The sequence below is a fragment of the Pseudomonas sp. 10B238 genome, assembly GCF_000970615.1.
GTDB lineage: Bacteria > Pseudomonadota > Gammaproteobacteria > Pseudomonadales > Pseudomonadaceae > Stutzerimonas.
This window is the reverse complement of the sequence record NZ_KQ033940.1, coordinates 1-57,671: the sequence shown is the minus strand read 5'-3', so window position 1 is coordinate 57,671 and position 57,671 is coordinate 1. Positions and strand designations below refer to the sequence as shown.

At 56.8% G+C, this 57,671-nt stretch carries 39 protein-coding genes and 4 pseudogenes; 12 read left to right on the top strand and 31 right to left on the bottom strand.

The window, feature by feature from the left end; all coding sequences use genetic code 11:
- Positions 1-346: 346 nt before the first annotated feature.
- The 5 genes from RT21_RS19205 to RT21_RS19185 are packed head-to-tail and all read right to left on the bottom strand — an operon-like array spanning position 347 to position 8,894.
- Positions 347-1,819, bottom strand: coding sequence for a class I SAM-dependent DNA methyltransferase (locus tag RT21_RS19205; RefSeq protein ID WP_046163993.1), 1,473 nt, complete (start codon positions 1,817-1,819; stop codon positions 347-349).
- Position 1,820: 1 nt separating this feature from the next.
- Positions 1,821-2,633 carry an HNH endonuclease family protein gene (locus RT21_RS19200; protein ID WP_052724771.1) on the bottom strand — a complete coding sequence of 271 codons (813 nt, stop codon included), beginning with the start codon at positions 2,631-2,633 and terminating at the stop codon, positions 1,821-1,823.
- Positions 2,630-4,360, bottom strand: coding sequence for an AAA family ATPase (locus tag RT21_RS19195; protein WP_046163992.1), 1,731 nt, complete (start codon positions 4,358-4,360; stop codon positions 2,630-2,632). The genes RT21_RS19200 and RT21_RS19195 overlap by 4 nt, the downstream gene beginning before the upstream one ends.
- Positions 4,361-4,362: 2 nt before the next feature.
- Positions 4,363-6,117 (bottom strand): hypothetical protein, encoded by a 1,755-nt coding sequence (locus tag RT21_RS19190; RefSeq protein ID WP_052724770.1) that lies wholly within the window; start codon positions 6,115-6,117, stop codon positions 4,363-4,365.
- A complete protein-coding gene (locus RT21_RS19185) occupies positions 6,114-8,894 on the bottom strand; it encodes a type I restriction endonuclease subunit R (protein WP_046163991.1) in 2,781 nt (926 codons plus the stop codon). Before RT21_RS19185 ends, RT21_RS19190 begins: the two co-directional genes overlap by 4 nt.
- Before the next feature lie 433 nt (positions 8,895-9,327).
- Here RT21_RS19185 and RT21_RS19180 point away from each other — a divergent pair, with 433 nt between their 5' ends.
- A complete protein-coding gene (locus RT21_RS19180; protein WP_046163990.1) occupies positions 9,328-10,722 on the top strand; it encodes a tyrosine-type recombinase/integrase in 1,395 nt (464 codons plus the stop codon).
- Between the two features lie 875 nt (positions 10,723-11,597).
- On the opposite strand, the gene RT21_RS19170 is transcribed toward RT21_RS19180, so the two are convergent.
- The 9 genes from RT21_RS19170 to RT21_RS19130 form a co-directional block, all read right to left on the bottom strand.
- Positions 11,598-13,259, bottom strand: coding sequence for a nuclease domain-containing protein (locus tag RT21_RS19170; protein WP_082082193.1), 1,662 nt, complete (start codon positions 13,257-13,259; stop codon positions 11,598-11,600).
- A gap of 3 nt (positions 13,260-13,262) precedes the next feature.
- Positions 13,263-15,605 carry an McrB family protein gene (locus tag RT21_RS19165; RefSeq protein ID WP_177327108.1) on the bottom strand — a complete coding sequence of 781 codons (2,343 nt, stop codon included), beginning with the start codon at positions 15,603-15,605 and terminating at the stop codon, positions 13,263-13,265.
- A gap of 130 nt (positions 15,606-15,735) precedes the next feature.
- Positions 15,736-17,829 (bottom strand): exodeoxyribonuclease V subunit alpha, encoded by a 2,094-nt coding sequence (gene recD / locus RT21_RS19160; protein WP_046163988.1) that lies wholly within the window; start codon positions 17,827-17,829, stop codon positions 15,736-15,738.
- The gene (gene recB / locus RT21_RS19155; RefSeq protein WP_046163987.1) at positions 17,826-21,500 is read right to left on the bottom strand and encodes an exodeoxyribonuclease V subunit beta; all 3,675 of its coding nucleotides are present in this window, start codon (positions 21,498-21,500) and stop codon (positions 17,826-17,828) included. The genes recD and recB overlap by 4 nt, the downstream gene beginning before the upstream one ends.
- Positions 21,497-24,967 (bottom strand): exodeoxyribonuclease V subunit gamma, encoded by a 3,471-nt coding sequence (recC, locus tag RT21_RS19150; RefSeq protein ID WP_046163986.1) that lies wholly within the window; start codon positions 24,965-24,967, stop codon positions 21,497-21,499. The genes recB and recC overlap by 4 nt, the downstream gene beginning before the upstream one ends.
- Before the next feature lie 1,359 nt (positions 24,968-26,326).
- Entirely contained in the window at positions 26,327-26,983 is a 657-nt protein-coding gene (locus tag RT21_RS19145; RefSeq protein WP_156155734.1) for a hypothetical protein, read from the bottom strand.
- Positions 26,984-26,999: 16 nt separating this feature from the next.
- Positions 27,000-27,641 carry a hypothetical protein gene (locus RT21_RS19140; RefSeq protein WP_046163984.1) on the bottom strand — a complete coding sequence of 214 codons (642 nt, stop codon included), beginning with the start codon at positions 27,639-27,641 and terminating at the stop codon, positions 27,000-27,002.
- Between the two features lie 26 nt (positions 27,642-27,667).
- Positions 27,668-28,765: a helix-turn-helix transcriptional regulator gene (locus RT21_RS19135; RefSeq protein ID WP_256203902.1), complete on the bottom strand. Its 1,098-nt coding sequence runs from the start codon at positions 28,763-28,765 to the stop codon at positions 27,668-27,670.
- A gap of 18 nt (positions 28,766-28,783) precedes the next feature.
- Positions 28,784-30,883: an AAA family ATPase gene (locus tag RT21_RS19130; protein WP_046163982.1), complete on the bottom strand. Its 2,100-nt coding sequence runs from the start codon at positions 30,881-30,883 to the stop codon at positions 28,784-28,786.
- Positions 30,884-31,206: 323 nt separating this feature from the next.
- On the opposite strand from RT21_RS19130, the gene RT21_RS19125 reads away from it, so the two are divergent.
- Positions 31,207-31,593, top strand: a complete 387-nt coding sequence (locus RT21_RS19125) for a hypothetical protein (protein WP_046163981.1) — start codon at positions 31,207-31,209, stop codon at positions 31,591-31,593.
- A 103-nt stretch (positions 31,594-31,696) separates the two neighbouring features.
- Entirely contained in the window at positions 31,697-33,082 is a 1,386-nt protein-coding gene (locus RT21_RS19120) for a hypothetical protein (RefSeq protein WP_046163980.1), read from the top strand.
- A 346-nt stretch (positions 33,083-33,428) separates the two neighbouring features.
- Here the strand turns inward: RT21_RS19120 and RT21_RS19115 are convergent, their stop codons facing one another.
- Both RT21_RS19115 and RT21_RS19110 read right to left on the bottom strand, forming a co-directional pair.
- The gene (locus tag RT21_RS19115) at positions 33,429-34,547 is read right to left on the bottom strand and encodes a hypothetical protein (RefSeq protein ID WP_046163979.1); all 1,119 of its coding nucleotides are present in this window, start codon (positions 34,545-34,547) and stop codon (positions 33,429-33,431) included.
- Between the two features lie 17 nt (positions 34,548-34,564).
- Positions 34,565-35,299, bottom strand: coding sequence for a YaaW family protein (locus RT21_RS19110; RefSeq protein ID WP_046163978.1), 735 nt, complete (start codon positions 35,297-35,299; stop codon positions 34,565-34,567).
- A 369-nt stretch (positions 35,300-35,668) separates the two neighbouring features.
- Between RT21_RS19110 and RT21_RS19105 the strand changes: the two are divergent.
- Positions 35,669-36,571 (top strand): annotated as a pseudogene (locus RT21_RS19105) (site-specific integrase); the annotation flags it as partial.
- On the opposite strand, the gene RT21_RS23375 reads toward RT21_RS19105, so the two are convergent.
- Together RT21_RS23375 and RT21_RS19100 are read right to left on the bottom strand one after the other, a co-directional pair.
- The gene (locus tag RT21_RS23375) at positions 36,565-36,858 is read right to left on the bottom strand and encodes a type II toxin-antitoxin system RelE/ParE family toxin (RefSeq protein ID WP_082082192.1); all 294 of its coding nucleotides are present in this window, start codon (positions 36,856-36,858) and stop codon (positions 36,565-36,567) included. The pseudogene RT21_RS19105 and the gene RT21_RS23375 overlap by 7 nt on opposite strands.
- Entirely contained in the window at positions 36,846-37,118 is a 273-nt protein-coding gene (locus tag RT21_RS19100; RefSeq protein ID WP_046163977.1) for a CopG family ribbon-helix-helix protein, read from the bottom strand. The genes RT21_RS23375 and RT21_RS19100 overlap by 13 nt, the downstream gene beginning before the upstream one ends.
- 152 nt (positions 37,119-37,270) lie before the next feature.
- Between RT21_RS19100 and RT21_RS19095 the strand changes: the two genes are divergently transcribed.
- Positions 37,271-38,038, top strand: a complete 768-nt coding sequence (locus RT21_RS19095) for a hypothetical protein (protein ID WP_046163976.1) — start codon at positions 37,271-37,273, stop codon at positions 38,036-38,038.
- Positions 38,039-38,459: 421 nt separating this feature from the next.
- Here RT21_RS19095 and RT21_RS19090 read toward each other — a convergent pair whose 3' ends face one another.
- The 3 genes from RT21_RS19090 to RT21_RS19080 form a co-directional block, all read right to left on the bottom strand.
- Positions 38,460-38,705: a hypothetical protein gene (locus tag RT21_RS19090; protein ID WP_045430973.1), complete on the bottom strand. Its 246-nt coding sequence runs from the start codon at positions 38,703-38,705 to the stop codon at positions 38,460-38,462.
- A 41-nt stretch (positions 38,706-38,746) separates the two neighbouring features.
- Positions 38,747-39,190: a hypothetical protein gene (locus tag RT21_RS19085; RefSeq protein WP_045430974.1), complete on the bottom strand. Its 444-nt coding sequence runs from the start codon at positions 39,188-39,190 to the stop codon at positions 38,747-38,749.
- 100 nt (positions 39,191-39,290) lie between these two features.
- On the bottom strand, positions 39,291-40,127 hold the full coding sequence (locus RT21_RS19080; protein WP_052649222.1) for an FAD binding domain-containing protein: 837 nt from the start codon (positions 40,125-40,127) through the stop codon (positions 39,291-39,293).
- Between RT21_RS19080 and RT21_RS19075 the strand changes: the two are divergent.
- Positions 40,083-41,384: pseudogene (locus RT21_RS19075) on the top strand (IS91 family transposase); the annotation flags it as partial. The gene RT21_RS19080 and the pseudogene RT21_RS19075 sit on opposite strands and share 45 nt — an antisense overlap.
- Positions 41,385-42,082: 698 nt before the next feature.
- On the opposite strand, the gene RT21_RS23675 reads toward RT21_RS19075, so the two are convergent.
- The 4 genes and pseudogenes from RT21_RS23675 to RT21_RS19050 form a co-directional block, all read right to left on the bottom strand.
- The gene (locus tag RT21_RS23675; RefSeq protein ID WP_063880486.1) at positions 42,083-44,062 is read right to left on the bottom strand and encodes a c-type cytochrome; all 1,980 of its coding nucleotides are present in this window, start codon (positions 44,060-44,062) and stop codon (positions 42,083-42,085) included.
- Between the two features lie 28 nt (positions 44,063-44,090).
- A complete protein-coding gene (locus RT21_RS19060) occupies positions 44,091-45,425 on the bottom strand; it encodes a molybdopterin-dependent oxidoreductase (RefSeq protein WP_196766728.1) in 1,335 nt (444 codons plus the stop codon).
- Positions 45,426-45,612: 187 nt separating this feature from the next.
- Positions 45,613-45,861: pseudogene (locus tag RT21_RS19055) on the bottom strand (putative sulfate exporter family transporter); the annotation flags it as partial.
- Positions 45,862-45,951: 90 nt separating this feature from the next.
- Entirely contained in the window at positions 45,952-46,359 is a 408-nt protein-coding gene (locus RT21_RS19050; RefSeq protein ID WP_045430986.1) for a hypothetical protein, read from the bottom strand.
- A 160-nt stretch (positions 46,360-46,519) separates the two neighbouring features.
- On the opposite strand from RT21_RS19050, the gene RT21_RS19045 reads away from it, so the two are divergent.
- Positions 46,520-47,032, top strand: a complete 513-nt coding sequence (locus RT21_RS19045) for a sigma-70 family RNA polymerase sigma factor (protein WP_045430988.1) — start codon at positions 46,520-46,522, stop codon at positions 47,030-47,032.
- 1,178 nt (positions 47,033-48,210) lie between these two features.
- Here RT21_RS19045 and msrQ read toward each other — a convergent pair.
- From msrQ to RT21_RS19025, 3 genes are all read right to left on the bottom strand, one after another.
- Positions 48,211-48,858, bottom strand: coding sequence for a protein-methionine-sulfoxide reductase heme-binding subunit MsrQ (msrQ, locus tag RT21_RS19035; RefSeq protein WP_045430994.1), 648 nt, complete (start codon positions 48,856-48,858; stop codon positions 48,211-48,213).
- Positions 48,858-49,871 carry a protein-methionine-sulfoxide reductase catalytic subunit MsrP gene (gene msrP, locus RT21_RS19030; RefSeq protein ID WP_045430997.1) on the bottom strand — a complete coding sequence of 338 codons (1,014 nt, stop codon included), beginning with the start codon at positions 49,869-49,871 and terminating at the stop codon, positions 48,858-48,860. The genes msrQ and msrP overlap by 1 nt, the downstream gene beginning before the upstream one ends.
- A 276-nt stretch (positions 49,872-50,147) precedes the next feature.
- Positions 50,148-51,146 carry a YeiH family protein gene (locus RT21_RS19025; RefSeq protein WP_045430999.1) on the bottom strand — a complete coding sequence of 333 codons (999 nt, stop codon included), beginning with the start codon at positions 51,144-51,146 and terminating at the stop codon, positions 50,148-50,150.
- 99 nt (positions 51,147-51,245) lie between these two features.
- Here RT21_RS19025 and RT21_RS19020 point away from each other — a divergent pair, with 99 nt between their 5' ends.
- Both RT21_RS19020 and RT21_RS24205 read left to right on the top strand, forming a co-directional pair.
- Positions 51,246-52,193, top strand: coding sequence for a LysR family transcriptional regulator (locus RT21_RS19020; protein ID WP_045431003.1), 948 nt, complete (start codon positions 51,246-51,248; stop codon positions 52,191-52,193).
- 712 nt (positions 52,194-52,905) lie between these two features.
- Complete coding sequence (locus RT21_RS24205; RefSeq protein WP_081262867.1) at positions 52,906-53,211, top strand: histone-like nucleoid-structuring protein, MvaT/MvaU family; 306 nt, start codon at positions 52,906-52,908, stop codon at positions 53,209-53,211.
- Between the two features lie 178 nt (positions 53,212-53,389).
- Here RT21_RS24205 and RT21_RS19010 read toward each other — a convergent pair whose 3' ends face one another.
- The 3 genes from RT21_RS19010 to RT21_RS19000 form a co-directional block, all read right to left on the bottom strand.
- Complete coding sequence (locus RT21_RS19010; RefSeq protein WP_045431008.1) at positions 53,390-54,850, bottom strand: YncE family protein; 1,461 nt, start codon at positions 54,848-54,850, stop codon at positions 53,390-53,392.
- 13 nt (positions 54,851-54,863) lie between these two features.
- Positions 54,864-55,295 carry a DUF305 domain-containing protein gene (locus RT21_RS19005; protein ID WP_045432266.1) on the bottom strand — a complete coding sequence of 144 codons (432 nt, stop codon included), beginning with the start codon at positions 55,293-55,295 and terminating at the stop codon, positions 54,864-54,866.
- Positions 55,296-55,500: 205 nt separating this feature from the next.
- Positions 55,501-56,121: a tyrosine-type recombinase/integrase gene (locus RT21_RS19000; RefSeq protein WP_045431009.1), complete on the bottom strand. Its 621-nt coding sequence runs from the start codon at positions 56,119-56,121 to the stop codon at positions 55,501-55,503.
- A 282-nt stretch (positions 56,122-56,403) separates the two neighbouring features.
- Here RT21_RS19000 and RT21_RS23935 point away from each other — a divergent pair.
- The 3 genes and pseudogenes from RT21_RS23935 to RT21_RS23860 all read left to right on the top strand — a co-directional run.
- Positions 56,404-56,733 (top strand): annotated as a pseudogene (locus RT21_RS23935) (isoprenylcysteine carboxylmethyltransferase family protein); the annotation flags it as partial.
- Positions 56,730-57,149, top strand: coding sequence for a c-type cytochrome (locus RT21_RS18990; RefSeq protein WP_218186914.1), 420 nt, complete (start codon positions 56,730-56,732; stop codon positions 57,147-57,149). The pseudogene RT21_RS23935 and the gene RT21_RS18990, both read left to right, overlap by 4 nt.
- Positions 57,150-57,190: 41 nt before the next feature.
- A complete protein-coding gene (locus RT21_RS23860) occupies positions 57,191-57,394 on the top strand; it encodes a hypothetical protein (RefSeq protein WP_046163975.1) in 204 nt (67 codons plus the stop codon).
- The last annotated feature ends 277 nt before the right edge of the window (positions 57,395-57,671 follow it).

Genomic DNA, 57,671 nt, shown 5'->3' with positions numbered 1-57,671 from the left:
TGTTTTGGCCGCTTTAATGAACGCGTTTACTCCGGGAAATTATCAACAGACTAGGTCGTGGAAGGAATGGCAGTTACGCCGATACAGCGGATTTTTCTACAACACCGCCGCCACAACCCTGGCCGGGCTATTTGATTTGAGTTTATTCACGAAAGAAAGGATTGGCCGCCAATGTGTTTACGCGACTCTGGACGCAGACCAAATCATCAGTAACTGGCAGGCATAACCTCACGTGCGAATAAACCTGTAAACCGTACTTACAAGTTACAAGGAGCAGACGTCTGCGGGCACCCCGATTGAGCCCGCGACAGTCACCTTCTCTTCCTCATCCACGCAGTGGTCAGGCTCAATCAACTATCTCAGATCGGGGCAGATTCAAAGCGACCTCGCGAAAAGCAATCAGAGCTGCTTCTAGATGATCGATTATCTCCAGCTGAAGCACATCAGGTGGCGGCAGGTCATCCAAGTTGTCCAGGCTGTCATCTTTTAACCAGAAGATATCGAGGCTGGCCTTTTCGCGTGCCATTAGCTCTTCATAGCTGAAAAACTTGAAGCGCTCGGTAGCCGTACGCTCGTGTCGATTTTCCGGGTTATAGCAGGTGATGAAATCTTGCAGGTCATCAGGCTTGAGGGTGCGAGTCTTTAGCGTGAAATGCTTGTTGGTACGTAGGTCGTAGAACCACACCCCCTTGGTGTGCACACGCCCATCTTTGGGCGCGTTGTCGAAGAACACTACGTTCGCTTTGACGCCCTGGGCATAAAAGATACCCGTGGGTAGGCGCAACACCGTGTGCACGTCGCAGTTATCCAGCAGCTTCTTGCGGATCTTTTCACCTGCACCGCCTTCAAATAGCACGTTGTCGGGCAACACCACGGCTGCTTTGCCGTCCACCTTCAACATGCTGACGATGTGCTGCAGGAAGTTGAGCTGCTTGTTCGACGTGGTTTCCCAGAAATCCTGCCGCTCGTAGGTCAACGCTTCTTTGTCTTCCTCACCCTCTTCATTCGTGATGGTCATGCTGCTCTTCTTGCCGAAGGGCGGGTTGGCCAGCACGTAATCCACCTTAAGTTTTGGCTCAGTGATCAACGCATCCGAGCGCGCCACTAAGGGCTCACCATCCAACTCGCCAACGTTGTGCAGAAAAAGATTCATCAAGCACATGCGGCGCGTGTTCGGCACGATCTCGTTGCCGTGGAAGGTCTTGTCGCGCAGGAATTCTTTTTGCGATTTGTTCAGCTTGGCACCGGGCCGCGTCAGCCAGTTATAAGCTCCTAGGAAAAAGCCGCCTGTACCGCAGGCCGGGTCTGCAATGGTCTTCATCGGCTCGGGCCGCACGCAGTCCACAATCGCTTCGATCAGTGCGCGTGGCGTGAAGTATTGGCCTGCACCGCTCTTGGTGTCTTCGGCGTTCTTCTGCAGCAGGCCTTCATACAGGTCGCCCTTGGTGTCGGCCCCCAGGCTGATCCAGCTTTCAGCATCAATCAGCTGTACCAGACGCGAAAGCTTGGCCGGGTCTTGAATTTTGTTCTGCGCCTTGAAGAAGATGGCACCCAGCATGCCGGACTGTTGCCCTAGCTTGTGCAGCGTGGCCAAGTAATGCGCTTCCAGCGGTTCGCCCACCTTTGAGGTCAGACCGGCCCAGTCATAGCCCTTCGGAATGTGGGTGTCGCGATTGTAAGGCTCTTGCGCGTATTCATGCGCCAGCTTCAGGAACAGCAAGTAGGTGAGCTGCTCCAGGTAGTCGCCATACCCCACGCCGTCGTCGCGTAGGGTTTGGCAAAAATTCCAGACTTTCTGGACGAGGGAGCTTGTGTTCATATCAAACCTCTAATAATTCTTGTATCCAGGGGTGCTCATTGCTTCGCAGTGCACCTAGTAAAAATCTCATTTCTCCGCTGTAGAACGCGTCACGTGATATGAGCCGAAGGAGGCGTGCCAAGACGTTATTGAACTCAACTTCCTTGTCAGGGTTGAATTTCAAAGCCTCATATAGCTGCTTGCCCTCATCGACGTCTGATACCAGTTGTGCAGCAAAACCAAGGCGCCGAGTGCATGTTGGGCCGTAGTCGAGGTGATACACCTCAATCGACACCTCTGCGCGTTGCTTGGCTACCGGCTCTTGACTGGCGGCACAAGGCTTTCCATTTTCTTGCTGACACCCCACAAGCTTCCAATCCAACGGATGACAAGGGTCCAGAAGCACGGGGCGCTCTAGTGTTGTGGGACCAGCTATGTAGACACGTTGCGCCTCGTTCAACAGTGGAAAGCGATCAGCCTTTCCTCCAGCCGTTCCTCCTTCCAAGTCTTTGCGCCGACTGTTGCAATAGGTGCACGCATAGCGAAAATTATTCGCATCGAATGCCAACCATCGGTAACCGGTATGAGGATTGAAGGCATCGCTTACGCGGTTCTTCGGGCGGAAGTGATCGACCGCGTTGTCTGACCTATCTACGGTGGACTCACAGTACCAACACTTATCATGCAGCAAGTCCGCCAATCCGTTTTTGAGTTCTCGCCACACCACATCATGATCGTTGGGATTTGCTCCGTTCGAGACGGCAGCAGCTGCGGCACTGGCGCGATTATTCCACCCGTCTGGCTTGGCCAGCCTTCTTAAATCCACATACCTCATGATTGCCCCGCCGGATCTGGAAGGTCTCGTTGTTTGACTAACTCCTGAATCAGGCGCCTGGCCAACGCCTCTCGATCATTTCGGGACATTTGAACGACCTTCAGCGCAAGCTCTCGGGGCAGACCCGTCTCAAAGTGCGCCGCCAGCAGCTCATATCGCAAACGCAAGTAACGCGAATACTCATCATCTGGGTGGAAGAAGCGGAACCCAAGCCGATCCAGTTGTGAGTTGATGCCGTCTAACTCGCGCTGCTCATCCGGAGTAAGCCGCTCCTTGGCAGCAAATGCACGCTGGGCCTCTAAGAGCTCCTGTGTTGGCTGATCCAGCGATGAAGCGATGCCGAACATGTCGCTGGTGACAATCGCCGCATAGCCCATGCCGCGCGGAGCCATTTCCGGATAGCAGGCCACGATCTGCCACTGTCCATCCTGCTTTGCCATGCGTAGAATTTGCACTTGCTCGCGATCCAATTCCGCAATGGCCAGCGGGTTATGAGTCGTTAGTAGGATGTGGCTGGTTTCTTCCTGCCTTGTTCCGCTGGCAATAAATTGCTTAAGGTAGGCGATGTAATCCACGCTCCAGCGCGGATTCAAATGCGTATCCGGTTCATCCAGTAAGAACAGGCTTTCATCCTCGGCGGTAAAGCGCAGCAAGCCCAACACCGTCAGTAGCTGTTGCTCCCCCTCGCTGAGTTCACGGAATATCACACTGCCATCATTTTTCTTGAGACGCACACGGATGCGCACTTCTTCGATCAACTCGGAGACGTAGGTGCTCTCCAGGTCACGGAAGAATTGCGCAGGTGCCTGGTTGCCTACAAATCTTCGCAGCGCAGCGATGTCTTTCACAAACAGGTACTTGAACTCTAACTTTTTCTTGTTCCAGATTGATGTCGAAACCTGCCGACTAATTTCGATGGGCGCCAGAGCTATGTCGTGCAAGCGCGATAGGAAGTCGCGCACCACGCCCCGTGCATTCCAAAACCGTGGGTCGCCATCCGGCGCTTTAGACTTCCAAGGCGGTTGTCGCAACACGAACAGCACCGACTCAATACCGTCGTCCGGATCAATCCCAAGATGGTCATCGAGAAAAGCCCGCACCACGTCGGACTGTTGAATCATAAAAGCCAGCAACACGAAATGGCTATGTACCGGCATGGCATAGAAAAGCCGTTTCAGGCCTGGGTCTACGCCGTTTCGCAGCTTGCTGTCATAGCTTTCCAGATAAGGGGAAAACACCTCATACATACGCGTGCTCTCGCCCGAGTAGTAGCTAAACACATAGCGCGGCAAGTACTCGGCGTCCGCATTCAAGAAGGCCGTGAGTTTGATGGCTTTCCCACGTAGAGCCGATACTGCTTCATCGACCTCGATGAATGGGATCAAGGTACCTTCACCGCGAGCCTCTGAATCGGTCGCAACGTGAATGATGAACGGCTCGCTCTCGCGATCAGGATCGGCATCGACGTGAATGTGCCGAACGCCCTCACCCGTACCCATGCGATAGGCCAGTTTAAAAGCAAAGGCTGGCTTACGTTCCTTGCCGATCAAGTCGCGGAAGATGATGGCCAACGCCTCCAGCACGTTGGACTTGCCGGTGCCGTTCCAGCCGATCACCACCGTGACCCAATGATCCTGATCAAAGTCGATGGTGACGTTCTTCAGGTTCTTGAACTGGTGCGTCTGGCTATCTTTGGCACTACCGATAGTAAGTTTGTCGAGGCGCATGGTTAAACTGCCAGCAGTTTCAGGCGATCGTGCAGCTTGCGGCCCTGCTCATCTGTGACCGCTTCCACGGCCAGTCTCCCAGCCTTATCCAAGGCTCGCAGTTCGGCATAGAGAGTTTCAACCTGATCTGTTAGCGCGCCATCGGCCACACCACAGCGGCGGAAAGCTTCTTTCGCTGACATCCAGTCTCCCGCTTCAGCGAGCACGTCGATCAATTTACTCACTACGGCGGCGACCTCCTTCTGTTGTTTGGTTTTGCGGAACTTACGCACCTTTGGTTGCTTATCGTGCTCTGCACGCTCAGCGCGGATGCGCTCCAGCAGAACGCTGGCGGGTTCGTCGTTCAGGTCTTGCGGAACGAGCTGCCCGGCGAAGGCGGCACGCAGGATGTTTTGGCGCTGGGCGGTGGATTGCTTGAGGCCCAGCTCTACAGCCTGTTCTTGCCTATCAATTTGCTCAATCTGCAACTCAAGTAGTGTCAGTAACTCGCGCTGTTCATCTACCGGCCCCAGTGGGACAGGAAACATGCGCAACATAGTCATTTTGATTGACGCGAGGTTAGTCGTTTGCTTACCCGCATTTTGGAACCACATTTTTCCAAAGGTGTTGCCGTGGTGCGAAATCAGCTCAGGCAGCACTTCTCGTAGGTACGGTCGCATCCGAAAAACATGGTTTTGATGTATGCAGTTTGCTACCTCATCGCGCCAAACCCAGCCGCGACCCAGCTTGTCGCGATCCCCGCCTTCGTTGAATAAGATATCGCCCGCCTGAAGCGTCAATTCGGCGATATCCCGCTCAGTAGCCGAAATGGTCTTTATTTCGGAAAGATTGAGAAACCCGCGCTGGACATTGGCCACTCGCAGATACGGCACCTCACGAACCTCGACGTCTGCAGTCCTTTTGGTGCCCTTGGCAACGCCGGACGCAATTTCACCGAGCATGTCCAAACTGGCCCACACCCAACCCTCCGGCAGTTTCGGCAAGTCGGTGGTGTCCGGCTGCACTGGCTCGGGGTATTTCTTTTGCCAGTCTTTGGGCGGGGCTTTGCCTTGCTCCTTGAACTTGGCGAGCTGCTTGGCTTCCCAACGGGCGCGGCGCTCGGTGAGGATGCGTTGCAGCAGCTGCGCGCCGGTCTCGGTGGGCGTGTGCTGAGCGCGCCATTCAGCGGTGAGCGCGCCTTCAACCGCAGACTTCAGCAGCGACTGGCGGTACTGTTTGAGCTTCTTCTGCGCGGCCTTGAGTTCGGCCACGCCTGCATCGAGGTCGGAGAGCAGTTCTTCGAGTTTGGCGACGATGCGGGTTTGTTGAGCTGGCACCTCGAAGGAAAATGAGTACGCCGCAATATCTCTAGGTCTTACGGCAGGATAGAGAGCGCCTTGCACGACTGCGGACATTGCATCAATGAAACTCTGCGTTTGCACCAATGCCAATAAAAACTGCGGCGCCAGCCAGCGTGACCGAAGCACATGAAAACCAGTTGATCCGATTGCGCCATCAAGATTCTCAGGAACGAGCGCTACTGCATTCAGATTGGGTCGCGTCATGGAAACTAAAACATCACCCGCTTTTAGAACCTGCTTGGCCCGACTTGGAGCCTGCGACAGCCCCAAGGGCTTGGGATCAATGATTTTCTTTGTTTCGCGGTCGATGCTGCTGATGTCAACGTAAACGAAGTCGCCGGTTGGCCCAGTATTTTCTACAGGCTCGTCTGCCAATTCACCCAAGCTGGCGCGCAACTCTTGATTAAAATCACTCACGCTACCAGCTCCACATTCATTTCACTCATCAAAGTATCCAAGTCTTTGCCAAACAGGCCCCAGGCTTTTTGTAATCCGCCCTTGTCGGCCAGTTCCGCATAATCAAAATCGTCCCTACTGATGCTGCAACTGCTAGCGATGTGCTCTTTCATCAGGCGCAGCCACTCAGTTTGTCCAGCTGTAAAGGCGGTGCCGCGCTGAGCGTTGTGTCGAAAGATCCATGTTTGGAAACGTTTATCCACTTCATCAGCGAAGGGCTTTAACTCAGCGTCCAGCCCAAGTGCAAAACGGACCAGCGAGACCAAATCGGTGAGCTGACGTTTGCGGTCCGCGCCTTTGACTTGGCCGGCCTGCACACCCGCATAGGCGCTCCATAGGCGTTCAGTGGTGAGCATCAGCGGCGGTTTGCTCAAGCGCTCGTGGAGGTCTTCGATCTTGTCGAAAGTGAGTGCGCGGCGCTGGTACGGTTGTTGGTAGAAAAAGTCCAACGCTGCAATTTCGTCTTTGTGCTGCTTTAGGTAGTCCGCAAAAGTTTGAATCAACGCTTTGGCCTGCGCTTCCGCCTGCTCACTGAAGCCTGAAAAGGTCACCTGATCCAGGTTGATATGGTCGATGATTTGCTCGCGCTCGCGGCGTGAGTTTTCGATCTCGTCGCGCAGAGCCGGTTGGTCGAACGGGGCGCAGGCGGCGGCCACGCGTTCGGCGCGTGCGGTTTCAATCTCTTCGGGCAGCAAGGTGTCTTCAGAGCGGGTGATGCCCTTGGCGTTGGCGGTGGCCAAAGCGGCTTGCACGATGGCATCAGGATCCAGCGCGGCGATCAGGCCCTTACCCAACTGGGCCACGGAAATGCCGCCGCTGGCTTTCTCGATCCGTGCTTGGGCCTTGTCGTCCAGTTGCTTGGCCAGGCGCACCAGGCGGTTAGCGAGCGAAAGTACAGTGTCGTCGTCACGACTACCCATCGCCACGCCTTGCAGCAGGTCTTTCAGCGCGATACCAGGTTTTTTTTCCAGCGGGCGGCTTTCTGTTTTAAGCGACTTTTCCACGCCCACAGCGTCGATCAGTACAAAGCGAGTTTTGGCACCATCAGCACTGTTGCTGACGCGTTTGAGGCTGTCGCCATCAAGGCTACGCACTCCGCGCCCCTTCATTTGCTCGTAATAGCCCTTGCTGCGCACGTCACGCATAAAGAGCAGCACTTCCAGCGGTTTCACGTCGGTGCCGGTGGCAATCATGTCCACCGTCACGGCGATGCGCGGGTTGTAGTCGTTGCGAAAGCTACTCAGGATGCTGTCGGCGTCTTCTTCAGCCTTATAAGTGACCTTTTTGCAGAAGGCATTACCCTGCCCGTAGACCTCGCGCAGGATGTTGATGATGTCGTCGGCGTGGCTGTCCGTTTTGGCAAAGATCAGCGTTTTAGGTGTTTCTTTGCGCGCAGGAAAAATCTGTGTCTCCACAGCAGTTTTCATGGCCTGAATCACCTGGCGGATTTGACTCACATTCACCACAGAGCGATCGAGTTCCTTGCCGGTATAAGTCGTATCTTCTTCCGTTTGGTCCCAACGTTTTTTTCGCGTTTGTCGGTCACGGTGGTCGACATATTCCTTGGCCTTGAGCTCAGCACCTTTTTGGGTAACTTCGGTTTCAATCTCGTATACGTCGTACCCGACGTTGACGCCATCGGCTACCGATTGCTCGTAGGTATATTCGGCGACGATGTTTTCGTTGAAGAAGCCGAAAGTACGTTTGTCGGGCGTGGCGGTGAGGCCAATCAGGCTGGCATCGAAGTAATCGAGCACCTGCTTCCAGAGGTTGTAGATGCTACGGTGGCACTCATCGATGATGATGAAATCGAAGGTTTCCACCGGGACAGCCGGGTTGTAGCGTACGAGCTTTTCCTGCTTGGCGGTTTGCTGCATTTCATTGAGCGAAACGTCTTCAGCCGACTCGTCAATAGGCTCACCACTCAGAATGGAGTACATGCGCTGGATCGTGCTGATGCACACCTGAGAATGCGGATCGATGTTAGGCGAGGCCAACCGCTGCACATTGTAGAGTTCGGTGAACTTGCGGCCATCGTCCGGCGGCGTATAGGCCATGAATTCCTGATGCGCCTGCTTACACAAGTTGCGGGTATCCACCAGAAACAAAATGCGCTTGGCACCGCCGAATTTGAGCAGACGGTACACTGAGGTGATGGCAGTAAACGTTTTCCCTGCACCGGTGGCCATGTGCACCAGGGCGCGGGGCTTGTTCTGAGCCAACGATTTTTCCAGCCCGATGACCGCGCTGATCTGGCAATCGCGCAGGTTGCGTTCCTGCAAGGCGGGCATCTGCTCTGCGAGACGGCGGCGCAAGGTTTCGGTTTGAGCCAACCAAAACGCCAGTGTTTCCGGCTTGAAGAAGTGGAAAATCTCCCGCGAACGCGGTACCGGATCGGTCCCATCAGTAAAGCGGATGATCTTGCCGGTGGCTTCGAACAGGAAACGCAGCGGGGAATTGTCCTTGCGATGCTTGAATGTGGCGTTGGCGTAGCGCTCTGTTTGGCTTTCTGTAACTGTTAGGTTTTCGCCCGCACCGTCCTTTTTAGCTTCAATTACACCGACGGGGACCCGGTCTACAAAGAACACGTAATCTGCAGGCCCGGAATCAGTCGGAAACTCCCGCACAGCCACACCACGCGCCGCGCCTAAATTGAGCTGCCTCATATCCTGGACGACCCAGCCAGCCTGCTGGAGCTTCTGGTCAATCTGCTGACGTGCTTTAGATTCCGGTGTCATGAGGCTGGTCCCTGCGATTTGGCTCCGTTGAGCTAGAGCTCTAGATAACTTCTGCAGAAGCGATCAAAGGAGTTTGAGTAAGCCAATCTCAATTGGCAACCAATTGGCAACCAGAACGCTAAATCTGAATTAGCAGCTAGAATCAGCAGGCATAAAAAAATCCAGCCACTGCTAAGTGACTGGATTTTCTAGGGATTTTTGGTCGGGACGGAGTGATTCGAACACTCGACCCCTTGCACCCCATGCGCTTATTTGGTGGATTTCCATAGATCGCCGTGGACACTCATGGACTCATCAAACCTAGCAACTACGGGGATTGCAGGCTATTCTGCCGTCCCATAGCGTCCAATGCTGTCCATCACCAGCCAAGCGATTCGGTGGGGTAAAAGTGGGGTAAAATTCTAAGGCAACCGAAGCATGCAAGGGGTAAAGAGTGGCAAAATTGACGGCGAAGCAGCTAGAGGCCCTTAGTTTTGCCGATGACGGCAGAATCCTTCGGGAGGACGGCGGGCTGGTTGCTAGGGTTCGCGCAGGCGTCCGTGGTGTAACAGTGCAGTTTCGCTACGAATTCAAACAAGAAGGACTGAAACGCGATCAAAGTCTGGGCAGCTGGCCAAAAAAGTCTCTTGCCCAGATTCGTGCCGAACGTGACGAGGTTAAAGCCACAGCCGCAAAAGGCATCGATCCAACCGCTGCCCGCAAAGCTGCCAAGATCGAAGCTCAAGCTGCAGTCGCAGCGACCATTGCCGAAGCCGAACGCCAAGCTGCCGAAAACAAGACGGTGGCCGACCTGTTTGATGAATGGATTCGCGACGGCGTCTCCCGCCAGGATGGCAATGCCGAACTGATCCGCAGCTTCAAGAAAGATGTCCTACCGCTAATTGGCAAGAAACCACTGCGCAGCCTGACCGAAAAGGATCTGCTCACGGTGCTGCGCTCAGTCAAAGCCCGCGGTCTGAATCGCACCGTCGTCATCCGCAACAACGACATTGGCCAGATGCTGCACTGGGGTGAGAAACGAAAACCCTGGCGAGGCCTGATGACTGACGGAAATCCAGCCGACCTTATAGATGTCAGCAAGCTGCTCGATCACGATTATGAAGAACAACGCGACCGCCTGCTTTCCCCAGACGAAATCCGCGAGCTGCGTGACATCCTCGAACGCCTAGAGAAAGACTACGAAGGGCTTCCCGCTGGCCAGAAGTATTCCGGCATTCGCCCGGTCAACACGCGCGTCCAGTGCGCTCTGTGGATCTGCCTGAGCACCCTCTGCCGTATTGGCGAGCTGCTTAAGGCCGAGTGGCGCTACCTGGACCTGAAGAAAGGCACCTGGTTCATCCCCGCCGAGGCTACCAAAGGGCATAAAGGCAAACGCCAGGATCACCATGTGTTCCTGTCAGCGTTCGCCATAGCGCAATTCAAGCGCCTACAAAAAGAGACCGGCCATACACCGTTCTGCTTTCCCAGCAAGGACAGCCAAAGCCATGTTGATACTAAGACGGTCAGCAAACTCATCGGAGATCGGCAGTGCCGCTTCAAGAACCGCAGCAAACCTCTGGCCGGCCGGCATCATGACGACTCGCTAGTACTGAGCAATGGAGCCAGAGGTGAATGGACGCCGCATGATCTGCGCCGCACTGGCGCGACAATGATGCAGGAGCTCGGTATTACCTTGGAGATCATCGACCGCTGCCAGAACCACCTGCTGGGCGGATCCAAGGTGCGTCGGCACTATCTGCATCACGACTATGCCAAGGAAAAAACCGAGGCTTGGCGCCTTCTGGGCAAAAGGCTAGAAACGATCCTAGCAACATCAGCAGCTGGCTAGCCTTCTCAACAGGAACCGGACAAAAGCGGCTCTAGCGAGCAGCACTACAAGCGTGAGGCCCCATGAGCGACTCGGGTCGCCGCCTCTAGATATGTAAATTTTAATGACGGTACATTACTTGCCCCATCCATCGCGCCGTCACCACAGGAACAGCTCAGCTAATTCCCCGCTTGAGCCGTTGGAGACACCTGCTGTCTTTGTTTACCTGTTCATGCAAACAATATCGACGTGTCTTGAGTCACGACATATTGTTCAGTTGTTGGCCGTGCTGACGGCGAGAGGACAGAAGGAATTAGCGATGGATGCGATTAGCATGGCTTGGCTGGTAGTGGGCGGTTTATTTTGTGTAGTACTAGTGCAGTCAATCGTAATCTGGTTGCAATGGCTTCACACACAACAGCACAAGGCGGAGCTCAGTGTTCTGCGCAGTCTAGTACAGAGCCTGGGCGAAATCATCCGGCGGTTGGAGAGCGAGAAGGCTGAACTGGCCGCTGGCCTGAGGGCTGAGAAGGGACAAGTAGAGTATTTGAAGGGACAGCTCTTCCGAGCAGGTCGGTAAGGATCCGAGCTGCTCCCAATTGAGAAAGCTAACGCAGCAACCTTCGCTATCCGGGCCGAACTACTCACGCTCTGAATGTCCATCTGCCATCCTGGCGGCGACGCGACCAGAATGCTCACCGAGAGAAAGAAAAAGCCTAGCGGCGAGGACAATGCTCTCGACATTGCCGCATGGAACGCAAGATGGAGATCCTGCAGCACGACTACAAGCAAGTGGAGGATACATTGGGTGAAACTATGCTGGTGCTAGCCCTTTTCAAGCCGTCCGTGGAAATGGGTTAGAACCCGATCGGCTGGTGACACATTGCCGGAGCTGGTCAGTCGCGTCTCTGGCTTGGGCTATCAGCTTCGTCTGCGCACGGCGGCGCGTAACGGAGGCTGTGGAAGCCAGGATCAGAATCCATAGGATGTTCCCCTGATTCTAAATCAGGGGAGCCCGTCCAACAGGACCGTAGCACCTCGTGGAGTCCGTTCTTTTCAGCGCTCAGCACCGCAACGCCAACACCATTGTCTTTCCGGTACTTCATCGTTTCCAACAATGGAGCACCTCCTCCACGGGGTACCAGCAATACTGATAAATCCGGCTTTCGCCCTTCCCAACGCAAGCAATCCCGGTACAGATGCGCAGACTCCATACCCTCCAACACCCACTCGCGTCCAACACGGTACTTGGCGTCTATTACAATGAATGAGCGCCCAGCCGGGCTACTCACAGTGACGACAATGTCGGGGCGGCGTTCCCCGGAAATGCTGGAAAAACCGTGAGAGGGTGGTTGGTCGAAAGCTGGGCAGCGTACCTGTAGCCAGACATCGACCTGTGTGTCGGTAGTCCTTCCTTCACAACGTATGACGTCCACGCGCGAGCCGGGCCAACGATAAATCCACTGCAAGTCGGGATAGATCGTCTTCATCATGCCGACCACTTGGAGGTAGCACCAACGCTCGTAGATCTCCCACGTCGGACTGATCCACAAACGTTCTCCCTCGCTACTGCCATCAATCCCCGGGCGCAGCACGTACCAAGCGTATCGATAAGCCCGGGCATATACAGGATGAGCGGAAATCGCGTTGAGTCCCGCAGCACTAATACAAGGCTGGCTCAGCGAACAAAAGGGTTCCTTGCGCTGAATCCTCCGGAGGGCGCTGTGCAAGCCTTCGAGGAACTCAACACGGCGTCCAAGCCGAGGGGCCAAGGCAGAGCGAGCGCCCGTGTCGCGCTCATGATCGATGAGCTTTTGCAATTCGGCAATGACGTGTCGGCTGCGTCGCAGGGTTTCGCTCAGGACAACGGCCAATGCCTGGTTGGCCGGGTTATCGAGATCCTCGAGCACGCTGGGCACATCGAAGTGCAGCACCTCACTATCGGCACTCACCCGGCCGAGGTTATAGAGCAACGCCGTCGACGCTGGGTCTTGCAAGGCACGACGCACGGTTCGCCGATCAATACGGCGTAATTGATGTGCTGGCCGTAATATGCGCTCTCGGCGCAACCAGGTTAGCGGCTTGCGCAAGACTTCGGCGAACGCAGATAACAGCTCCGGTCCATAACGTTTCAGCCTTGCATACTGCAGATGTGGGTCGCTGGTTCGACCTGCACGTCCAACCTCTACCTGAGCGTATTCATTGCCCAAAAGCAAACGGAGATCGAAGGTTAGAAGCTCGTCGAGCATCGCTGCGAACGAAGTCTCGCCGAGTTTGTTTTGATCCGGAGCCACATCAAAGTGGTAAGTCGCTACGACTTTACCAGTCAAATCAACTAACTCAGCGATGACTTTGCCTGCATAAAATCCCGGCTGCCATCGCCAAGCGTTAAATGCCTCATGACGCGAAGTTTCCAAAGGCTCATCGTCTACAAACAGTCGCCACCCAGGGATAACCTCAAAATAATAGGTGCCGCGTTCCGTGAAGCCCGAAACCAAGCCTTCGGGGGCGACAGTGAACGCGCGTCCCTGTTTGTCAATGCATCGGATGATCGCCATATTTCAGCGCCAGAACCGGGCAGAACCTAAAGAGCGCAGATCGTCGTGCAATTCGGCGACCTTGGCTGCCGAGTCTGCCAGCCTCATGTCCTGCAACAGACTGCTGGTGTCCGCAAAAGCGGCCTGGACCCGAGGTATGTCTTCACCGCGTAGTTTGGGCAGGACTTTGGCGTAGATGGCTTGATCCAATGCTGCATTGAAGTCGATTACACCGCTACGTTCGGCCTCCTCAACGTAACCAATGACATCATGGATGGTCCGCCAGCCGAAATGCAGGCGTGCCGGGCGCAATGCCTTGACCAAGCCCTTGAGGGTATCGCGCACTTTGGCAATTTTCGCCTCAGCCAAAACGCTGGCTTCCCACCCGGGGAACGCCTCAACATCGATATCCCAGAACTCGATCACTGCAGCCCGATCAAGCACCTTGTCGCTCAGACCATGTGTCGTTTCATCCATATTCACGGTGCCAATGATCACAAGGTTACTCGGGTACGTGATGGTTGCCGGCACACCGCTGATGTCAGTGTCTTGGGCATGGAGCTCAATGGGACCACCTGTCTCCATGGCCGAAAGCAGGGGTGCTAAGTATTGCTCCGGGTGAGACAGATTCATTTCGTCCAGCACAACCGTATATGGGCGACCGGAGTTGGCACTGGCCCGAAGCAGAAAGTCGACGAATGCCGTACGTACATAGCTCTCGCTATTTAATGGGTTGACGTAACCCAGCAGGCAAGATGGATCGTGCCAACCCGGCTGGACCGGGACAGTAAGCAGGCCCTCAGAACGGTGGGTTTGGCCATCTTGCAACGCAAGAGCATATCCCCGAGCCAATACCGTCTTACCGGCACCGCTGAGCCCGGTGAGTACAGCAAAATGGCGGCGCGGATGGCTCCAGAGACCGGCATCAAGGCGTGCAACCAAACTGATCGGAAAGGCGATGCTTTTAGGGAAACTATGTTGGATGGCTTCCAGCGAGGGACGCTCGAACAGCACGGACTCTTCATTAGATGGCACTACGCTGCCGGTAGAAGCCCCTATCTCTGGAGCAAGCGGTTGTGGCTCCCAGTGGATCTGCGCTGCCCAGGTATCGCCAAGCTCAGTCAGATACAGCATTTTGTCAGCTCTGGTTTCGACCAATTGCAAAGCACGCAGCCAGAAGGTCAGACTGGTCAAGGCTCGGTCGCTGGTCCATCTGGGGTTCACCTTTCTCAACACATCATTCAAGGCAGTGACAGACATTGGGCGGTTACGCAATGCATGGAGCATGTGATCAATCCCGAGCACCCGGGTCAGCAGCCAATCCGATACCTCATCCGGCTCGCCTGTCTCCAGCAGCCCTTCGCCTCGTGGTGTTAGATGGATATCGTCGCCTTGGGCTCTTAGTACACCCCATTCTGCAATCAGTGAGTTAAGTTGCGTTCGGATGCTCGAAGGCGCGTGACTTGGGTTGATCGAGCTCATGTGCTCAATCAGATCCTCTCGTTTGCATCCCTCTTTGGCGAACTCAATGATGGCCCTGATAGTGGCGACACCACCACCAATGGCGAGCATCCCGCGGCGGCGGCGCTCCGCGGGTAAAGGGTTGAGGCGCTCCTGGCCCGTTCTGAGATCAGCGATCGCGGTAGCTTCAGCTTCGTGCTCCTGTACGAATCTCAAGTACAAGAGCCAAGGCAGAGTCATGCGTTCCAGCATTGGTGTTGATAGTGTCTTATCCCGTTTGCCCAAAACATCGTCTAGGCGCTCAAGCACACCTCGGTGGAGAGAAATTTCCTGCTCCGCGCCGCTTACCCCTATTAATGACGCCAAGTTGCGCAATTTCGGATAGTGAGCGAGCGTAGTCAGCTCCGTCGGGCATAGCGCTGCGAATAAACGATACTTTTTGAGCCGTGGATTTCGGCGCACGAGGGGCGGAGCGACTAGCTGGTTCAGCTCCCGCCAGCCTTCCATGAGCACTTGCTCATGGATGAGAGCGTCAGCAGCTTTAAGCGATACCCGAATATTCCAAAGGCATTTGGCAACGCTAGGATCGGTCACCACCTCGGAAACGTTGACAGTACCCATGCCGGTTTTAGTGATGTCCTCACTCTCCCATAGTCGCTCCTGAAACTCAGGGCTACAAAACTCATCCTGATCTGCGTCTTGAACTCTTTGCAGGAATTCCGACAACTTTTTCAGCCAGTTCTGATACCAAGCCAGCTCGCGATGCTGGGCCAGTACTGCTTCACAGGCTGCCCTAAGATTTGCGTCATCCTTCAGATCTACCGCCACAGCCCATGCCCCTTGTTGTTTTGTTTGGGCGACCTCGCCCATACGTTTTTGATAAAAACTTTCATTGCATAAGTTCAAACTTACCGAGCGGTCATCGAACGGCGTGGCCGTACCGCCAGCTAAATGCCACCATCAATGGATTATAAAATATGATGGTAAAGCCCCACTTGAAGCCAGCAACGGGCTAAAATCTTCTCAATTCACCCACTCAGGTGCGTTGGAGTTTTGCCAATTCGTCTAGCAGTTGCAGCGCCAGCCCACTGGTACGCTGCACATTGCGACTCACCGCTCCTTCGAACACGCCTGGTCTGGTTTCCACCAGGCTGAACCATTGTTTGGCTCGGGTGATGGCGGTGTACAACAGCTCTTTGGTTAACACAGGGTTCAACGCATCGGGCAACACCAAGCCAGTATGGTTGAACTCCGACCCTTGGGACTTGTGCACCGTCATGGCGAAGACCGTCTCGACTTCCACCAGACGACTCGGCATCACGAAACGTACGCCGCCGCTACCGTCATTTCGCGGGAAAGCCACGCGCAGGTTCAGCTCTGCGGAAGGGCCTGGCACCCACAGGGCGATGCCGATGTCGCCATTCATCAAGTTCAGACTGTAGTCATTTCGGGTGACCAGTACCGGCCGCCCTTCGTACCAGCCCTGATTCGCCGACAACAGTTCACAGCGGCTCAATTCAGCGACTACTCGCTGATTCAGCCCCTCAACTCCCCACGGCCCGCGGCGTAGCGCACAGAGCAAGCGGAATTCATCGAATGCCGTCAATACTTTGCCAGCCCAACCGGCCCAGAGGGCACTGTCCCAGGGAGTGTCTTTCGGAGGACGCTGGTCTCGTAGCTGCTCAAGGTAATGGCGATAACCTGGAGCATCGCCTTTGCCGTTGATAATCAACTCGGTGAGTGCGGCATCATGCTCGCCTCGCAACTTGAGGTTGAACAGCTGACGCAATTGCTGATCAAGCAGGCTTCGTGCTTCGTCGGCATTTTTCCCATTGACCAGTTTGGCCAGACGCCCAATGCCCTGCTGGGCGTCGAAGCGTCGGGAGTAGCGCAGCATGACGGTTTGCTGGGCCAGCGGATCGCCAGCACCGACTGCCGTTTGCAACCCCGGAGCGCTGACCGACTCGCCACTGTGGGCCTCCAGCCAGGCCACTGTTTGCTCGCTATAGCCGCCGGCTTCAGCGTTGCGACAAAGGTCGCCCAACACGGAGCCCGCATCCACCGATGCCAGCTGATCCTTGTCACCCAACAGGATCAAGCGCGCCTGCCGAGGCAAGGCATCGAGCAGGCAAGCCATCATTTCCAGGTCAATCATCGACGCTTCGTCGACCACCAATACATCCAGCTCCAGTGGCTTATCCCGGTGGTGAATGAAGTTGCGCGAATCCGGTCGACTACCCAACAGACGGTGTAATGTGGAAACATCCGTCGGGATCGCCTCCTGCACCGGGGCGCTGATCGGCAGCTCACGGACGGCCTTGCCAATGGATTCGGACAAGCGTGCTGCTGCCTTGCCGGTAGGGGCGGCGAGACGAATTCGCAGCGGCTTCCCTTCCTCCACGGCCGGTGTTTGCAACAGCCCCAGCAAACGCACGACCGAGGTGGTCTTGCCGGTGCCGGGGCCGCCGGTGATGACGCTGAAGTTACCTCGTGCCGCCAGCACACAGGCGATTTTTTGCCAGTCGCTACGGCGTTCACCGTTAACTTCGAAGGTGTCAGGGAACAAGGCATCAAGCCGACTGGAAAGTTTTTCCGGTGTTACCGCGCCCACGCTCAACCGGGCGCTCAGCGCCTGGGCAATGCTGCGTTCATAGTTCCAGTAACGACGCAGGTACAGACGCTGTCCGGTCAACACCAGCGGCCGCTCCGGAAATCGCTGCGGCTCGTCCCGATCTTCCACCATCGTGCTCAAGCATAACGCCCGGCGCCATTGTGCGCCATCCAGGCCCAGCAACCATTGCGACGGTAATTGGCCGCCCTCCTCCCCTTCAGGAGGTAACGACAACACGAAGTCAGGCGCTTGCAGGGTAGCGACCAGATCCAGGCAGGAATGGCCGCGACCCAGTTGATGACTGGTCATCGCGGCGGCCAGCAACACACTGGCCTGGGCCTGGGGATCCTGTTCAAGTATGAAGGTGGCGAATGAGCGATCCAGTGCGCGCAACCAGCCTCGGCTCACCCAATTGTCGAGTTGATGCAGCAACTCGCTGCTGTCGGCATCGCCAACGAACAACGCCGGGTGATCAATGTTGCGCTGGCTGTTGCTCAGCTGCTTAAGGGTCTGGATCAAGCGCTGACCTCCGCGTGTTGGGCCATGAAGAGTTGGTCCAGTTGTTCAATCAACTGCCGTGGCGGTCGTTCAAAATGCACACCATGGGTGGGCGCCTGGTGTCCACGGACGAACAGGTACACCGCCCCGCCCATGTGCTGGTCGTAGTCGTAAGCCGGAAGACGCAGCTTGAGCTGACGATGCAACGCCAGCAGGTACAGGCACAGCTGCAGGTCGTAACGCTTGTCCAGCATCGTCGCAACCATCGCCTCGGCGTCGTAGGCCAGGTCGTTGCTGCCCAGCCAATTGGATTTGTAGTCCGCCACGTAGTAGCGACCTTGATGTTCAAACGTCAGGTCGATGAAGCCTTTGAACATGCCGTTCAACTCGTTGGCAGCCAGTACTGGCCGCGGTGCACCACCCAACGTGTATTGACGCACCAGTGCATCGAGGCGCTGAACGTTCACCGACCGGCTGGAAAACCAGAACTCCATCTCCACCTGATAGGTGCTCAGCGTCGAGAGTTTGCATTGGGTACCGTTGAACCGCAGCGGAGCATTCAGATAGCTGCCCAGCCAGGCGGACAGTGGCTCGATCCAGGTTTCCCAGTCGCGCAGGTTGCAGCGTCGGGCAACGGTGTTATGGAGGGTTATTGGATCTCCAGCGGTCTTGGCAAAACCCTCGCGACCGGCCCATTCGAACAGTCCGTGGAGAAAGGTGCCAGGTCCTGCGCCCCGAGGGAAACCGTGAATCCCGGGGGCCCCTACCGGCAAGGCTTCAGCTTCGTCCTTTTCCTGCAAGTTGGCTTCCAACGCGGTCGCCGGCTCCAGGCTGATACCCGGCTCCGCCCCCTTCAGGACATATCCGTCGGCAATGGCCAAGGCAGAGTAACTGGCAATCCACCAATTTACCGCGAGCTTGTGCAAGGGCCGCAAGGCTGGGCCCACCGGTGGTGAAGTGGGTGCCGTGTGGACATTTTCCGATGGTTCTGGCGCTGCGCGCACCTCAATGTCCAGGCAGCCACTGGCCAGTGCCTCGACCACGCCGGGCAGACTCTCTGGGGCTATCGGCTTCTCACCCGACAGCATGTAACCGAGGCCTGCCTTATGCAGATCTGTCGATTTCCCTCCGGTCTTAAATCCCTTGGGCGCTACGCAGATCCAGGTGGCGTAACGGGCTCGGGTCAAGGCAACGTAAAGCAGGCGCATTTCTTCGCCTATGCGCTCATCGTTGGCACACCCTTGTGCCGCCTCGGCCTGTTTACCTTTGGCCAGCTCGATGACCAGATCCATGTTGTCGTGAAACATCGGCGGTATTGTGCTTTTGCCATCAACCTCCCTTGCGCTACAGGCGAACGGCAGCAGCACCAAGGGGTATTCCAGGCCTTTGGATTTGTGCACGGTGATGACCTTGATCAGGTCCGAATCGCTTTCCAGGCGCAGAATTTCTTCTTCGCTCTGGCCATCCACCTGCTCGGCCAGATGACGGATCAGCGCATGCTCGCCATCGAGTTCGGCGGCGCTGCGCTGCAACCACTCGGCCAGGTGCAACAGGTTGGTCAGGCGACGCTCCCCCTGGTCTTCCAGAAGCAAACGGGCCGGGACCTTGAACGTGGCAAGCAGTTTTCGCAGCATCGGCAGCACGCCCTGTTGCTGCCACAACATGCGAAAATCCTTGAACAGCAGAACCTGTTGTTCCCAGAACAGCTCATCCTGATTCAATTGCTCCAGGGTTTGCCATGTCAGCCCGACGCTGCGGGTCGCCATTGCCGCTCGCAACAGCCGATCGCTGGTGGGTTGAGCGCACGCACGCAAGATATACAAAAGGTCCTTGGCCTCTTCGCTTTCAAAGACCGAGTCTCTGTCGGAGAGATAGACGCTGGCCAGTTGCCGATGGGCCAGGGCTTTACGGATGGCTTCGGCCTCATTGCGATTGCGCACCAGAATGGCGATATCGGCGGGCCTCAGAGCAACGAATTCACCGTTGCCCTTCAGTAAACCGGAACGCTGGGTTGCAACGGGATCAAGCCAGGCCTGAATCGCCGACGCCGAAGCTTCAGCGGCTTTACGCAAGTAGGCGGCATTATTGATCACACCCTCGGTTTTCAGCTGCCAGAACGTGAGGGCCTTTTGATTCGTACCGATGAGCTGCAGCACATCGTCGCGGCCATTGGCATGGACGCCGATGAACGGTACCGGGTTGTCCTGATCTTGCGTGGCAAACCGAAACGCACCCCGAGGCTGAGCTTCGGCGTAACGGAAGCAATGGTTTGCCGCCTCGACCATCGCCTTGGTGGAACGATAGTTGATTCCCAGTGTGTAGTGACGGCCAGCCGTGGCTTGTCGCGCCTGAAGGTAGGTGTAAATATCCGCACCGCGAAAGGAATAGATCGCCTGTTTCGGGTCGCCAATCATGAACAGGCCGCAGTCACCCAGGTTGTCGGGAATGCGGTAAATGGTTTCGAAAATCCGGTACTGAACCGGGTCAGTGTCTTGGAATTCATCGATCAGGGCGACCGGATACTGCTTGCGAATGGTCTCGGCCAGACGCGGGCCCGACGGGCCTTGCAAGGCCCCGTCAAGGCGATTGAGCAGGTCGTCGAAACCGATTTGCGCCCTGCGCACTTTCTCGGCATTGAACGAATATTGCACCTCACGCAGTGCATGCAGCAGCAGTTGCGCGCGCACCTCGGTTTTTGACTCCAGATGATCGACCCACGTATCGATGGCCTGAAAAGCGGGGTGCACGCTGACAACGCCGCCTTTGTTCACACTGAACCGGGTTTGCCCACACTTGCGAACATGAGCACAGGCTTCGTCCCCAAGGCTCCATTTCGCGATTTCACCAAGTATCTGCTCGAAAGTTTCGGGAGTCTTAGTTGGGTAGGATTTACCGCTCAACTTCGTTCGTACATCACGCAGCAGCGTATTTATCCCGGCGACATCTCGCGACCACTCAGCTCTGGCACGGTCCTCAAGCGCAACACATCGCTGCTCCCAATCGATAGTGGACTGCAGAAGCGCATCCAATTGTGCCGGAGCGCTGATCGATGCCCCTGCCTGCCGGAACTCCGCGTCTGCCCGCGATAGCAGAGGACTGAGCGCTTTCTGTAGATCAGTCGGGGTTTTGAAGCAATCGGCCACCACCTTGGAGAGCGCCGATGACAAGGCATAGAAATGCCGACGCCAATAATCCCTGACCACCTCCGCCAGCAGTTCGCTCTGGTCGGTTTCCAGTGTTTGAGTAAACAGGCTGCCACTGTCGAAGGCGTGCTCACGCAACATCCGATAGCACCAGCCATGAATGGTCGAGACCGCCGCTTCGTCCATCCACTCACCTGCCAGTTGCAACCGGCGCGCGCAATCGGGCCATTCCTGCGGCGGGTAATCGGCACGCAGTTGCTCCAGCAAATTGTCGTGTTGGTGATCAGGCTCCAGGAAGCACAGCGCCGCTTCGGTCAAGCGCGCACGAATACGGTCGCGCAGTTCCTGGGTAGCGGCATCAGTAAAGGTTACGACCAGAATCTGCGGAGGTGTCAGCTGATCCTTGAAGGCGGCCTCGCCTCCATGACCCAGGACAAGGCGCACGTACATCAAGGCGATCGTAAAGGTTTTGCCGGTACCGGCACTCGCCTCAATCAGTCGGCTGCCATGCAAAGGAAAGTCGAGGGGGTTCAGCGTCAGCGGATTCATTGGTCGCTCCCTGCGCGGCTCGAAGAAAGATGATTGAACAGGCCGCCATATAGGAGCTTGGCCCATGAGGTGAAATGACCGGAGGCGCACAGTTGGTCGAAATCCGCGTACGCACGGCGCAAGGCAAAGGAGCTGTCTGCCTCGCCAGAGCGCATATACCCGCCCTCGAACGTCTCGCGGGCCTTTTCGGACGCCGAGTTGTCGTCTTCCCCGCCCTCCTTCGCTTCTTCGAGCCAGGCGAATGCGCTTTTACAGGCGATCGGCAGCGGTTCACGCATGCCTGCCACCCAGGCCTCGAGCAGCGGCTTCAACTGCGTCTGCGCCTCTTGTGGGGCCATTGGCCGGAACACCACGTCCCCATTCAAACTGACCAGAATTGAGATGCAGCCCGGCTCACTCAGCTGCAGCGCCAGATGGCGCACCCAGGGACGAACCAGGTTGTGCCAGCGCCAACTGTCGTCGTTGCACAGTTTCTTGCTGTCCAGCTGCAAGTAGGCACGCTCACCTTGGGCATTGCGGCGAATACCGCCCAGCCAGTCACTCAATCCCGGGGCCGATTCATTAGCGGCTATTGTTGCAGCGGTTTGGCCCTCCTCGACCTCCGGCCACGCCTGCAACTGCACGTGGTAACGCTCGAGCATATCCGGCAGCGGCTCGGCCAAGGCCGATGCGCTCAACGTGCCGAAGCCACCCAACGGCAACTTGCCTTCGCGCTGCAAACGCTGAAGCTGCAGATCAAGCTCAGCCCCGGCGCCTTCAGGCTGATAATCCTCTTCAACCCAACGCTTGAGCGCCTGGCTGAGCCGTTCCTGGTGCTGCCAGTTCTCAAGGTCATCGAGCTGAAAGGTTTCGTCGTCGCGGCTGGTCAACTCGTTATTGTCGAAGTTGACCTTGAGCCGTTGCTGGAAGAACGCCCCGACGGGGTCGCGCACAAACCCGGCCAGTTGGCGCAGGGTTAAAGGCGTGTCTTGGGCGAGTGCTGGCAACAGGTTTTCCGAAGGCTGTGGATCTGGCGAATCATGCACCTCACGCCATTCGTGAGAGTAAGTGTATAGCCCGTCCGGCCCCGGCTTGTCGGCAAAATAGGCGGCGCTGAAAGGCTGTAGCGGGTGTTCCTGGGTCAAGGCATGCAGCAATTTGCCAGGCTGCGCCAAGCGCCAGCCGCTGGACAGGTGATCACGCAGTTGCCCGATCAGTACCGAAGGTACGCGCTCGCTGTTGTCGCGGATGTTGCGGCCAACCCAACTGACATACAGCTGTTCCTGGGCCGACAACAAGGCCTCCAGTAACAAGTAGCGATCATCTTCGCGGCGCGAGCGATCGCCGGGACGGTAATCGTGGCGCATAAGGTCGAAATCGACGGGCGACTGTTGGCGCGGATAATCGCCATCGTTCATGCCCAGCAGGCACACCACTTTGAAAGGAATCGCACGCATCGGCATCAACGTGCAGAAGTTCACCGCACCGGCGAGAAAACGTTGCGACAAGCCGCTAGCCTCGATGCCGGATAGCCAGGTTTCATGCATCACGCTCAGCGGCAAAGGCTCGTTGAATTGCGCGGACTCACAGGTGCGCAGCCAGTCATCGAGCACTTGGAGCAACTGGTTGACCAGTAATTCTTCGCCATCCCCCACCGGACGGAAGAACACCTTCAACAGCGATTGCAGGCGCTCCACCCAGATCACCGGTTTCGCTGGCTGCTGCAGGTCTTCGCGGGCGACTTCCAAGTGATCGAGCAGGGTCAACAAAGGCCCTGCCAATGCCGCCTCCAGCCCGGACACTTCATCGTAAGGCTCGATGCCATTCAGCTCGGGCCCTCGGCCGGCTGCGTAGCCCAGCAGCATGCGGCGCATCCCGAAACGCCAGGTGTTTTGCTCAAGGCCTGCGGGCATGTCCAAGCTCTCGCGCTGTTGCGCATTGAGTCCCCAGCGCACACCGGCACCATCGATCCAGCGCTGTAGGATCGGCACATCCGCTTCCTTGATGCCGAAGCGCGCCCGCAGCGCCGGCACGTCCAGCAGGTCGAGAATATCGCTGACGGCGAAGCGGCTATGGGGCAGTTTGAGCAAGTGTTCGAGGGCGATCAGCAATGGCTGGCGGCCACGCTGCCCCTGGTCGGCCAGGGTAAAGGGCAGATAACGAGGGTCATGACGCGGCATCTGACCGAACACGGCCTCAATATGCGGTGCATATGCATTGATATCCGGCACCATCACAATCACATCACGCGGGCTTAGCTCAGGATTGGCACTGAAGCGAGCAAGCAACTGATCGTGCAGCACTTCCACTTCACGTTGCGCACTGTGGACCACGTGAAAGCGTACCGAACGATCCTGTGCAACCTCGACAGGGCCCCATACTTCGCGGGTTTCAGCCAAAGGACGCAATTCAAGAATGTCGCTTTGCAATTGACCTAGCAGGCTTGAAGGTGGCTCGTCATTGAACAGGTCGATACGTCCGCCGTTCAGGCCCTCGAACAGGTGTCGATAACTAGTCGGTTCGTCATAGTGGTCGAGCAAATTGATGTAGTCGCGACCTTGCTTACCCCAAGCGGCAAGCAATGGCTGGCCATGTTGGCTCGCCGCCATAGAACTAGTTCTGCTTGGCTGACGGCGATAGACATGGCCCAGCAAGTCCTTGTCAGCAACGATGTCGCCCCAGTGATGGCGACAAGGGTTGTGCACACACAGCAGCACCTGGCTGTAGCGCGAGAGTATGGCCAAGGCTTCGAGAGCCTGCGCCGGCATGGACGAAATGCCAAATACCACTACACGCCGAGGTAAACCATTCGGGGCCTCTCCTGCGTTACGCAGACGTGCGACAAAACGCTTGTGAACGCCGGCACGGCTCTGTTCAAGAGCGCCTTCGCCAACATCCGCCAAAACTTCACGCCACAGCTCCGCTTGCCACAGGTTGTCGGGATCCAGCGGCTTCACACCGCCGTTGACATGCTTTAGCTGGTCACGCCCGGCCGCCCAGTCCTCCAGCCAATCGGCGCGGTAGACCTGATACTGATCAAACAGGTCCGCCAGCCGCTCGGAAAGCTGATGGAGCTTGCGCTGATCGCCATCCTCCTGAAGAAATCGCCGCAAGCTGCTGAAATTGGTTTTGCTTAGCACTTGAGGTAGCAAGCGCATGACTCGCCAACTCAGTGCCGCCTTGTCCAGCGGCGAGGACTCTGGCGTGGTCTCGGTCCCCAATACAGACCTGTAGGCCTGCCAAAGGAAACGCGCCGGAAGTTGGACATCGAGTGCTGCTGCGATACCGCAGCCACCATTAACTGGATCGTCGGCCAACGCCAGCTTCAGCCACTGAGCAATGCCGTTGCTTTGTACCAGTACGACTTCATTTTCCAGCGGGGCTAACGGGTAGCGCTGCATCCAAGTCACAGCTAGCTCACGCAGATCGTCCAAACGATTTCCGTGAACGATCATGAAGCCCGGCTTCAACGACTCAGCATCCTGCATAACGCTTCCCTCAGTGATGTACGCCTAGCCCGCGGTACAGAGCTGCAAAAAACTCGTTACTCTAATCCGACATGGTTACGACTTGAAACCTGATCGACTGACAGTCGGGAACCCGCCCCTAGAAACAGCCAGTTTTACCCGACCTATAGCTATGGCTTTAAGTTGTGCTGGATTCGGGCTAGCAAACATCGGCATAGCCACATATGCGAACGCTGTCGAGGTGACACTCAGGGCAGCGTGCCCGATCCGGGGTCCGCAGCGCCTTGTCGGCAGGTCGTTCGCCGAGTCCCTCAGGATGCAGATATTCTTTGCTCAGAAGATAGCCTTCGACGCTCAATCCAATCGTGACAGTCCTGTGCGGCGTTTTCCCAATCATCATCCGGCGTTCGTAACCGCAGCTTTCGCACTCGAAATACCTAAGCGCCCTTGTTGTCGGGCTATCGCGCTCCGACAACGCAGCCCGGATTTCGTAAGTTCCTTCAGTATTCATAGCTATGCCCCATCACCAGAGAAACACTGGCTTGCCGCTCCCCTTGAATCCTGGAAGCACACAGGACGCGCGCCCAACCAGTTGCTCCTGCAAATATGGGGTTCGGATCTACCTATCCCAAAGCAGCTCGCCAAGGTTCGCAGCCAGGCCGCACTCCACAATCTTATGTGTATGAAATGGTAAGCGAGAGCACAGCATGCTGCCGTTATCAGATCACTTTTTGGCCGCAGTATTTTCTTGATTTCTCACGATTGACACTTCATTCGTAAGAGCAAACATTCTTGCGCTCGATGACGACATCATGGGTCGCGCACGATTCGACCCATGCAACAGATGAGCTCGTAACGTTTCTTGCAGAGTCTGCCGCAACGAGCTCCTTACTGTTGAAGGCTCCGGGAAACTTCAACCACAGCAATAGCCAGCTTTCGTTGTCGCACTGTCGCCCGAGACGCTGGTGCGTCAGATGACGATACGCCATTGGTCCGGAGCCTCCTCGCTTGCCGTGCGAGCAAGTCTGATATGCACCGGCATGTGTCACCCTCTGGGTGCGGCATTAAATTTTCGCTCCGATTACCTACTTGAACCTGCAGCACTGGCGTTAGCAAGAGACAGAGTTTATTGGACTGCCGGTCGGCTTCTTCTTTTTGGGAATACACCTTTCCCATATGCGTCAACGCTTCGCTGTGCGATATATGGTTCAATCGAATGCATGAAGCGAACCTGGAGGCGAGCAGTTTTTTCGTGTCCAGTTGGCCGAAGACAACGCATCGCTCTTAAAGTAACCATCCAGGCTGAAGGTTTCAGCCGAAGGCAGGTATGGAAGCAACTCAACATCCTGAAAACGATGCAACGGCGTCTTTGCTCCAGAATTATACAGCTCCTACTGCAGGGCAAATGAGGCGAACCATTTTATCTGTCTTTCTCCGGAAGCCATCAATAGCATCACCAGACCAGACATAAGCCTTCAGCCATATTGTCAATTCATCATATTGAAACCTCAAACAGCTTTGATCATCTAACCAAGCTGTGGATCTGTTTACTTTCTTGTCACGACTGTAGACTGTCGCAACCAAGCCGACTCTGTAGTCCGCTCCGTCATTTTGCAGTTGGCGCACAGAGTCGAAGTCTGGCTTAGAGAATTGGTAAAGTTTTTTTCGCTCCAACTCAAGTTCGGTTTTGATCTTGTCATCCTCTAGGCTATATGGATGGCTGTGAAAATCACCCATATAAGAAACTTCCGGAAAAAAGCTATCTATAAAACGTTCCTTCAGCTGGTAGGCCTCGTCGTCAAACGTAACCGAATCCTTTGACCTTTTAACGGCGGTTGACGTGTCCGACCAAACCAGACGATATACAGTAGCTAGTCCCAGCGCGTCTTTCGTAGCGTACCCCCATAAATGCCCGAAGGTCTCCACGTGAGAACAGGATCCACCATCAGTAACGTGGGCCAATTTATAAGCCTCAAGCGCGGATGTCACCACGTTAAAAAAAACGTGGTCAGAAACAGAAACCAAACAATCTTTCATGCTCGCATCCCAAACATCACTCATTAAAAAGCAGGGCACGCATCAAACTGGGATCTCTATCAAGGTCGCCAAAATCATGTGCCATGCATAAAAGGCTCTTCGCGAGCCCTACGTACTCTTCCCATAGAGCACAAAGATTATCGACAAGCACGCCAAGTTGAAGACTATCTTGTTCGGTCATCTCCTCATGCACAGACCAAACCATGTCTAGAAAATCGGATGAGGACAAGCTGTTCTCTAAACCAACATATACCTCGGCCATTTCATCGTATGCACACCGGCAGTCCTGCCTTAGCTCTGCCAGATAGCTAGCGAAGTCTTCTTCATCGAAATCCGGAAAATTCCCCTTTAGCTCAACGGGGATATCCTTGAGTTTCTTGATTGATCTACCCCTGTAATCCTGCTTAATAAGCAGATCAAAGTAATCCGACTGATCGAATTCTCCGTAATCAGAGATCCATCCCGCCTGCACATTCAACCCATAAGCCTCTTCCACTGCCTCCTCATAAGCCGCCATGTCGTTACTCAACGGCGTATTTTTAAAGATGCGCAGGAGTTCCTCATGCTTCGCCTCAAAAGACTTAATTCTATTTTGATAACTTTTTGATATTTCCTTAATTCGACCAAAGCTCAAAGCCACCCCTCCCTTCACTTGCATTTCACTTAGGCGTGCCGCTCCAAGCGTTACGGGTTAATCATGTATGACGTATCGTACTGACTGGCTGCTGCGTTCAGTTTTTGCGCAATTGCGTCACGGAGTGACTCGGGACTCTGCACCAAAATGTCGTCGCCCATCGACAAGATCCACCAACGTAGTTGCCAAGTATCACGGACTCCGACCCGGAGCTGGAATCCGTCTGCGGTGGGATTGAGGGTCATGTCTGGTCCCAGGGGTGTTTCTCGGATCAGTCGCGCTAGTCCCTCTGTGACGTGTGCCACCAACTGAATGCTTTCCAGTCGGCCGAAGGACAACGCATCGCTCTTCAAGTAATCATCCAGACTGAACGCATCAGCGCCGGAAGCAGGTACGGCAAGCAACTCAACGTCCTGAAAACGATGCACGGCGTATTGCCTTATGTCCCGATAGGGCTCGGCGGTTCCGATCAGATACGACACTGGACCACGCTGAACAACTGCCAAAGGGTTGAGGATCAATTCTCGAAGCTTGTCGTTGTGCGCAGAGTAGTAGCTACAGCGTACCTGCCTTTCGGTAAGCAGTGCTTCATGAAGGCGCTCAATTACGACCTCAGGTATCTGTGGCGAGATTAGATTCATGTTCGGATGTACGCTCGCCACTTTCTCCGGCCAGCGCGCTGCCTGTGTTTCGCTCGCAAGTCGTTCCAGCTTGCGCCTGGCATGCCCAAAGCGAGACTCCAGCGCTTTGAGCATGCTCGACGGGAGAAGCTTACGGATACTCTCCTCTACCAAGACCAGGCTTACCGCTTCGCTTAAACTAATGCCGGGCAGATCCACACTGGCGCCCGGTGCCCAGTGCCATCCATAAGGACTGCCCTTGTCGTTGCATTGAAGAGGGAACTGGCGGGATAAATCGTTAAGGTCCCGTTCTACGGTGCGCTTGCTGGCTTTGAAACCAGCCGAATCAAGCCTGGCAACGAGCTCAGCGCAGGTGATGCCTGGCGCTTTTGAGGGGAGAAGCCGCAGCAGCTCCCATTGCCGGTTCAATGCACTGCGTGTCGAGGCGGAAGGCAAAGCGGGCGACCTTTTGGAAATTATCTCGGTGGCGAAGCATGATGTTTTATCTGAATGATGGCAACTTGACACCATAAAGAACCTTGCTTCTCAATGCACAAAGCCTATCGGCCGGCTGGGGCTGCTCTTTAGTCGGCACTCGGCCAACAGTGCCTTAGCAAGCTCGTGTGCTCGGGTAAAAGGCTTGAACCGTGATCGCCGCGCTACCAATGCGAAATCCCCGGCAGTGAGACTATTAGCTGCCAGGAGCATTCGTAACGCCGAACCATCCGGGTCCTTGAGCTTTTGCAGATCCAGGTGTGACGCGAACAACGTTTCGATTTGCCGCGGTTTTAAATAGCCGAAATGGACTTTGAGATCGAAGCGACGCATCGATGCCTCGTCTAGATCGTGCATGAGATTGGTAGAAGCGATAAACAGGCCACGGTAGCTCTCCATCTGCGTCAGCATCTCGTTAACCGCAGTGATCTCCCAGCTCTGCCGCGCCTTCTTGCGGTCTTGGAGGAAGCTGTCTACCTCATCGAACAGCAAGACGGCTTGTTCGGCATCGGCACTAGCAAACGCTTGGGCAAGGTTCTTTTCCGTCTCCCCTACATAGGGAGTCACCAGATCAGATACGCGCTGAACCATCAGGGGCCGATCGAGCTGTCGAGCCAGCCACAAGCCGAAAGCGGACTTACCGGTGCCAGGCGGGCCATAAAAACACAGTCGGGCTGCGGCATTGCTGTCCAAGCCTTTGATTAGCTCGTCCAGATCGATATCGGTGTTTATCAGACTTGTCGAGTAGTGCTGAGGGAGCGGGCTGGACTCGATACTATCGAGCCTGCGAAAACCTTGAGCCTTGAGCGTGGCGTTTGCGAGTAACCGAACGGTCTCTTCCAACGCCCTGCCACTGCGTGGATGCAGGGTCTGGCCAATGCGCAGCGCCCGGGCAACGACCGCTGGCGTCATGTCCTGGTGCGCAGCGAGGTTCTCAACCATTGCGCTGCCCAGTTGACCTGCGCTGACTTTTCTAATGATGCGCTCACGCTGGGCTCGGGGCGGGTTTGGCAGTTCGATGACCAAATCGAAGCGGCGAATGTATGCAAGATCCAGAGCATCAATACTGTTGCTGAGCCAGAAGCAAGGCACGGGGTTTTCCTCCAGCGCTCGGTTGATCCAGCCCTTCTGACTCTTATTGTATTTGGCAAACGGGATAGGCTGAGCCTCGAAGATATCTTCGATTTCGTCCAGCACAACCATCGCGCGCTGGCTCCGCAGTACGCACATGGCAGAGCGCAGCGCACTTAGGCGTTGCCGGGGCATGATAGGGTCACCATCGCTATCGCTGCATGCGACCTCATACAAAGTGGCACCCATCGCTTCAGCTAGCAGCCGGCTCAGCTGCGTCTTGCCAGTACCCGGTGGGCCGTAAAGCAAAATGTTTACTCCGCTGCGGCGGGACAGCAGAGCCTTGGTGAGGTACCGCGTGGCGATGGCCAGCGAAGCGCCGACATGTGGGAAGTCGTTTTCTTGGAGCTCGGCTGGCGGAGCAGGTCGAAAGGCATGTTTAAACAGTTCAGTGGCAGTGCCCGTGCTAAAGCGCAATGCACCCACAAATTCGGGACTGCTAATGGCAAGCCGATGCGACAGAGTGGCGTGAATAGCATTCTCAACGCTGATTTCGACCAAGCCCGAACGCATCAGGCGGCCATCCTTGGATATATAAGGCTGCAGGCGCTTCTGCGGAACGTCGAGAAGCACAGACAGGCTTTTGAGCATGCGGTTGAAGCCGAGCGCGCCGACTAAGTCTGCGGCATCGCTTAAGATGGGGTCGCTATGCAGCATCACGCAAAAGCCAAGTAGACGCTGATCGATATCATCGAGCCCGATCAGGCTTGCGAGAGCTTTTAGGTTCCGTACCAGGCGATCGGGATAACTCACCACCGGATAGGCTTGATCGAATGCCTTTCGCTCCTTTCGAAGTCGGCGCAGCGCCATGCCGGCATCAAAGTCATCTTCGTCAATAAGATCCTGAAGACCTAGCTCTGCCGCCACGCTATCTTCGTTGAAACCATGCCGTTGGATAAAGTTTCGGTGCCCACCAAGATCTAACAGCATCATGTAGGCCCACTTAATAGATAGCTCGCACGTATCATCGCTATGCGGGCCATGAGACGAGATGCGTGATTCTGGACGGCGTTTCAGCATGATGCATTCCAATTCCCTTTTGAGAATTGCAGCATGCGCCAAAGGTGCGTCATCTTGTGTCGTACGACTGTCTAAAGGCCAGCCCACCATTGCCGCGCGTAGGTTGACCCGCCTCCCGACCCGCCGCGCACCAGCGCACAACTCAACACCTGGCCGAATGGTTGTGCTCTACACACGGCGGTAGCCCAGAAGCCTGCTGATCAGCGGCGGTGCGTCAGCATTGACGATCGGCCTGCTCGACCCCGAACCCATCGAACCACGACACAAGTTGACGCGACTCTAGGGCAGCATTCAGCCGGTACCTGGAATATAGGAGGTCTAAGGTGGACAGAATTATAAAAGAACTTCTGGAGTCGCTGCTTCAGGAGTCCAGCGGTACTAAGCGCACCGGCAAGCGCATCCTCAACTTAGCCGGCTTTCTGAGTTCAGGCGAGGTACCCGAACACATTCGTCAGCAGCTTAATAGTCTGTCACGGCTACTTGTGCAGCAAGACGCGTTCGACGCCGTTCTAGAGCCAATTTCCCTGCTCGCCCGAACCGGGCTTAGTCGTCCTTTGGACGCGGAAGCTATCACGTCCCTGAGCGGCAGTCTTGAGTCCATCCGCAAGGAAATCACTTCCATTGATGACGTTAACTACGCCGAACTAACGGCGTGGCTAGTCGGCCTGGCTCAAGCAAGAAAGATAATTCGGGCGAAGCAGGTAGGCTAAGGCGGTTAAGTGGATCATCACGTACATACTTTCAAAACCCACAGTGCAGCTGATCGATACGATTCGGAAGCTTATGCCCCTCGTTTAATAGCAGAACTCCGTCGTGACTGAATTGACCGCCCAACTGTTTTCCCATCCTGTCACGCTTTCATCCGCGCTTCTCGCCCGAGGCTTTCTAGTTGATTTGATCGGCAACGATATTTTCCTGACAGACAATGCGTGCTTTCACGGCAGCGAGCCCGGGTTTAGGCGGACCTACCCCTCCGATGCTGTATTTCTTGCGATCACGTTAAGCCGGATTGGTCTGGATGGATTGAGCAGGACCGACGATCCCGTACGCCCTTTCAAACTCATCCACGGAGACCAGATCCTTACGGACAGTCAGGTGTCGACGCTATTCGACCATGAACACGTTCAGCGCCAGGCATCCTATCTCTCCGAAATGGAGGCACCCTACTATTTCAGGCGCAGGCTGCATGGAATTAAGGTGCCAACATCCGTACTCGACCCGCACGTAGCGCTTCTGGTCAAGGCGCTGTCGGCTACGGGCTGTTTTAGCTTTTCATCTTGTGACGGGCATGAACCTGACGGCCCATGCGGCACCATGCCGTTAGAGGTCTCGCTTGTAGGTGAGATGAGTACTGCATGGGCAAAACACATGCTGGCCCAGGCGGCGGGCGCCGGCATTCAGTTTTCAGAGCTTCGTCTGAACTACGGCAGTTGGTGCTTGGAAGAGCACCTTCCAGCGGCAGGCCTTGAAACGCGCGAGCTTGTGTTGGTTCGTAGGCAGGCGATTGAGCTGGGACAGTTTCTCTACACCAACCGGCTACGACTGCGCCAGGAGAGGATCCGTTGGATGGAAACTTTTCGGCCACGCGGCAATGAAAACAGCGCGCCGATGAACACGGGGCGGGAAGCCATCCAATTCCGGGTGCGGTTATCCGATGCGTCTGGCCTTGCGGTGGAGTTCACGGTCCGAGGTTACCGCGAGCTAGACGAGCGCTGCAGATCAGCCTTTTCGTGCTGGCAGACGCTAAATCCATACGAGAAGCGAAAGCCGTGGTGGTTCGCACAAAAGGAACTGGATGAACTGGATGCGAAAAGCATGCTGGCACATGAGGAATTGAGAGTCTGCGAGCTCGGGCTGCGCGAAGCCGCAGGCCCTATTTCGCCGGGCAATATCTCAGATTTCCTGCAGAAGACCCAAGCAGTTCGCCAACACGACAAGCGTCTCAGCTACCTGCGTCAACTGCGTTCGGCGCCGGTGCTGCAGATAGAAATCGCCGCTCCAGGACAAGAAGAATGGCGAACCCCCTGGGGAGATTCGAAGCCGGTACGTATCAGGATCATCAGAACTGACAGCAGTGACCATCCTGAGCAATGGCGCTTCGTTTTCCGTCGCACCGCCTTGAAAGGCCGCACTTCTTCTACCGATAGCTGGTTGTTACTCTGGATGGGCTTTCGCGAGGCGTTCAGGGACGTGATCTAATCGTATCGAGGCGGAGGTACCCATGGCCTGTGGCTGGTCTTGTCCTGAGTTCGAATGTGTCAGGGAACGGAGGGCCAGTGCGACCGCCCACGAACGGAAATGGAACCGGTGGCAGAAACGGGCTGCGCCGATCGGATGTAAATAGGGGGATGCAGTCCGAATGATTCAGGACAACTGCCGCCCCTTAGCCATAAGCGACGAGCCGAGCCTCCAGCTATTAGCTTCCACCTCAACGAAGCGGTGACCCCACCGTCCTCTAATAGCGGGATATCGAAGCCGGCGCTATCGTTCTGCATGTCAGCTACCAGTTCGTGCACTGGGAGATCAAGGCGAACTATTAAGCGCTTCAGGGCCGATAGGCGGCCACGCACACGCCGTCACGCATTTCTAGCGTCAACGTGACCTTTTCCTCCCGCTCCAGCAGTAGGGCTTGAGCTTGCTCAATCTGCCCTCGCGCCTGCTGGCGGTCGGCAGGCAATACCTGCTCTAACCATTTCTGTAGGGCGATGCGGTTGACTTGTAAGGCCGTACGGGAGTCTCGCAGTGAAGTGAGCGTATTGATACGCAGGGCTACTGCTGCTTCGAAGCGCTCCAGAGGACCACCTAGAGACAGGAAGGCATCGGCCTCATCGTGCAACTGCCGCTCGCGGCTCACTTGCAGCACGCTTTCGCCTTCGATTTGGCGAATGGCGCTTAGCGCCAGCCAATGGGCGCTCACGCACAGCTTCCACTGTTGGAAGGTACTGGATGCTGCCTCCTGCGCTTTAAGGATTTTCTCCGTGAGCGGCTTTGTGGTATCTAGAAATCCTGGGGCTTCAAACTCCTGCACCTGTTGGGTTAACGCCTCCAGCTCAGCGACGAGATGATCCGCGATGCTACCCATCTCATGCACAACCTGGTTCAGCAGCGGGAGAATTCGGGTGAGGTCTTCCCCCTTGCGCAGCGCTTCGATAACCGAAACTAGGGATTTTAGCGTTCCGGTTATTTTAGATTTGCGTTCCTGATCGAGGAAACGGGCGATACCCTCGACACCCTTTTTTATTTCATCCAGCTTCTGACTGATATCTGCCAAATGCTGTTGAGCAACAATCACTGAGGCAATTTGGAACATTGCAGCTGCATTCACCAGATTCTGCAAACGCTCCGGCTCGAATAACCGAGCATGCTCCTTAAACGCCCCGTTACTGCTGCGAACGAACGCACGATAACCATCGTTATCTGCAGCGCGTGCAAGCGTGCCATCGACGACCACGTGCATTAAGTTCGAGCTCGCAGCCTCTGCGGTGATAGCAGCGCTGAGAATAGGTTGTATCAACGGCGAGAGCCGGTCGATCCCGGTTTCGGCGACATGGACGGCGGTGGCATTAGCTGGCACTTCACGCAGGGCCGAGACCTGAAGTAACGGCTTGTCTGCCCTGGCGCCGATCAGCACCAGCGATTGTTCAATCAAATGATATTCAGGCATTGCAATCGATTCCGTCATTATTCAGCTGACAAGCGCGCAAGGTGTTTCAGGCGTATGTAAGCAATGTGCGCAACACAGGGGACTGTAACCCGGTAGGCCTCGCTGGCCGCACTTTGAATACCCGCAGCAGTCGCCAGAGGCCCGAGTGCTAGGCCGGCAAAGCGCGAGGCAACGGCAGTAGCTCCCCACGAGAGCGCTCCTTCAAACATCAACGGGGTGATACAGCTCCCTACGGCCGAAGCCAGCCGGGCGGCGCTTCCTGCGTCGAGGCGAAAGCTTGCCAACAGCGTCTCCAGGTTTAGTTGCGCAAAGCCGCTAGCATTCCCGTACTGGCGCGCAAATGCTGCACGCTCTTGCTCGCTCATCTTCGACCACTGCTTGCGCACCAGCTTGTCCAGCACCTGGAGTTCAAGGGCAGCGACCTCGTTACCGTGTGCTTCGCCCCCAACATATCTCAGTACGTCGCTTACGATCTCTGCATAAGGCACGCCATTGCGGCGCACCAGGTTAACCACGCTGTTGCCGCCGAAGTGCTGCAGTTCGCGAATCAGCAATACAAGCTCACCGCGCGAGTACTGGTTCGCATTGCGCGCCGCCACCAGCGTATTACGTACCTCTGAGGCCATCGCCAGGCGGCCCTTACCGTTATCCGTCATGAAACTGACTAAATCGTGGATGTCGGCAGGTTCTGCGCTCTGTAAAAGGACCAATAACGGCTGGTCATCGCGGATCAGATCTTCATCACTTACCATAGTAGTCTCGCTCGATATTCGGGTGGTCGGCTCGGCCAGCTGGGAACGGTGGCTGGGTTTGAGCCGGCAAGCCCTAGATCGGCATCGAAGGGGCATTCTTGAGCGTTAGAGGAACGGTCAAGAACTTGCTGGTTGGGCCTGTTCAAAGGACTTGAGCAAGGCATTCAGCCTACGAAGCTGCACCACCGCATCTTCTGCCGCTTTGACAGGCGACAGGCTACTACCCCGGCAGATCGTAATGTTCCCGTCGGCTTGGCGGGTCTGGCGAATGTTGTTTCGGCTACGTTCCGAATTTGCGATATCCAAAAGTCGGGCCCGGTGCTCTGCCTTGACGCAACTCAGCGATAAGTAGGTGGTAATACGGAAATGCTCAAAGCTCGTGGCCTTAACCGCACCGTTGTGATTCGCAGCAAAGACATCGGCCAGATGCTGCGCTGGGGAGAGAAACGCAAGCCATGGCGCAGCCTGATGGCTGACGGAAACCCAGCCGACCTGATAGACGTAAACAAGCTGCTCGATCACGACTACGAGGAACAGCGCGACCGCCTGCTTTCCCCAGACGAAATCCGCGAGCTACGCGATATTTTCGAGAGCCTGGAGCGCGACTACGACGCCCTGCCCGCTGGCCAGAAGTACTCCAGCATTCGCCCGGTCAACCCACGTGTTCAGTGTGCCATGTGGATCTGTCTAAGCACCCTCTGCCGCATCGGCGAGCTGCTCAAGGCAGAATGGCGTCATGTAGATCTGGGGAAAGGCACCTGGTTCATCCCGGCCGAAGCCACTAAAGGGCATAAAGGCAAACGCCAGGATCATCATATATTCCTCTCGGAGTTCTCCGTGGGGCAGTTCAGGCGCCTGCAAAAAGAGACCGGCCATACGCCGTTCTGTTTCCCCAGTAAGGACGAGATAAATCACGTCGATACCAAGACGGTCAGCAAGCTAATTGGCGATAGACAGTGCCGGTTTAAGAATCGCAGCAAGCCTTTGGCGGGCAGGCATCATGATGACTCACTGGTCCTGAGCAAGGGCAGTAAAGGTGAATGGACGCCACACGACCTGCGACGCACAAGCGCGACCATGATGCAGGAGCTTGGTGTCACACTAGAAATCATCGATCGCTGCCAGAACCACCTGCTGGGCGGCTCCAAGGTGCGCCGGCATTACCTACACCATGATTACGCCAAGGAGAAAACCGAGGCATGGCGGCTGCTGGGAGAGAAACTTGAGTCAATTCTTTCCCGCAATGCAGGAGCCCCTATTGAGGCTCAGTAGCCAGCTTCTTTTTGGTGACGAAATGCCAGGACATACGCGGTATCGTCTGGACGCTCATACCGGTAGAGCGCAACGTACCCTGACTCACCAAACTCAATGATGAGCTCCCGCAACTCCGGCAGATCTGGAAATGGGCGTCCTACTTCAGGGCTTTCCTCCAATCGAGCAAATTGTCGCTCAATTGCCTGCGCAGCACGCCGTGGGACCAGTGGATCTTTATTGGCAAGATATCGCCGGCAACGCTCCAAGCCCTGCGCTGCGCCTTCGGTGACAATCACTCGTGGCACTTGGGAAGCTCTGTCTCAGCATCTGTACCCCAGCTACTGAGCCAAGTGCGAGCCTCTTGGCTGGTCAAATGCCGGCCGGATTCCTGGTACGCCGCCCACGACGCTAAGGCTTCCTGCTTAAAGCTCTCACGCGCTTCTTCCCGCTCGACGTACTGCGCGATCGCCTCGCGCATGATCCAGTGAGATGAGCGCTGGCGCTGGCTAGCCAGCTGCTGAATGCGGCTTTTCAGCTCATCATCGATCTTGATGGAAGTAGCCATGGTCAGCCCTCCGTTATCTAAAGGTATTACCTTTTAATAAGGTAGCAGTCACCGGGCGAAGCTGTCCACGCTACGGTGACAGACATTATGATGCTGGCTATGTAAGAAGCGTCGCTCGCCGAGTATTGCCTGGATGGATTTTTTCGCCAGCTATGACATGGCCGCCTAACAACCCTCTGATCTTCTTGCAGGTCCAGCTGTCCTCCGACCTCAAGAAGCTCGAGGCTTTGTATTCCAACCATAAGCGGAACCTCCATTCCCTTGAACGGCGGATAGAGTGGCTATCCTCGGCTGACGAGCGAGCAGACAAGGCTGTTCAGCGCTGGACCAAAGAAATCGACCGGCGGAATGCGGCAGCGACACCCGACTTTAAGTTCGTGGCGGGAGGGCGGACCTATGGAAGCGACGACAAGCCGGCGCTAGTAAACCGATTTGCCTCAGTGATGAAAGAGGCGCATCAGATGAAGACGGCGTCACCTTGGGAAGCGCCCCGGCTTGTAGACGTCGGAGAGTACCGCGGCTTTAAGGTGCAAGTGTCGGTGCATTTAGATACCGCACGGTTCACCGTCTTTGGCCATGACAGTTACGAGCCGGACAATATGCGCTACTCCAAGGACGACAGCTTTAGCCTCAACGGATTTATCAATCGGATGGACAATTTCCTAGATAAATTCGAAGCGTGGCGTGCCGCAGCGGAGCACGGGCGACACCGCGAGAAAGAAGAGCTCCAGAAAGCCGTGGCTGAGAAAGCCAAGCCGTTCTCTCAACAGGCGCGCCTGGAAGCTCTGCGTCAGGACGTGCGCGACGTCATGTCCGAGTTGAAAATTATGCAAGGCGATCCGGAGTACGTGTCCACATGGAAACCTAGTAGCCAGCAACAAAATGACCAGAGCCGGTACAGGGCTAAAGCCGCTAGCTAGTGGTAGTTACCATCGATCTGACGTCAGCAAGAACTTAGCGGCCGGTGTTGCGTGTACGCCTCTAGGGGCGTACATTAGCCGAATCAGGGGACGGTAGAGAAAACGGACAAAATCGTACGCTAAGCATGCGGCCTGTCAGGTTGAGGCCATAGAGTTTGACGTTTAGGCGTCAGATAATGCAGAAAGCGGCCCTAGTCTGACGCGATGCCAGTGAGCCGACTGACGCCCAGTTGAGGTGTACCCTAACTGGGCGCGGCTTCTGCGACTGCGTGACATCCGTAGCTTCGCACTTAAAATTGTCAGTTTCAGAAGACGACTGCACGAAATGTCAGAAGTCGACTGCACTGCAGTCGGTAGAGCTGGATTGGGATGGTCGGTGAGGCGCCTAGATGGTCGGGCCGCTATCGACCCAGAGCCGGCATCACGGGCGGCTCTCGGCGTCGTGGGCGTGGCCGATCGCCTCCCGCAGGCGCCGGTCCAGCTTGCCGCAGTCGAAGATGACTTTCTGGAAATGCACCGCCTCGACGGCATCCAGCGGGACGTGGAAATCGCCCGCGTTCTCCACGTACACCACCAGGCTGTCGGCGGAAACCTCCCGAATGGCGCCGAACGCATCGTCTCCGTCGGAAACGAATGTCTGATAGCCGATATCGATCTGCTCGCGCATCATGCACCTCCTTTCACGTGAATCCAGTGTACGGTGAGTCGTCAGCCACGCAGCAGCGCCGACTCCTCCAAGTCGAGCTCGCGCTGTACGCGACGGAAGGCCTCATTGCTCAGCCGGCCATCGTCGCGCAGCCGAACGAACTGTTCTCGCTCGGCGGCAATCATTTCGCGCGCGAGCTGGCGGTAAGTTTCTCCTGCAGATGCCTCGGGCTCGCCCTCGTCGAGCTCCTCCTGTGCGGCCGTCTGGCGATTCTCGGCGCGTTGGCGGAGCTGGTCGACCACTTCCGTACGCGCGACCCCCGCTTCCACGATCTCGTCCAGGCGATGCAATGCAGCCGTCGCCGCCGCGCGGCGCGCCTCGACCTCCTGCTCGGTATCGCGCCGGGCCTCCTGGTCCGGGTGCGATGACCGCGGCATCGGCAGGGTGAACGCCTTGCCGTCGGGGCCGCTGTACTCGCGGTCGTCGTTGGGCCGGCGAGTATACACGTTGCAAACGGCGTTTCTATCGCCATTGACATTCGGATCAATCGTAGAATATCGGGCCTTGAGCGGCTGCCCGCGCCGAACCCGCGCGGCCGCTCGGGCGCTAAGCGCGCCGGGCCGGCCAGTCGCTGCCGAGTGCGATACCCTGCTCGACCAGCCGCCGGCCGTAGCGCAGTTGCGCGCGCTCGGCCGCAGCGAGCGCGGCATCGATATCGTTCCCAGCATCGACCAGCGCCGCAGCCAGCCGGGCCGCATCGAAACAGGCCTTGGCCGCCGCAGCGGCGGTATGCGGGCGTACCAGAAAGGCGGCGTCGCCGAGCAGCATCACGCGCTCGAACACCGTGCGCTCCACCGCGATATCGGTGATCTTCTGGATGAACGGCTCGGCGGTCGCGGCCACCAGCTCGGCCATGACCGGGGCGAGCTCGCCCTCCGCCCGCCGTCGCAGCGACACGAGCGCCGTTTCCGAGGCACTGCCGCGCGGCAGCGAGGCGTGGTGGCGCGTGCCAAAGCGGTCGGTGAGGCAGGCGGCGAGTTCGTCGTCGTCGGCAGCCACGTACCACACCCAGTTCAGCCGCCGCTGGCCGACGCGCACATCGGCACCGTCACCGGGAATGAGATAGACCAGCATGTGCCCGCCGGAGCGCGCCTCGCAGAAGGTGAAGCAGTCATCGAAAGCCGCCAGCAGGTCGGCGCCGACCTCGGCTTCGGGTACCGTGCCGCGCCAGGCAATGTAACCGGCGTAGCGGGACTCGACCCGCGGTTGCAGCGCGCGCCGGGTGGCTGAATGGGCGCCGTCCGCGGCCACCAGCAGATCGGCCTCGATCGTATCGTGGTTGACAATTTCGACCGCGACGCCGCGCGCGCTGTTCTCGTAGCCCGTGACCTGGGTGTCCAGGTGGAACACGGTTTCTTGCGCGTGCGTTGCGGTGACTGTCATGCGGAGCGGCTCGTGGCTTTCAGTTGCAAGCGCCGGGGGTTTTGCCCCAGTTGCGGGGCCCGGCGCATGGCCGAAGCCGCGGCGTTGCTGGTGGACGAGGTCTTTCCTGAGCAGCCGGTCAGACAGTGGGTACTGAGTTTCCCTTATCCGCTGCGCTTTCTGTTCGCTAACAAACCCGAGGTGATGACCCGTGTGCTGGGCATCGTCTACCGGGTTATCGCCACGCACTTGATTAGCAAAGCCGGCTTCACCCGCACCCATGCACGCACGGGCGCAGTCACCCTGATCCAGCGCTTCGGTAGCGCCCTCAATCTGAATCTGCACTTCCACATGCTGTTTCTGGACGGGGTGTATGTTGAGCGCGGCGATGGCCGGATTCGCTTTCGCTGGGTCAAAGCGCCGCTGAGCGCGGAGCTCACCCACTTGGCCGACACCATCGCGCGCCGGGTCGGGCGCTACCTGGAGCGCCAGGGACTTTTGGAGCGCGATGCCGAGCATAGTTGGCTGGCAGGCGAAGACCTTGATCAAGACCCTATGAGCACCGTACTGGGGCATTCGATTACCTATCGTATTGCGGTGGGGCCCAACGCCGGACGCAAGGTGATGACGCTGCAGACCCTGCCGGCGGAGGATCCCCCGTTTGGCGAGCAGGCGGGACAGGTCAGCGGCTTCTCCCTGCACGCCGGCGTGGCCGCGCGCGCGGATCAGCGGGACAAGCTGGAGCGACTGTGTCGCTACATCAGCCGACCGGCGGTGTCGGAAAAGCGTCTGTCACTGACAAACAGCGGCCTGGTGCGTTACCAACTCAAGACGCCGTACCGCGACGGCACGACCCACATCTTCTTCGAGCCGCTGGATTTCCTGGCGCGCCTAGCCGCTCTGGTGCCACGGCCACGGGTGAATCTCACCCGATTCCATGGGGTGTTCGCACCGAATAACAAGCTGCGGGCGCAGGTGACACCGGCCAAGCGTGGTAGGCGGCGCCACGGTAGCGGCACCGAATCGGATGACAAAACCCCTGCCGAGCGCCATGTAGCCATGACCTGGGCGCAACGTCTCAAACGCGTCTTCGATATCGACATACAAACCTGCCAAGCGTGCGGCGGCGGCGTCCGGATCATCGCCGCGATCGAGGATCCCGCGGTGATCAAGAAGATACTTGACCATCTGGATCGACAGGGCGCCCTGCCACTGGCGAACCATCAACCGGTGGCGCGCGCGCCACCCGTCCCACAGCTTGTTCCGATTCTGCATTGACGCTTCGGCGCCGTTGACTCACACGACGGCAAGGTTGAGTTCGTGCCGGCGTTGAGGATGCGGCCTTCTGAGGCGCTCAGGGGTTGATTCTGACCGTATCGCGCGCCTGCCGCGCGCAGATTGGCTCAGCACTGGGAGAGACAACGCCCCCACATTGCCCCAAAGCCTGACACGAACTATGATCAGCTACTCGGGAAAGGGCGTTTGTTGTTCCTATACTCGCTAATGCTACGCCGACAGCGTGGCCAGCGAAAGCACGCAACACGCATGGCTGCAATGCATTCAGGCTATGGACGGTGGAATCAATATGGGTATCACCACTCACGCGCCTTATACGCAACGCTGAACTCAGCCGATGCCTTTTCGATGCATATGCCCACAATCAATTTCGGGCTAGACGATCCGCCCACACTGACCTTAAACCGCGCGGACGATAGCTGAGACCGTCAGCCAAGGCGCATTTTGCACTGGCCGCGGCGCCCATTGCACTCACGTCGCGAGCGGGGCGCAGCGACCCGCGTCATGAGGCAACAAAACCTGTCGATTTGTTCGCCGTGGTCATCGCAAATACGCTTTGGATGAAACACCGGACCGTTCGCCTATCCTCGACAGGGCCGTTTACATCGCTACAAAGCAGCCACCATCGATCCTATCCACGACTCAGGGATAAGGTCTGAGCACGGCTGGCAACAGTCGTGTCATGCGTTGCCCGGGACCGCCACCCAGAAAGGAAATCCGCCCTGAGTCGCTACGTCCCGCACGACCTTGAAGGTATTCATATCAATCACCGCGATCTTGTCGTCCGCAGTCACGCTGACATACAGCCAGCGCCCATCGGCGCTCGCACGCACTCCATGTGGGCTCTGGCCCACTTCGATCGTGGTGACCTTCTTCAATGTCTTTTGATTGAGGATCGTGACTTCGCGACCTCCGATGGCAACCGTGGCTACGTAATCACTATCTGGAATCACGTCGATGCCCCCGTGACTGGGCCCGATGTCGAAATGCGCCAGAACCTTCTGCGTGGCGATCTCCAGCACGGCCACGTGGCCCGTGAAGTCGCGTATCCACAGGCGCTTGCCGTCGGGAGACAGATCCAGGTTATGTGGCGTGGGCATCCCCTCGACCGGGATTTCGCCACTCTTCGTCTGCGTTGCCATATCGATGACGGCGATAGCCCCGCCGCCCTGCAGGGTCACATAAGCGGTCTTGCCGTCGGCCGTGAAACGCGCATTGTGCGGCGTCTTTCCGACCGCGATCTTCTTGATTAGCTTGTGCTTTTCAAGATCCAGCAGCGCAACCTCGCCGGGACCCGGCACGGCCGCCAGGCCGTAGTGGCCGTCGGGCGAGATCTTGACGCCCTGGGCGGCTTCGCCCACATCGAAGGTGGCCAGCTTCTGACCGGAACCGGTATCGAGCAGATAGACCGCGCCGGTATCGATATTGCTGACCAGTAATTGCTTGCCGTCTGCGCTCAGTGAATCGTAGTGGGCGCTGCCCATATCCGGGTAGACCTTGCCGGACGCAATATTCTCGACCGCATTGGCGTTTTGCAGCGCGGCATAGACAGGCCCCGGCACAGCCGTCGCCAACGACACGTCGGCCTTGAGCGGCTTGCTGGCCTTGGCCGCCTTGTCTTGCTCTGAGTCGGCAGCCGTGGCGCCTGCATCGGCCCCGAGATTCAAGCTCGAACGCGCATCGTGAACCGCGCTGGCACTGAGCGATTTGCTGCGCTCGGCGGCGATTTCCTTAGCCGTGTACGGCTTGAAATCGGCCGATAGATCCTGGTTGTTGCCCCAGGCTGTCAGCACATAATTGAGTGCATCAGCGATCTGGGTATCGTCGAGTCCATCTGCCCAGGGCGGCATGGCGCCGTTGTAGGTCGTGCCGTCGACGTCGATAGAGCCGGTCAGCCCGAACAGCAGCACATGCGCCAGATACTCGCGGCCACCCTCGACTGCCAGCACCGACGGCGCATGCCCGGCCTGAGGCGGAAAGGCGCCGGGTATGCCCTTGCCATCGGCCTGATGACAGGCCGCACAGTTCTGGTTGTATACGGACGCGCCGGGGCCGTCGCTTTTGGCGGGCGCGACCGCAGCAGACGCCTGATCGCCCGAGCCACCCGCGGCAGACGACGACGCGCCCGCGGCCTGTGCCGAGCTATCGCCGCTCTGACTGACCTGTTCCGGGGTGACCGTATCCTGATCTATGGTGTCGGGCGTGTAATGCGATTGCAGATACTCGATGATCTGCGGCACCGCGTTTTCCGGTATGTACTGCTTGGCACCAAAGGTGTTGAGCATCTTGTGAACGGTGTCGTCCCATTGCTGGGCGGACAGCGGCGGCTGCATGCTGATATAGGTCGTGTTGTGACAGACCGAGCAATAAGCCTCGACCTGGGCCTTGCCCTTGCCGTCCGCCAGCGGCGGGGTATAGCTCGGCCAGTCGCCGTGAATACCGTAGCTGGATCCGGTATCCAGGCTCTCCGGTTTGGGCTGATCGGCGCTGCCGAGCACGCCCTGGCCGTATTGGCCTTCGCTGACATAGCCCGGCGGATTGGCGTTCGCGCCGGCCTCGTCGGACTGATATGCCCAGGCGCCACCGGCCGCAACGACAAACGTGACCGCCAGCATCGGGATGGCCGCGCGCCGCAACCGTCTTGTATGTGTCTGCTTCATGTTGTTCTCCCTGCCTGCTGTACCGCGCTCAAGCCGCCGGCCCGACGGTGAGTTGTTGTTGTTCGATCTTGTTCCATAGATAACCACCCGGGTTCCAGAGCCCGTCCTTTGGCTGGATATTGCCCTTGGCGTCGGTAGCACGCACGGCGAGCATGTACTGGCCCGGCTTGTCGGGCGTGAAGTCCGCATGCCATTCGCGAAAGCTGTAGGGGCCGTGATCGGTACCCAGCGTGGCCTCGCGCCAGTTCCGGCCGCCGTCGGTGGAGAACTCCACCCTGGTGACCGGCCCGGTACCGGAGAACGCCACCCCGCGCGCGGTCAGCGGCATGCCGGCCACGGCCTTGGTCGCGCCGTCGGGCGTGGCCATGAACGAGCGCACCGGCATGTTGACGTTGCCGATCGGCACCATCGCGACCTCGTCGTTTTTCACGGCCTCAGGCGTGGTCGCACCATCGGGCGTATCCGGAATCTTGTAGGCCTTGGCCATCCAGAAGTTCGTATCCTCGTGGTCGAGCAGGCGAATCCAGGACACGTGCTTGACCCAATAGGTCGCGAACTTGCCGGGAAAGACCATTCGCGTGGGAAAACCGTTGAGCATGGGCATCGGCGCGTCATTCATGGCATAGGCAATGATCGCCTCGTCCAGCGCCGGGTCGTCGATATCCCACGATTTCATGAACGCATGCGACCCGTAGCCCGCCGGGCCCTTGCCGAAATCCAGGCCCTGGAACTGGATCTGCACCGCGCCCTTGGTCACGCCCGCTTTTTCAAGCACATCACGCAGACGCACGCCGGTCCATTTCGCGTTGGCGATCGCGCCGTTGCCCCACTGGCCACCGGCCATGCGCGGGGTGAAATAGCTGCGGCTGTTGCCCGAGCATTGCAGCACGGCCGCTACATCGTGCGGCTCGTAGTCGTTGAGCAGGTCGGCAAAAGTCAGCGACAACGGGCTGTCGACCTTGCCTTCGACCTTGAGCCGCCATTTGGCCAGGTCGACGCGGTTGGGTTCGCCCGGCAGGTGATAACGCACGAACATCGCCTCGTTGGGCGTAAACGCAGACGCGAAGTAATGGCGCGGCGTCTCCAACTGCACCGGGCGATCGGTCAGGCGCAGCAGAGGCAGCTTCTGCGGAAAAATGACGTACGGCCCGATCGAGTTCCAGTAGGGATTGGGCTCGGGGCCGATATACGCCGGCATCGCGGTTCCGGTCTGATTGGCCACCGCCGCATTGGCCCGCCCGCTTGCTGCCTCCAGGCCGAGCCCGGCAAAGGCCAGCCCGGCCGCGCCCATGCCGGCGCCGCGCAGCAGCGCGCGCCGTGACGCATCGGTCGGCTTGTTGTCGCTTGGATCGTTATCTCGCATGGTCTGTCTCCCGTTATCTATTTATTCAGCTATACCCCGCGGCTTGCCGCGGCCACCTTCCCAAAGGGTGAGAGACATCAGTTCTCCTCTGTGGTCGACCGCGTGGTTTCATACCGCACGGTTGAAAGACATTTGATTGTGCTGCGGCGTTTGCGTGCCGCTTGTGTCGACTGTACGACCCGGCCTGTCAGCCTGCAAGCAGCAGGCCACCGCCCAAGGCCAGGCCACTGATCCACAGCGCGACGACCGCGCCCAGAAACAAAGGCTTCCACCCCAGCCGGGCAACCGAGACCAGACGTGTCTGCAACCCCATGGCCACCATGGCCGCAGCCAGCAACGCGGAATCGGCCGTGATCAGCGTATGGTGCATCGTCTCGGACATCGGTACGAAAGAGTTCACGACCACCATGAGCACGAACAACAGTACGAACAGCGGAAACGGTGACCCGGCCTTGGCCTCGCCGGCCCGCCGAAGGCCGCCTTAGGGCAGCTAAAAAGCGATGCTCTTCGCTTGAGCGGAGGCCTTCTACTTAACAGCCCAAACCTCGTCCGCCAGCTGACCCTTCCGATAGGTCATGGTTTGAATAACCTGAAGCTCTTTTTGGCCTTTATACAGGACCCTGGCAGAGACAGTTGTTTCGTCCACAGATGCTTTCTCAACCAGCTCTTCTATGTTTGCGGATAGCGGACCTTGGCCTTCCACGAACTTTTGCCACACTTTTTCGATCGAGTCTGTACCGTCATACGATCCCTGCAATGGCCCACCTTTCCAGGAAAGATGGGCATAGGGTGCATACTGGCCTAGCAACGCTGGCAGGTCATTTTCCGCTATTGCCCGGATGTGTAGCCTGGCGTCATCTTCAGCCGTGCCGGCTTGTGCAAGACCTGCAGAGGCCAGGAGAAAGAGAGTCATGGGGAGTGCTTTGATATTCATAGGGGCGTCCTAAAAGGAAAGAACCAGCGTACTCCGTGTGAGCACACGCTAGTACTACGCCCCGCTAAGGTTTTTATTCCGAATTTTTTCTGGAGACTGGAATAATTTGCTCACCTGATCGTCTAGCGTCTGACAGCTAACCAAGCAGGCCTCTAATCAAATGACGCAAGGGATCACAGACGAACAGTTCCGAGAGCTTCTTCCTCGTCTTCGCCGTTTTGCTCTATGGCTCACGCGAAACAGCGCTACCGCTGACGACCTAGTGCAGTCTTCGGTCGAGAAGGCTTTAACTTGGCGCGGTACGCGTCAGGAAGACGGCGATCTACGCGCTTGGTTGTTCACCATTTTGTATCGGCAGTTCATCGACGGCCAGCGTCGCCAGCGTCGCTATGCTCGAATACTTTCAATTTTCACTTATGTTGACGAAGAGACCAGCGCTACTGAGGATGTAGCCGAAGCGCAATCCACGCTTGAAGCTTTCGGCAAGCTCACAGCTGAGCAACGAGCATTGCTCCTCATCGTAGGAGTTGAAGGGCTAAGTTACCGCGAAGCGGCAGAAAGCCTGGGTATTCCTATCGGGACCGTAATGTCCCGGCTGGCCCGCGCCCGCCAAGCGCTACGCGTTTTAAGCGAAGGGCAGATTAATCTTCCATATATGCGGTTACTGAAATGAAGCCGACCCTACCGACCTCAGATGAATTGAGCGCTTTCATAGATGGCGAACTCCCACCACGTCGAATGGCAGAAATCGAATCGTTAGCGGCCAAGGACTCAGAGCTAGCTCAAAAAGTCGCCTCGCTTGAATACGATGCTCAGCAGCTTCGGGCAGCGTTAGCTGGGCTTCCTACAAGTGCGCCTGCGATTGAGTTAGATCCGGCACGGCTTCGAGTTGAAATAAAGCAACGGCGGCAACGGCTCGTTGCGACTGCGGCTTCGCTAGTCCTAGCGCTAACGCTTGGCATCACTGGGGGGTGGCATGGTCGAGGAGCATTCACTCCATCAACTGGCCTGCCGATGGCTGACGCTGTTGAAGCCTATCGCTTATTTAACAGCGTTAGCTCTCCGGCCGTTGATCTCGCTACCCATGAAACCAGCACATTGCAGCGTTGGCTTGATTCGCACTTTGAGGCCGCAGCACCCATGCCGGACTTCGAACCGTACGGATTTCGGCCGGTCGGCGCGCGCTTGATGGCCACCGACCAAGGAGCCGCCGCCATGGTGCTGTATAGGGATGATCGAGGCGAGACCATACTGTTTTACGTTCGGCCTCCAGGGCACAAAACTATTGGCCGAGGTAGCCGACGAGCTGAGGGCTTAGTCGCCCAATACTGGGCGGACGGGACGTATCACTATGCTGTTGTGAGCCAAGGCACCAGTCCAAGATCCGCAGCCGTACAGCAAGCTATAGCTCCTTTGATATAGCGCGAATCGATAGAGCAGGTCCGGTGTAAGGTTCAGACGTGAGGAATGATAACGGCCTGTAAGCAAATATTAACAACTGGCCTATGAATGCGATATTCCAGGCAAAGGCGCGTGAGAAGCTCTGGGCGATATCTCGAAGACTGGAACCAGCCGGCCGCTTACAGATGACGGAATTAGGGATTCCTCTACCGCCCCTGCAGCGAGTCCATCCGGACGCTTAGAGTGGGTTGAGGCGTTCCGATGTGAGGCCGAACTGCGCTTCGGCAAGCTCCACCATCGTCCGAGTCGAGTTCGCCAGTGCAGTGGGCCGGGGTAGCTTCCGCATCCGTGCTCAGTGTCGATCAGGTATTTTGAAGAGTGGGCAAAGTAGGCCTAGCCGCTTGGCACCCCGAGAGCGCGGCCCTGTCATTGTTCGGCGCCCCCTTACTCTCAGTGATCCGCACTGGCATGTCGCGCTGAGGCGAGCCTGCCAGTTCGCGGCGGGGGTTGTCGGAGCTGCTTTAGACATCCCCTGGCCCGTGGTGTGCGCAACAGCATCAAAGCTGCGCCCAAGCTGAAGTAAAGTGTCCAAAGTGCGATATCCGATCGAACCACCCACAACATGTGCAGCAGCACTAAGCCGAGTATCAGGTAGACCAGCCGGTGCAGTGTTTTCCAGCGAGCACCAAGCATACGCATGCTAAAACGGTTAGATGTCGCCGCGAGCACGAGCAGACTCAGCCACGCCAGTGCTCCAACGATGATGTAGGGACGCTCGGTCAGCTCTGTACTGAGCTGCGACCATTCCTCCCCTAAGATAAACAGCAGATACGACACCAGGTGTAAGCATCCATAGGCGAAAGTCCATAGGCCGAGCTGTCTTCGGACTAGAGACCAGCCGGCCCAGCGCGTCACCCATTGCAAAGGCGACAGCGACAGCGTGAGGAGCAGGAGAATTAGGCCTCCAAGCCCTAGCCGCTCGACCAGTACTTTCCCCGGGTCAGGCCCGAGCGCAGAAGTCCACGCCTGATAGAGCCATAGCAGCGGCCAGACGGCCGCAGCGATGAACACTGCGCTGCGAAAGACCGGATGCTTCATCAGTAGAACTTGCTCAGATCCATCCCCTGATAAAGGCTCGCCACCTCGTCCTCGTATCCATTGAACATTAGCGTGTCGCGTACGTTCGGGCTGAAGAGATTGGTAGGCAGGCGCCGCTCGCGGGATTGCGTCCAGCGCGGGTGATCCACCTTGGGATTAACATTGGCGTAAAAGCCATACTCCTGAGGCGCAAGATTCTGCCAAGTCGTGTACGGTTGCTCTTCAACGAGGCTGATGCGCACTATCGACTTGATGCTTTTGAAGCCGTATTTCCAAGGTACGACCAGCCGCATCGGCGCACCGTTTTGCTCGGCTAGGACGCGACCATACATGCCGACCGCCATAATCGTAAGGGGATGCATGGCTTCATCCATTCGCAGCCCTTCGCGATACGGCCAGTCAATCAGACCAAAGCGTGACTTCACGGCTGGCATCACTTCGGGCAAAACCGCCGTCTGGAAGCTCACATACTTGGCGCCACCCGTGGGTTCGGCACGCTTGATCAGCTCAGCGAGGGGGAAGCCCAGCCAGGGAATAACCATCGACCAGGCTTCCACACAACGCAGCCGATAGATGCGCTCCTCAAGCCGGTGGGGCTGCACGAGGTCTTCAATACTATAGGTGCCAGGCTTGCCTACCGCGCCGTCTATTTCAACCGTCCAAGGCTGCGTATCCATTGCACCGGCACGTTTCGCCGGGTCATCCTTGTTTGCGCCAAATTCATAAAAATTGTTATAGCCAGTTGCGTCGTCGAAGGGCGTAATGGCTTCTCCACTGGCTATCATTGCCTTCCACCGAGCGGCCTGCAGTTTGTTGGAAAACCAAGCCGGTTGCTTGCCTGGCACCTGAACGTCATATGGCCCCGCTCCCTGCTCCGCGCGGCAAAGCCCCGGCAAGGCGATTGCAGCGACGCCAGCAGCACCTGCTATGAACCGCCGCCTAGATAGATATAAAGCTTCCGGAGTGATCTCCGATGGCTGGCAACGGGAATTGCTTGGTATCTCTACTAGCATGAAGGCCTCGCTATGATTCGTTGGCCTTGCAGCGATCCACTGCGGGCCTTGACCCGTCCGATGCCGCTCCGATTGCGCGTTGCAGGCGTACCTGCCCCAGCCGGGATAACTGCAGCATCAAGTCGGCTGGGATTATGAACGCACTCGGTTGCATACCGGCGTACTCGTATTACGAGCGCCACTACGATTTATTCCCAAAAGCGTTAGGCTTCATCGAAATCTCTTTTCATGGGCATCCAGTGCCTGGAACGAGGACTGCTTCGTAGTCCACTGACGTCAAATGCGAGCAAGGACACTCACCGATGCCAGCCCACCACCGGTCAGAAGGACAAACAGGCACAGCGCGAGAGCAAACGGTTTGATCCCCAATGCAGCCAGCTTTTCCAGCCGCGTCTCGTATCCCAGCGCCGCCATGGCCATGGTTAGCGCGACCTGACCGGCCAGCACCAACCCGTCATGTAGTGCTGTCGGCAGATGCACAATGCTGTTAAAGCCAACCATCACCAGGAACCCAAAGGCGAACCAAGGGATCACCAAGGTCCCCCGCCTGGTGCTATCCGCCGCGGTTCGCCGCTTGAGCCACCATTGGCCTACCAGCAACAGGAAGGGGACCAGCAGCATGACGCGTACGAGCTTGACGATCACAGCGTTGGCCAAGGCCGCTGGTCCCACTGCGTCGCCAGCGGCGATAACCTGCGCCACCTCGTGAATCGTTGCTCCGAGGTAAACGCCAAACTGAGCTTCGTCCATTCCGGTGAGCGGGTACAGCAGTGGATACACGAGCATCGCCAGCGAGCCGAACAACACTACGGTTGCCACGGCCATCGAAGTCGCCGCAGGACGTGCGCGAATGGTCGCTTCGGTCGCCAGTACCGCAGCCGCCCCACAAATCGCACTGCCTGCGCAGGTTAGCAGCGTGGTCTCGCAATCAAGCCCGAGCACCCGGGTGCCGAATTGATACCCGACCAACATCACGGTTCCGATGACGAGTACGTCGAGGAGCAGGATAGACGGACCCAGTGCGCCGATCTGCTGCAGCGTCATCGACAGGCCGAACAGCACGATGCCACCCCGCAGCAACCAGCGCGTAGCGAAATGCAGGCCGGGGCGCGCTGCCGACGCCAGCCGTTCGAGACGGGGCAGATTACCCATAATCAGGCCCAGCAAAAGCGCAAACACCAATGGACTGAATCCGCTCTCGCGCAGCCCAGGGATTAGCTTTAAGCCGTAGCCGCCGGCAGTCAGGATTCCACAGAGCATTAGCCCCTGCCACATAGTCGCTCTCCTCTGGCGCTTGTCGTTGCCCAAGGCTAGGTGCAAGGTAACGGCTATGTGAAAGTGGTTATAACGATATAACTAGTCGGAAAAAACACTATGCATTTAGGAGTTAGTTTTCGTCACCTACAGGTTTTCGTCGCCGTAACGCGCGCCGGCACCGTCAGCGCGGCCTCGCAAAACCTGAGTCTGTCGCAGTCGGCCACCAGCCAGTCGCTTGCCGATCTCGAGAAACACCTCGGCGTGCCCCTCTTCGAGCGACTCGGCAAGCGGTTGCAACTTAATGAGCTAGGCCGTCGACTGCTGCCCAAGGCCGAGCAACTGCTATATGACTTGGACACCTTCGTCGAGTCCGCTCGCGAGCCAGATGGTGAACTCCAAGGCATGCTGACCGTTGCGGCCAGTGCAACTATCGGAACCTACTTACTGCCTGGGCTGGCTGGGCGGTTCAGCGAGCGACACCCAGCGGTGGACCTTCAGATACGGCTTCGCAATACCGGCGAAGTGATCGCTGACCTGTTGCGGCTTGAGGCTGACCTGGGCCTGATCGAAGGCCAGTGCAGAGATCCGAAGCTCAAATCTGAAGTCTGGCGGCACGACGAGATGGTGGTAGTTTGCAACCCGGCGCACTCACTTGCCTCGCAAGGGCGTCTAGCCGACTCGGACATTCCGACCGAGCCTTGGATCTTGCGTGAACCCGGCTCGGGTTCGCGTGCGGTATTCGAAGCGGCCGTCCGTCCGCTCGTCGAGCGCATTAGGGTGCGAATGGAGCTGAGCCAGCACGAGGCCATCAAGCAAGCCGTACGTACCGGCTTCGGGTTGGGCTGCCTGCCGCGGCTAAGCGTGGCTGGTGAACTGGGGCGCGGCGAGCTGGTAGCGCTGGAGACAGACTTGCCGCTGACCCGCACCTTCTCGCTCGTATGGCACCCTGAGCGCTATCGCAGCCCGTTGTGGCAAGCCTTTAAGGTGTTTCTGCAGGAAGACGACCAGACGCTCGCAAAGCAAAAAGCCACCCAGTCAACGGCCAACCAGGTCAGGTCACTTTAATCTCGACCATTAGGCCAGCGATGCACAGCGCGGTGGCCATGAAGCCATCATTCAGGCGCCGCAAGGGAGCGGCGCTTTAGTGTGGCAGGTCGCTTTTCAATCCGTCCTCTCGGCCTGCTTCAGCTGGCCAAAGCCTGTTCATGGGATAAATCCGCGCACCGTTCGTACTCCGTCGGCCCTCTGGCACAAGGTGCCCGTCCTCGAAGATTTCTACGAAACCCTCAATCCGGGCGGCGGTTCGACACATGACTTCATAGGCCAGATATTCTTTGCGTGCTTATAACAAGGAAGGTGTACGCGGATGATGTAGGGGTAGCATGGCGGTGATCGTCCAGCATTTGAAACCCGTTTAGATATCCAGTAGTGAGCTTGGTGATAGCTACGCATGCTGCCGAAAAAGAACTCTTGTCCCTACCTCTAGCTTACCCAGCTCTCTGTGCCGGTGGCTTTACGGTGCGAGGAATGAACGGCTCCGCCCAGTAAGCTTGCTGGCTGAGCACATTGCAGGATCACCGCTGACCTAGTTACAGGCGCGCCAACATGGTAAGCAGCTGACGATACGGTATCAGCGGCGTCGATAATCACCATAACTAGACTTTCTTCTGCATCAGCCAGCGAAACATGATGATGAAGGCATTGGGTAACTCCGCCCGCTTCGACAGAGGATCTATGCCATGAATCATTTTGCCGCCATCGCCAGCATCGTCAATGCATCTGCGTTCAAGCCGATAGTGCGCTGAAGAAAGAAATAGAGTTCGAGCAGAAGCTCAAAGCCCTTCTCGAAAAATATGACATGAGCCTGAAAGATATTATCGGCATCTTCGAACCAGACGCCGGCGGGAATGCGCGTAAGGGCGCAGCGCCCACGGCTAAAATTTCCCGTCGTGAGCGGATCGTTAAACGTTATAAGAACCCGAGCAACGGTGAGATTGTTGAGACGAAGGGCGGCAACCACAAGGTACTTAAAGCTTGGAAGAAAGAATATGGAAATGACACGGTTGAGAGTTGGCGACAATAATTAGGCCTGTTGGATGAGCCGCGCTTGCCTTAGCTCTTTGAGCGCACCCGTTCAACCTTGAACGGGTGCAGTCCTACACGACCGGCCCAAACCAGTGAACTACAAGCGATATTGGATAAACGTTCTTTAGTTCCCTTATCTGCGGCCGACCGCCTGGTCTAGATCCGCGCGTGCTAGGTTACAGGACTTGGCGTTGAATGATATCGCCCAGCTTATCGGCACTGCCGGCGACTATCACTAGGTAACGTTTGAGCCCTTCCTTCGGCTGACTGACGACCTGCCTGATTGGTCCGACAGCGTTTACGATAGCAGCGCCTGCTGGATTGCTGTTAAACGAAGCCAAAGGCTGCAAATGTCCTGTTCCATCCGACCGTTCAGCAAACGCAAGCGTATATGGGTGCTTAGGCTCCAACCCTGTCACCGAAGCCTGTAAGACTTGCGTTAGGCCCTGTTCGAATAGGGTGACTGTAGTCGGGACAGCTTCACTATCTTTTCGTCCAGAAGGAGCAAGCTTTAGCTGAACGGTCTGCGCCGCGAGACCGAGCGGTTGGAGATTTGCCTTTCCATCTCCTTCAGGCACAGCGTTAGGAACGTACACAACCGCCTGAGGTGCTTGGCCTATCGCGATGTTTTTTACGACCTTATTCGTCTTGGTGTCAATTACAGCGAGCGCATCAGCATTTTCTAAACCAACGTACATACGACTGCCGTCACCAGATGGCCAAAGACCATGCGGAAGATGCCCTACGTCGATCGTAGTCAGAAGGTCGAAAGTGTCAGTGTCGAATACTTGAACCTGATTGAGACCACCCACGGTGACATATGCTCGGGTACGCCCATCAACGTGAGCGAGATTAACGTGGTTGGTTATAGGTCCCGTATCAAGTGTCCGCATCAGCTTGAAGGGTGGCCTTGCGTCAAATACCTGGACCTTGCCAACATCTTTGAGAGTAAGCCATAGCTGTTTGCCGTCGGGGGACGCTGCTAGATCGGGGCAGAAAGGGCTTGCCTGTGGGAGCGTTCCGACAACCTTATGGTTAGCTAGATCGATTACGCTAGTTTCAGGGCTGAATGACGAGCAGACATATCCGTACTTACCGTCCGGAGAAAATATCTGCATTCCAGGCCCCGCGGGGACTTTGATCCGTGTCTTCTGCTCAAAGGTCTTCGTATCGATCACAGCGATGTAATCTTCCCCGCGGACTGTCACCCACACTTCCTTCCCGTCAGGGGTAAAAAAAGCTTCGTGAGGTGAACGGCCTAGATAAGTCACGTGCTTGATTGAGTTGGTTGCAGTATCAATAAAGCTGACCGAATTTGAGCCGATTGAAACGACCGCTAGCGTGCGGTGATCCGGTGAGAAGCCCAAACCATGTACTAATACCTGGCCACGATACAAAGGACTGAGATTTCCCGGCTGTGGATCGCCAAGACGTATTACCCCCAACAGTTCATTGCTGGCTGGGTCAGTAACAGAAACCGTATTGGAAAATTGTTCTGCAGCATAAACACGGTCACGATGGCTGATTGGGATGTCGGGCTTGTTGGTTGAGCCGGGAACTTGTCCAGCGAACAATGGCGCCGAGAGCGTTACCAAGGCGGCCGCAATCGCCGCGCGGAGACGTAAGCGATGTGTCATAGATAGCTCCGATTTAGTGGGGGGTATGGTGCGGATTGGTAGGAGATTGCTGAACCGAAGCAGTAGTTTGTGTCGGCAATGGATCGCCGATAGCGAGTCTCATTGCAAAGATTTCTTGCTCCTGAGTGATGATGATTTCTTGAGCTAAGCGCTTCAGGGGTTCGCTAGTCCCGTAGCGGAGCATGGCTTGCGCCATGTCTATCGCACCCTGATGGTGCGGAACCATCATCTCAACGAAATCGCGATCAACGTCGCCTGTTGGAGATACGTGCATGGCTTCCATCATGCGTGCCATGGCAGCATCGTTATCCGCTACAAAACCAGATGGTGCTGAAGAGTGGTCCGTATGACCTTCACAAGCGAAAGCGGTGGTGCTGCAAGCTAAAACACTGAGAAACAGTACTAGCTGGGCAGTTGGGTATGTCGGTAGCGCTTTGGTTGTCATCGCTCGATCCTGAAGTGCGTTGTGTGCAGTCAGGACGAACCGCGTGCGTATATATTCCGCGGGAGCAAACTTATTTTGGCGGCGGCGATTGGTAGCGTCGGTCGCAAGCGAAAGTCTGACGCTACGCAGCCGTTGACCTTTGCGAACGAGCTCTATTGGCCGGTTAGCGACGGCTTGGCCGTGGCCGTCGCTATGCATCGCACGGTCAAACTTCGGTAAGCTCCGCCATCTCCAAGGCGTCGTCTATCTCGGTCCCGAGGTATCGGACAGTGCTTTCCAGCTTCGTATGACCGAGCAGCAGTTGAACCGCTCTCAAGTTTTTCGTCCTGCGATAGATCAGGGAAGCCTTGGTACGTCTCATTGTGTGAATGCCATACATGGCAGGATCAAGACCAATAACCTTCACACAAGCTTTAACGATACGAGCGTATTGCCGAGTGGATAGGTGTTCAGAGGGGCGCAGCCGGCTCGGGAAAAGATAGTCCTCGCTGCGGAGCTGTGCCTGGTGCATCCAAGTTTCGAGAGCCGTCCTTGTTTGCTCTGTGATCAGGAACTGAACTGGTCTCTGGGTTTTCTGTTGCATCACGATGGCTCGCGATGCAACGTGCTTACCATGGGCAACATCACGAACACGGAGCCTGGTTAAGTAAAAGGCTCGCAATTTACTGTCAATGGCTAAGTCGAAGAGCGCCAGATCTCGGGTTTTGTTGGCGATTTGCAGCCGCAACCGAATCGCCCAGATATCTCTAAGGCGGAGCGGCGCTTTCTGCCCGATCAATTTTACTTTGTCCCAGGGCTGATGGCTGTAGGTAGCATTATTATTCATGGGGTTGTCCTCCTCGTACGGGAAGACAAGGATGGTTAGCTAGGGCAAGGGGCGCTAACGGCCAGAGGCTGCCAATACTTCTGACCGGCTCCGGCAGGGTCAATGAACGGCACTTCAATGGTCTGTTGCCGCCCGTTTACCTGCATACGCTTGAGAGATCCACTCAGCGGTTCGCTGGGCGTAATCGATACGGGTTCAATCCTGCTTCAGACTTTGATGTGTTCCACAGGCCCTAGTTGTGAGAGTACGGTCAGGCACTTCTCGATTAAGACACTACTTAGGTTTTATCTGATTGCGGCTGGCTGGCGTACCCTGTATGCCGCGCAAAAGGCAGGGCAGTTGGCCACAACCGGCCTGTATGCCCACGTTCGCCACCCCCAATATTCCGGCTTTGTGCTCATCATGTTCGGTTTTCTGTTACAATGGCCCACGCTGCTGACGCTGGCCATGTTCCCGGTGCTGGTGTGGATGTACTCGCGCCTGTCTTTGTATGAGGAGCGTGAAACAGAAAAAACGTTCGGCTCCGATTGGCGGGCCTATGCAGCCAGAACTCCCCGTTTTATTCCTCAATTGAGGAATTTGAGGCGCAAGGAAATCGAGGCACAAGAATGATGCATGGGGCAACTATCTCAATAGGCGTTCTTGCGGTCGCACTAATCAGCGGCTGCGGTAAGACGGTGGATGACCGCTGGTACACACAGGCCCAGGTCGAGCGCGGCGCAGTGGTGTTCGACGACAACTGCGCAAGCTGCCATGGCGGCAATGCCCAAGGCGCTTTCAATTGGAATAAGACTCTGAAGGATGGCTCTTACCCGCCGCCACCGCTCAACGGAACAGGTCATGCCTGGCACCATTCCTTCGACACGCTGATGGGTACAATTAGTCAAGGTGGCGCCCCCATGGGTGGGAAAATGCCGGCCTTCGCAGACGAGCTCTCCAGGGACGATCAAAAAGCCGCTATCGCCTATTTCCAGAGCAAATGGGACAAGCGGATCTATGAGGCATGGTCTGAAAGGAGTGGGCTCTGATTTCTCTGGGTAATCAGACGATTAACTCAAGGAGGCAGCGTATGAAATGCTTATGGGTGGTGGCTTTTCTAAGTGTTTTTCCGGGCAGTGCGCTGGGTCGTGCGCCCTCGGCGGAATCATTGATTGAGGGGATGGAGGCCACCCTGTGGTCGGACAGCAACCACGACCGTTTCACCATGCGTATCGAAACCGAATACTGGACCTGGGAACCGGACCTGGAGGCCTGGATGGTTCGGCAGGTTTAAGATGGAATTATAGCGAGTTAATGCCGGTAGTCACATGGACAGGCACAGGGGTAATTCCTCTTGCACAATGGGTTTTCTTGCCACCGATAACGGGCCTGATTGTCAAATGGATGTTTCTTGGGTGGTTGACTCTGAGAGCCAAATGAAGAGGCATCGTGGAAGTGAAGTAAATTACTTTCTGTATTTTCAATATTTAATAAATAGTCGACTGTCGTTCTAAGAGACAGTCGACTACTGGTTATTCTCTAAGGAACGTCTGAAGAACTGACCCCGCTGG

Coding starts and splice junctions, on each gene's coding strand:
- RT21_RS19205 (WP_046163993.1), bottom strand. CDS start 1,819: ATGAACACAAGCTCCCTCGTCCAGAAAGTCTGGAATTTTTGCCAAACC.
- RT21_RS19200 (WP_052724771.1), bottom strand. CDS start 2,633: ATGAGGTATGTGGATTTAAGAAGGCTGGCCAAGCCAGACGGGTGGAAT.
- RT21_RS19195 (WP_046163992.1), bottom strand. CDS start 4,360: ATGCGCCTCGACAAACTTACTATCGGTAGTGCCAAAGATAGCCAGACG.
- RT21_RS19185 (WP_046163991.1), bottom strand. CDS start 8,894: ATGACACCGGAATCTAAAGCACGTCAGCAGATTGACCAGAAGCTCCAG.
- RT21_RS19170 (WP_082082193.1), bottom strand. CDS start 13,259: ATGGCGATCATCCGATGCATTGACAAACAGGGACGCGCGTTCACTGTC.
- recB (WP_046163987.1), bottom strand. CDS start 21,500: ATGAATCCGCTGACGCTGAACCCCCTCGACTTTCCTTTGCATGGCAGC.
- recC (WP_046163986.1), bottom strand. CDS start 24,967: ATGCAGGATGCTGAGTCGTTGAAGCCGGGCTTCATGATCGTTCACGGA.
- RT21_RS19145 (WP_156155734.1), bottom strand. CDS start 26,983: ATGAAAGATTGTTTGGTTTCTGTTTCTGACCACGTTTTTTTTAACGTG.
- RT21_RS19140 (WP_046163984.1), bottom strand. CDS start 27,641: ATGCAAGTGAAGGGAGGGGTGGCTTTGAGCTTTGGTCGAATTAAGGAA.
- RT21_RS19130 (WP_046163982.1), bottom strand. CDS start 30,883: ATGCTGAAACGCCGTCCAGAATCACGCATCTCGTCTCATGGCCCGCAT.
- RT21_RS19115 (WP_046163979.1), bottom strand. CDS start 34,547: ATGCCTGAATATCATTTGATTGAACAATCGCTGGTGCTGATCGGCGCC.
- RT21_RS19110 (WP_046163978.1), bottom strand. CDS start 35,299: ATGGTAAGTGATGAAGATCTGATCCGCGATGACCAGCCGTTATTGGTC.
- RT21_RS19100 (WP_046163977.1), bottom strand. CDS start 37,118: ATGGCTACTTCCATCAAGATCGATGATGAGCTGAAAAGCCGCATTCAG.
- RT21_RS19095 (WP_046163976.1), top strand. CDS start 37,271: ATGACATGGCCGCCTAACAACCCTCTGATCTTCTTGCAGGTCCAGCTG.
- RT21_RS19090 (WP_045430973.1), bottom strand. CDS start 38,705: ATGCGCGAGCAGATCGATATCGGCTATCAGACATTCGTTTCCGACGGA.
- RT21_RS19080 (WP_052649222.1), bottom strand. CDS start 40,127: ATGACAGTCACCGCAACGCACGCGCAAGAAACCGTGTTCCACCTGGAC.
- RT21_RS23675 (WP_063880486.1), bottom strand. CDS start 44,062: ATGAAGCAGACACATACAAGACGGTTGCGGCGCGCGGCCATCCCGATG.
- RT21_RS19060 (WP_196766728.1), bottom strand. CDS start 45,425: ATGCGAGATAACGATCCAAGCGACAACAAGCCGACCGATGCGTCACGG.
- RT21_RS19050 (WP_045430986.1), bottom strand. CDS start 46,359: ATGAATATCAAAGCACTCCCCATGACTCTCTTTCTCCTGGCCTCTGCA.
- RT21_RS19045 (WP_045430988.1), top strand. CDS start 46,520: ATGACGCAAGGGATCACAGACGAACAGTTCCGAGAGCTTCTTCCTCGT.
- msrQ (WP_045430994.1), bottom strand. CDS start 48,858: ATGAAGCATCCGGTCTTTCGCAGCGCAGTGTTCATCGCTGCGGCCGTC.
- msrP (WP_045430997.1), bottom strand. CDS start 49,871: ATGCTAGTAGAGATACCAAGCAATTCCCGTTGCCAGCCATCGGAGATC.
- RT21_RS19025 (WP_045430999.1), bottom strand. CDS start 51,146: ATGTGGCAGGGGCTAATGCTCTGTGGAATCCTGACTGCCGGCGGCTAC.
- RT21_RS19020 (WP_045431003.1), top strand. CDS start 51,246: ATGCATTTAGGAGTTAGTTTTCGTCACCTACAGGTTTTCGTCGCCGTA.
- RT21_RS19010 (WP_045431008.1), bottom strand. CDS start 54,850: ATGACACATCGCTTACGTCTCCGCGCGGCGATTGCGGCCGCCTTGGTA.
- RT21_RS19005 (WP_045432266.1), bottom strand. CDS start 55,295: ATGACAACCAAAGCGCTACCGACATACCCAACTGCCCAGCTAGTACTG.
- RT21_RS19000 (WP_045431009.1), bottom strand. CDS start 56,121: ATGAATAATAATGCTACCTACAGCCATCAGCCCTGGGACAAAGTAAAA.
- RT21_RS18990 (WP_218186914.1), top strand. CDS start 56,730: ATGATGCATGGGGCAACTATCTCAATAGGCGTTCTTGCGGTCGCACTA.
- RT21_RS23860 (WP_046163975.1), top strand. CDS start 57,191: ATGAAATGCTTATGGGTGGTGGCTTTTCTAAGTGTTTTTCCGGGCAGT.